The organism is Enterobacter sp. Y17, assembly GCF_019730495.1.
Lineage (GTDB): Bacteria > Pseudomonadota > Gammaproteobacteria > Enterobacterales > Enterobacteriaceae > Enterobacter > Enterobacter asburiae_B.
In genome coordinates this window covers 1-57,671 of sequence record NZ_JAASKP010000003.1, presented here as the reverse complement: position 1 = coordinate 57,671, position 57,671 = coordinate 1, and the positions used below count along the sequence as shown (strand labels likewise).

43 protein-coding genes and 2 pseudogenes (1 of these 45 running past the window's edge) are annotated in these 57,671 nt (G+C 56.3%); 15 read left to right on the top strand and 30 right to left on the bottom strand.

The window, feature by feature from the left end; genetic code table 11:
• Positions 1–81, bottom strand: partial view of an N-acetylmuramoyl-L-alanine amidase AmiC gene (gene amiC / locus HCH49_RS16445; RefSeq protein ID WP_033146437.1) — the beginning only. The gene continues 1,173 nt to the left of window position 1, outside the view; the window shows 81 of its 1,254 coding nt (coding positions 1–81); it begins with the start codon at positions 79–81; its stop codon lies off the left edge, out of view.
• 227 nt (positions 82–308) lie between these two features.
• On the opposite strand from amiC, the gene argA reads away from it, so the two are divergent.
• Complete coding sequence (gene argA, locus HCH49_RS16440; RefSeq protein ID WP_039263334.1) at positions 309–1,640, top strand: amino-acid N-acetyltransferase; 1,332 nt, start codon at positions 309–311, stop codon at positions 1,638–1,640.
• Between the two features lie 54 nt (positions 1,641–1,694).
• On the opposite strand, the gene recD is transcribed toward argA, so the two are convergent.
• The 12 genes from recD to rppH form a co-directional block, all read right to left on the bottom strand.
• Complete coding sequence (gene recD / locus HCH49_RS16435; protein WP_167819063.1) at positions 1,695–3,515, bottom strand: exodeoxyribonuclease V subunit alpha; 1,821 nt, start codon at positions 3,513–3,515, stop codon at positions 1,695–1,697.
• A complete protein-coding gene (recB, locus tag HCH49_RS16430) occupies positions 3,512–7,054 on the bottom strand; it encodes an exodeoxyribonuclease V subunit beta (protein ID WP_221703011.1) in 3,543 nt (1,180 codons plus the stop codon). Before recB ends, recD begins: the two co-directional genes overlap by 4 nt.
• A complete protein-coding gene (ptrA, locus tag HCH49_RS16425; RefSeq protein WP_087823254.1) occupies positions 7,051–9,918 on the bottom strand; it encodes a pitrilysin in 2,868 nt (955 codons plus the stop codon). The genes recB and ptrA overlap by 4 nt, the downstream gene beginning before the upstream one ends.
• 140 nt (positions 9,919–10,058) lie before the next feature.
• On the bottom strand, positions 10,059–13,433 hold the full coding sequence (gene recC, locus HCH49_RS16420) for an exodeoxyribonuclease V subunit gamma (RefSeq protein WP_221703010.1): 3,375 nt from the start codon (positions 13,431–13,433) through the stop codon (positions 10,059–10,061).
• Between the two features lie 12 nt (positions 13,434–13,445).
• Complete coding sequence (locus HCH49_RS16415; RefSeq protein ID WP_047173533.1) at positions 13,446–13,769, bottom strand: prepilin-type N-terminal cleavage/methylation domain-containing protein; 324 nt, start codon at positions 13,767–13,769, stop codon at positions 13,446–13,448.
• Complete coding sequence (locus tag HCH49_RS16410; protein ID WP_087823252.1) at positions 13,754–14,155, bottom strand: DUF2509 family protein; 402 nt, start codon at positions 14,153–14,155, stop codon at positions 13,754–13,756. The genes HCH49_RS16415 and HCH49_RS16410 overlap by 16 nt, the downstream gene beginning before the upstream one ends.
• Positions 14,152–14,712: a prepilin peptidase-dependent protein gene (locus HCH49_RS16405; protein WP_221703009.1), complete on the bottom strand. Its 561-nt coding sequence runs from the start codon at positions 14,710–14,712 to the stop codon at positions 14,152–14,154. Before HCH49_RS16405 ends, HCH49_RS16410 begins: the two co-directional genes overlap by 4 nt.
• Positions 14,703–15,167 (bottom strand): prepilin peptidase-dependent protein, encoded by a 465-nt coding sequence (locus tag HCH49_RS16400; protein ID WP_033146582.1) that lies wholly within the window; start codon positions 15,165–15,167, stop codon positions 14,703–14,705. The genes HCH49_RS16405 and HCH49_RS16400 overlap by 10 nt, the downstream gene beginning before the upstream one ends.
• 184 nt (positions 15,168–15,351) lie before the next feature.
• Complete coding sequence (thyA, locus tag HCH49_RS16395; protein WP_014885081.1) at positions 15,352–16,146, bottom strand: thymidylate synthase; 795 nt, start codon at positions 16,144–16,146, stop codon at positions 15,352–15,354.
• A 6-nt stretch (positions 16,147–16,152) separates the two neighbouring features.
• Positions 16,153–17,028: a prolipoprotein diacylglyceryl transferase gene (lgt, locus tag HCH49_RS16390; RefSeq protein ID WP_023309046.1), complete on the bottom strand. Its 876-nt coding sequence runs from the start codon at positions 17,026–17,028 to the stop codon at positions 16,153–16,155.
• A gap of 193 nt (positions 17,029–17,221) precedes the next feature.
• Complete coding sequence (gene ptsP, locus HCH49_RS16385) at positions 17,222–19,468, bottom strand: phosphoenolpyruvate--protein phosphotransferase (RefSeq protein ID WP_023309047.1); 2,247 nt, start codon at positions 19,466–19,468, stop codon at positions 17,222–17,224.
• Between the two features lie 12 nt (positions 19,469–19,480).
• Entirely contained in the window at positions 19,481–20,011 is a 531-nt protein-coding gene (rppH, locus tag HCH49_RS16380; protein WP_013098553.1) for an RNA pyrophosphohydrolase, read from the bottom strand.
• Positions 20,012–20,694: 683 nt separating this feature from the next.
• On the opposite strand from rppH, the gene mutH reads away from it, so the two are divergent.
• The 3 genes from mutH (at position 20,695) to HCH49_RS16365 (ending at position 22,906) form a co-directional block, all read left to right on the top strand.
• Positions 20,695–21,387, top strand: coding sequence for a DNA mismatch repair endonuclease MutH (gene mutH, locus HCH49_RS16375; RefSeq protein WP_033146444.1), 693 nt, complete (start codon positions 20,695–20,697; stop codon positions 21,385–21,387).
• Positions 21,388–21,515: 128 nt separating this feature from the next.
• A complete protein-coding gene (locus HCH49_RS16370; RefSeq protein ID WP_008499668.1) occupies positions 21,516–21,734 on the top strand; it encodes a YgdI/YgdR family lipoprotein in 219 nt (72 codons plus the stop codon).
• Between the two features lie 131 nt (positions 21,735–21,865).
• Positions 21,866–22,906, top strand: coding sequence for an NADP(H)-dependent aldo-keto reductase (locus tag HCH49_RS16365; RefSeq protein ID WP_038417288.1), 1,041 nt, complete (start codon positions 21,866–21,868; stop codon positions 22,904–22,906).
• A 93-nt stretch (positions 22,907–22,999) separates the two neighbouring features.
• Here the strand turns inward: HCH49_RS16365 and lplT are convergent, their stop codons facing one another.
• Both lplT and aas read right to left on the bottom strand, forming a co-directional pair.
• Positions 23,000–24,193, bottom strand: coding sequence for a lysophospholipid transporter LplT (lplT, locus tag HCH49_RS16360; RefSeq protein ID WP_047060028.1), 1,194 nt, complete (start codon positions 24,191–24,193; stop codon positions 23,000–23,002).
• Positions 24,186–26,345 (bottom strand): bifunctional acyl-ACP--phospholipid O-acyltransferase/long-chain-fatty-acid--ACP ligase, encoded by a 2,160-nt coding sequence (gene aas, locus HCH49_RS16355; RefSeq protein WP_221703008.1) that lies wholly within the window; start codon positions 26,343–26,345, stop codon positions 24,186–24,188. The genes lplT and aas overlap by 8 nt, the downstream gene beginning before the upstream one ends.
• Before the next feature lie 623 nt (positions 26,346–26,968).
• Between aas and galR the strand changes: the two genes are divergently transcribed.
• Positions 26,969–27,985 (top strand): HTH-type transcriptional regulator GalR, encoded by a 1,017-nt coding sequence (gene galR / locus HCH49_RS16350; RefSeq protein WP_023309052.1) that lies wholly within the window; start codon positions 26,969–26,971, stop codon positions 27,983–27,985.
• Here the strand turns inward: galR and HCH49_RS16345 are convergent.
• Positions 27,946–28,422, bottom strand: a complete 477-nt coding sequence (locus HCH49_RS16345; protein ID WP_064673566.1) for a GNAT family N-acetyltransferase — start codon at positions 28,420–28,422, stop codon at positions 27,946–27,948. The two genes, galR and HCH49_RS16345, sit on opposite strands and share 40 nt — an antisense overlap.
• Positions 28,423–28,651: 229 nt before the next feature.
• On the opposite strand from HCH49_RS16345, the gene HCH49_RS16340 reads away from it, so the two are divergent.
• Complete coding sequence (locus tag HCH49_RS16340) at positions 28,652–29,689, top strand: LacI family DNA-binding transcriptional regulator (protein WP_221703007.1); 1,038 nt, start codon at positions 28,652–28,654, stop codon at positions 29,687–29,689.
• Here the strand turns inward: HCH49_RS16340 and lysA are convergent.
• Positions 29,659–30,921 (bottom strand): diaminopimelate decarboxylase, encoded by a 1,263-nt coding sequence (lysA, locus tag HCH49_RS16335; RefSeq protein ID WP_047060034.1) that lies wholly within the window; start codon positions 30,919–30,921, stop codon positions 29,659–29,661. The genes HCH49_RS16340 and lysA overlap by 31 nt on opposite strands.
• Before the next feature lie 121 nt (positions 30,922–31,042).
• Between lysA and HCH49_RS16330 the strand changes: the two genes are divergently transcribed.
• The gene (locus HCH49_RS16330) at positions 31,043–31,969 is read left to right on the top strand and encodes a LysR family transcriptional regulator (protein ID WP_033146451.1); all 927 of its coding nucleotides are present in this window, start codon (positions 31,043–31,045) and stop codon (positions 31,967–31,969) included.
• Here the strand turns inward: HCH49_RS16330 and HCH49_RS16325 are convergent.
• The 7 genes from HCH49_RS16325 to HCH49_RS16295 all read right to left on the bottom strand — a co-directional run bounded on the left by HCH49_RS16325 (position 31,964) and on the right by HCH49_RS16295 (position 39,852).
• Positions 31,964–32,656 carry an aspartate/glutamate racemase gene (locus HCH49_RS16325; protein ID WP_221703102.1) on the bottom strand — a complete coding sequence of 231 codons (693 nt, stop codon included), beginning with the start codon at positions 32,654–32,656 and terminating at the stop codon, positions 31,964–31,966. The two genes, HCH49_RS16330 and HCH49_RS16325, sit on opposite strands and share 6 nt — an antisense overlap.
• A gap of 88 nt (positions 32,657–32,744) precedes the next feature.
• Positions 32,745–33,869 carry an LPS O-antigen length regulator Wzz(fepE) gene (gene wzz(fepE), locus HCH49_RS16320; RefSeq protein WP_221703006.1) on the bottom strand — a complete coding sequence of 375 codons (1,125 nt, stop codon included), beginning with the start codon at positions 33,867–33,869 and terminating at the stop codon, positions 32,745–32,747.
• 218 nt (positions 33,870–34,087) lie between these two features.
• Complete coding sequence (locus HCH49_RS16315) at positions 34,088–35,503, bottom strand: sugar porter family MFS transporter (protein ID WP_032660200.1); 1,416 nt, start codon at positions 35,501–35,503, stop codon at positions 34,088–34,090.
• Positions 35,504–35,816: 313 nt separating this feature from the next.
• On the bottom strand, positions 35,817–36,578 hold the full coding sequence (gene kduD / locus HCH49_RS16310) for a 2-dehydro-3-deoxy-D-gluconate 5-dehydrogenase KduD (RefSeq protein WP_221703005.1): 762 nt from the start codon (positions 36,576–36,578) through the stop codon (positions 35,817–35,819).
• A 63-nt stretch (positions 36,579–36,641) separates the two neighbouring features.
• Positions 36,642–37,478 carry a 5-dehydro-4-deoxy-D-glucuronate isomerase gene (gene kduI / locus HCH49_RS16305; RefSeq protein WP_039263316.1) on the bottom strand — a complete coding sequence of 279 codons (837 nt, stop codon included), beginning with the start codon at positions 37,476–37,478 and terminating at the stop codon, positions 36,642–36,644.
• A 235-nt stretch (positions 37,479–37,713) separates the two neighbouring features.
• On the bottom strand, positions 37,714–38,892 hold the full coding sequence (locus HCH49_RS16300) for an acetyl-CoA C-acetyltransferase (RefSeq protein ID WP_038417283.1): 1,179 nt from the start codon (positions 38,890–38,892) through the stop codon (positions 37,714–37,716).
• 93 nt (positions 38,893–38,985) lie between these two features.
• A complete protein-coding gene (locus HCH49_RS16295; RefSeq protein WP_221703004.1) occupies positions 38,986–39,852 on the bottom strand; it encodes a LysR family transcriptional regulator in 867 nt (288 codons plus the stop codon).
• Positions 39,853–39,957: 105 nt separating this feature from the next.
• Here HCH49_RS16295 and HCH49_RS16290 point away from each other — a divergent pair, with 105 nt between their 5' ends.
• Positions 39,958–40,419 carry a multidrug/biocide efflux PACE transporter gene (locus HCH49_RS16290; RefSeq protein WP_023309065.1) on the top strand — a complete coding sequence of 154 codons (462 nt, stop codon included), beginning with the start codon at positions 39,958–39,960 and terminating at the stop codon, positions 40,417–40,419.
• A 119-nt stretch (positions 40,420–40,538) separates the two neighbouring features.
• On the top strand, positions 40,539–41,768 hold the full coding sequence (locus HCH49_RS16285; RefSeq protein WP_048979854.1) for an amino acid permease: 1,230 nt from the start codon (positions 40,539–40,541) through the stop codon (positions 41,766–41,768).
• 55 nt (positions 41,769–41,823) lie between these two features.
• Here the strand turns inward: HCH49_RS16285 and HCH49_RS16280 are convergent, their stop codons facing one another.
• The gene (locus tag HCH49_RS16280) at positions 41,824–42,276 is read right to left on the bottom strand and encodes an Lrp/AsnC family transcriptional regulator (RefSeq protein WP_029742214.1); all 453 of its coding nucleotides are present in this window, start codon (positions 42,274–42,276) and stop codon (positions 41,824–41,826) included.
• Between the two features lie 115 nt (positions 42,277–42,391).
• Here HCH49_RS16280 and HCH49_RS16275 point away from each other — a divergent pair, with 115 nt between their 5' ends.
• Positions 42,392–43,003: a LysE family translocator gene (locus tag HCH49_RS16275; protein WP_221703003.1), complete on the top strand. Its 612-nt coding sequence runs from the start codon at positions 42,392–42,394 to the stop codon at positions 43,001–43,003.
• Positions 43,004–43,030: 27 nt separating this feature from the next.
• On the opposite strand, the gene HCH49_RS16270 is transcribed toward HCH49_RS16275, so the two are convergent.
• Entirely contained in the window at positions 43,031–43,303 is a 273-nt protein-coding gene (locus HCH49_RS16270) for a GNAT family N-acetyltransferase (protein ID WP_008499687.1), read from the bottom strand.
• A 10-nt stretch (positions 43,304–43,313) separates the two neighbouring features.
• A complete protein-coding gene (yjdI, locus tag HCH49_RS16265; protein ID WP_008499689.1) occupies positions 43,314–43,544 on the bottom strand; it encodes a 4Fe-4S mono-cluster protein YjdI in 231 nt (76 codons plus the stop codon).
• A gap of 176 nt (positions 43,545–43,720) precedes the next feature.
• On the opposite strand from yjdI, the gene HCH49_RS16260 reads away from it, so the two are divergent.
• The 5 genes from HCH49_RS16260 to HCH49_RS16240 all read left to right on the top strand — a co-directional run bounded on the left by HCH49_RS16260 (position 43,721) and on the right by HCH49_RS16240 (position 50,233).
• Entirely contained in the window at positions 43,721–45,358 is a 1,638-nt protein-coding gene (locus HCH49_RS16260; RefSeq protein WP_221703002.1) for a sensor histidine kinase, read from the top strand.
• Positions 45,359–45,361: 3 nt separating this feature from the next.
• The gene (locus HCH49_RS16255; RefSeq protein ID WP_221703001.1) at positions 45,362–46,063 is read left to right on the top strand and encodes a response regulator; all 702 of its coding nucleotides are present in this window, start codon (positions 45,362–45,364) and stop codon (positions 46,061–46,063) included.
• Between the two features lie 168 nt (positions 46,064–46,231).
• Positions 46,232–47,320 (top strand): ABC transporter substrate-binding protein, encoded by a 1,089-nt coding sequence (locus tag HCH49_RS16250; protein ID WP_023309072.1) that lies wholly within the window; start codon positions 46,232–46,234, stop codon positions 47,318–47,320.
• An 80-nt stretch (positions 47,321–47,400) separates the two neighbouring features.
• Complete coding sequence (locus HCH49_RS16245; RefSeq protein ID WP_023309073.1) at positions 47,401–49,170, top strand: iron ABC transporter permease; 1,770 nt, start codon at positions 47,401–47,403, stop codon at positions 49,168–49,170.
• A complete protein-coding gene (locus HCH49_RS16240) occupies positions 49,163–50,233 on the top strand; it encodes an ABC transporter ATP-binding protein (protein ID WP_121932230.1) in 1,071 nt (356 codons plus the stop codon). Before HCH49_RS16245 ends, HCH49_RS16240 begins: the two co-directional genes overlap by 8 nt.
• Positions 50,234–50,661: 428 nt before the next feature.
• Here HCH49_RS16240 and HCH49_RS16235 read toward each other — a convergent pair whose 3' ends face one another.
• The 3 genes and pseudogenes from HCH49_RS16235 to HCH49_RS22395 form a co-directional block, all read right to left on the bottom strand.
• Positions 50,662–50,910 (bottom strand): hypothetical protein, encoded by a 249-nt coding sequence (locus HCH49_RS16235; protein WP_058841043.1) that lies wholly within the window; start codon positions 50,908–50,910, stop codon positions 50,662–50,664.
• Between the two features lie 2 nt (positions 50,911–50,912).
• Positions 50,913–53,693 (bottom strand): annotated as a pseudogene (locus tag HCH49_RS22400) (hemagglutinin repeat-containing protein); the annotation flags it as partial.
• Positions 53,694–53,738: 45 nt separating this feature from the next.
• Positions 53,739–57,671 (bottom strand): annotated as a pseudogene (locus HCH49_RS22395) (hemagglutinin repeat-containing protein); the annotation flags it as partial.

Here is a 57,671-nt window from a genome sequence, read left to right as displayed (position 1 = left end):
CTGACTGACGCTAAGCAACCACATTGCCCCGGCCCCTTTTAACAAACGGCGGCGGCTTATTGCTGAATTGGATCCCGACATGCTTCTCCCGAGCAAGAACACTGACTGATATACAAAATGTCCAAATTGACCGAAAACTTTAACGAATGACGCATAAACTGTCATCTATAAAAGGGTAAACAATCATACGCTAACGCACGGATTACTTACCAATTTCTGTGGGTCGCGGAAAATTTGCGCTTGCACACGCGGCCACAATCGAATAAAAATACAGAAATTACGAATAAACATTCATTAAGGGTTGTGCCATGGTGAAGGAACGTAGAACCGAACTGGTCCAGGGATTCCGCCATTCTGTTCCCTATATCAACGCCCATCGGGGAAAAACGTTTGTCATCATGCTTGGCGGCGAAGCCATTGAGCATGAAAATTTTTCCAGCATCGTCAATGACATTGGCCTGCTGCACAGCCTCGGGATCCGCCTGGTGGTGGTTTATGGCGCGCGTCCGCAGATCGACGCCAACCTGGCCGCTCACCACCACGAGCCGATTTACCATAAACATACCCGCGTCACCGATGCCAAAACCCTGGAGCTGGTGAAACAGGCGGCGGGTCTGCTGCAGCTGGATATTACCGCGCGTCTCTCCATGAGCCTGAACAATACGCCGCTGCAGGGCGCGCATATCAACGTCGTGAGCGGCAACTTTATCATTGCCCAGCCGCTCGGCGTGGACGATGGCGTGGATTACTGCCACAGCGGCCGTATCCGTCGTATTGATGAAGAAGCTATTCACCGCCAGCTGGACAGCGGTGCCATCGTGCTGATGGGCCCGGTCGCCGTTTCCGTGACCGGCGAAAGCTTTAACCTGACGTCCGAAGAGATCGCCACGCAGCTGGCGATCAAGCTGAAGGCGGAAAAAATGATTGGGTTCTGCTCCTCCCAGGGCGTCGTGGACGGTGAAGGAACAATCGTACCGGAACTCTTCCCGAATGAAGCCCAGGCCCGCGTGGAAGCGCTGGAAGCCGAAGGCGATTACCACTCCGGCACCGTCCGCTTCCTGCGTGGCGCCGTGAAGGCCTGCCGCAGCGGCGTGCGCCGCAGCCACCTGATCAGCTATCAGGAAGACGGGGCTCTGCTGCAGGAGCTGTTCTCCCGCGACGGTATTGGTACGCAGATTGTGATGGAGAGTGCGGAGCAGATCCGCCGCGCCACCATCAATGACATCGGCGGCATTCTGGAGCTGATCCGCCCGCTGGAACAGCAGGGCATTCTGGTACGTCGCTCACGCGAACAGCTGGAGATGGAGATCGATAAATTCACCATTATTCAGCGCGATAACCTGACCATTGCCTGCGCCGCGCTCTATCCGTTCCCGGAAGAGAAGATCGGTGAAATGGCCTGCGTGGCGGTGCATCCTGATTACCGTAGCTCTTCACGCGGCGAAATGCTGCTTGAACGCGTGGCGGCACAGGCGCGCCAGATGGGGCTGAGCAAGCTGTTCGTCCTGACGACGCGCAGCATTCACTGGTTCCAGGAGCGCGGATTCACGCCGGTGGATATCGATTCTCTGCCGGAAACGAAGAAAGAGATGTACAACTATCAGCGTCGTTCAAAGGTGCTGATGGCTGACCTGGGATAATACAACGCTTGCCGGGTCGCGCTGCGCGTACCCGGCTTATAGGTCTTGCCCGGTTCAGAGGGACTCAAATATCGCGCCCAGCCCGCTTCGGCGTTCCGTTCGGGTGGCGATCGCCTGCACCAGCACCCGATCATCGGTATAGAGCGAAAGACGCTGACGCGCGCGCGTAATGGCGGTATAGATCAGCTCGCGGGTAACGACGGGTGAAAGCTGCGTGGGCAGGATCAGCGCCGCATGGTTAAACTCGGAGCCCTGGGATTTATGCACCGTCATCGCCCAGGCGGTTTCATGCTCGGGCAAACGGCTGGGCTGGAAGGACTTCACACTCCCGTCCGGCATCTGGAACCAGACGCGCAGGCCCTGACCACAATCGAGCGCAATCCCGATATCCCCGTTAAACAATCCCAGCGCGCTGTCGTTGCGGGAGATCATCACCGGTCGCCCTTCATACCAGCGCGAGTGCTGGGTACGGTTAATTTTGCGTTTTTGCGCCAGCAGCTGTTCCAGCCTGTCGTTCAGACCCCGGACGCCAAAGGGGCCTTCCCTCAGCGCACAGAGCAGCTGGTATTCGCCAAACGCGGCAATGACCTGCTCCGGCGTACTTTGCTGTTGTACGCCCGTCAGAAAGTGCTGATACCCCTGCAGGGCGTCGTCCAGCATCGCCTGATACTCTTCCCCACTTTGCAGCGATTTTTTCTCAATATCCGTAAAGGTACCGTCAAATACCGCTGTGGTGGTGCGCCGGTCGCCCCGGTTCACCGCCGCCGCAAGCTGGCCGATGCCGGAGTCGCTGCCGAAACGGTAGCTTTTTTGCAGCAGACACAGGCTGTCGCGCAGCGCCCCTGCAAGCGAATGGTTTTCAGACGTGAGCGAACATCCGGTGAGACGGGCCAGCTCCTGCGCGCGTTCCGCGGTATATCCCAGGCTGGCATAGGTGCAGATATCCCCCAATACGGCTCCCGCCTCTACGGAGGCAAGCTGATCGCGATCGCCGAGGAAAATGACGCGCGCGTGCGGCGGTAGCGCATCGATCAAACGCGACATCATCGTCAGGTCAATCATCGACGCTTCATCCACGACCAACACGTCAAGGTGCAGTGGGTTACCGGCATGATAGCGCAGACGCTGGCTACCCGGCTGTGCGCCTAGCAAACGGTGCAGGGTGCTCGCCTCATTGGGGAAAAGCGCAAGCTGATCCCCGGTTAGCGGCAGTTTTTGCAGCGCGCCGCCCAACGATTCCGTCAGACGTGCCGCCGCTTTACCGGTGGGGGCCGCCAGGCGAATACGGCACTTTTGCTCACCCGATAACTGAATCAGCGCGGCAAGCAGTTTTGCCACAGTGGTCGTTTTCCCGGTGCCCGGGCCGCCAGAAATCACCGAGATCCGTCGGGTTAAGGCCACGGCTGCCGCCACTTTCTGCCAGTTTGTCTCGTCGTCAGAGGTAAACAGCGTATCCAGCGTTTGCCGGAGCTGCGCTTCATCGCAGGGAAGCGGGGCGTTGGTCTCGCTGAAGAAGCGCGCTACCGTCAGTTCGTTACGCCACAGCCGGTTAAGATACAAACGCTCGCCGACAAGGATCATCGGCGTCCCGGTATCGGCTCCGCTTACGGCAGGCGAGCCGAGTAATATCTCCTGCCAGTCCACTGCGTCACCCAGCTGCGCGAAACACGCCTGTAAAGCCGGAGGCATTTTCTCATCCACAGCCAGACGCGACAGCGGCAGACATACGTGGCCTTCCCCCGCGTCTTTACTCAGAATGGCTGCGGCCAGCATGACGGCAGGCTCCTCGCCTGCCACCATCATGGCGAACTGCACATCCAGGTGACGCAGTAACCGTTGTTCAACCGCGTCCAGCAGTAGCGCCTGCATCGTCATGCCACCTCCTCCGTGCTTGCAGCAAACAGGTTATCCATTTTTTCAATCAGTTCCGCAGCCGGACGCGTACTAAAGACGCCGGAACGCGGGTCGTTACCATCCACTCCGCGCAGGAACAGGTAAATGACGCCGCCAAAATGATCTTCGTAGCGGTAATCGGCCATGCGATGGCGGAGGTAACGGTGCAGCGCAAGGGTGTAAAGCTGATACTGCAGATCGTAGCGATGCATTTGCATTGCCGATGCCATCGCGTCCTGGGTGTAGGCTTCGCTGCTTTCACCCAGCCAGTTCGATTTGTAATCCAGCAGGTAGTAGCGCCCTTCGTGGCGGAAAACCAGGTCGATAAAGCCTTTGAGCATCCCCTGCACCTGGCGGAAGTTCAGCGGCGGGCACCCGGCGGATAACGGATCGTACTCGCGGATCAGCGCATCAAGCGCCTCGGCCCTGAGCGGGCTGGCGATGGGGAGATAAAACTCCATCTCCACCTGCTTGTCTTTGGCGGTCAACTGGTTCAGCGAGATCCCCTGCGTCGTGAGCGGCGCGTGCAGTACCGCGCGGATCCAGTCGGTGAGAACCGGCTGCCACTGCGCGTCGTAGCCGCCACTCTGTAACATTTTCAGCACCCATTCTTCGGAAACCGGCTGGGTAAAATCCAGCTCTTCAAACAGGCTGTGCAAAAACGTGCCCGGCGAGGCGCCGCGCGGGAACTGGTGCGGCGTGAGCACCGGCTCAGCGGGTACGCTACCGGCTCCTGCGGCGTCCACGTCCAGTTTTGGCATCAGATCCTGCGCAATACTCTGCCCGTGCTGCTGTAAACCGGAGTAGCTGGTGACGCGCCAGTCGTCGGCAATGGTACGTACAACCTGGCGGGCATGGAGCGCTGACTCACGCAGCTCCGGCATCTGCCAGCGGCTGTTGTCGGGCTGCGACGGAATATGCAGGGCAACATGCTCCGTGCAAAGCGATTCGATGCACTGGCGCAGGCCCGCCGCGTCTTTGGGTTCGCCGTGCTGAATAAGCCGCCCCAGCGCGCTCAGATGAAAATCACTCTCCCCGCTCTTTTCGCCACGGCGACGGAACAGAGGCGCAACGCCCAGGCTGCAGTGCCAGACCGAACGGGTCAGCGCCACGTAAAGCAGGCGCAGGTCTTCCGCCAGACGCTCGGCTTCGGCCAGCTCAACGCTGGACTCCGCGTTGCTGAGATCGAGCACCGCCTCAAAAGACTCGCGATCGTGGTAAAAGGCCTGATCCTGCACGCGATAATTGGCGATAAACGGCAGCCAGACCAGCGGATATTCCAGGCCTTTCGACTTGTGAATGGTGACGATCTGCACCAGATGTTTATCACTCTCTAGTCGCATCTGCTGGCTGGACGAATTACTGTTCGGATCGGCAATCTGCTGCGCCAGCCAGCGTACCAGAGCGTGTTCGCTCTCCAGCTGCGTACCGGCTTCCTGCAGCAGTTCGCTGATATGTAAAATATCGGTCAAACGGCGCTCGCCGCCTGCTGTCGCCAGCATATTCTCCGCAATGTGGCGCTGCGCCATGAGCTCGCGCACCATCGCCATGACTCCACGCTTCTGCCATTTTTCGCGGTAGCGAACAAACTCTTCTACGACAGAATCCCACGCGGCTTCGTCATTGTTCAGCGCATCAATATCCCGCGCGTTCAGCCCGAGCATCGCGCTCGCTAATGCGCTACGCAGCGTGCTTTCCCGCTCCGGAGCCAGCACGGCCTGCAGCAGCCATAGCATCTCCTGCGCTTCCAGCGTTTCAAAGACGCTATCGCGGTTCGAGAGATAGACGGAGGGAATATTCAGTAACGTCAGAGCGTCGCGGATGAGCGCGGCCTCCTGACGGCTGCGAACCAGCACCGTGATATCGGATGCCTTTACCGGCGCAGGTTTATCCCCCTTCCACAGCAGCGCTTTACCGTGCGCGCCCGCACTGAGCCAGTCGCGGATTTGCGCGGCACAGTACTGGGCCATGGCATTTTGATAGTCGGCAACGCCGCAGCCTTCCCCGTCCAGTAGCCAGAAGTTCATGGCAGGCTGCGTCTCGCCGTTGAACTCAAAGCGCAACGAGGCATTTTTCTCGGCGAACTTTACCGGCTGAAACGGGATCTCCCGGAACATAAACGCCGTATCCATGCGGCTGAAGAGCGCGTTGACGCTTTCCACCATGCCGGGAGAGGAGCGCCAGTTAGTATCAAGCGTGTAGTGCGCATCAACTTCGCTACGGGCTTTCATGTAGGTGAAAATATCCGCACCGCGGAAGGCGTAGATGGCCTGTTTCGGATCGCCGATTAACAACAGCGCGGTACCGGGCTGCTGGCGCCAGATACGGCGGAAAATGCGGTATTGCTGAGGGTCGGTATCCTGAAATTCGTCAATCATCGCCACCGGGAACCGGGTGCGGATCGCGGCGGCAAGCGCTTCGCCATTTTCACTGCATAGCGCCGCATCGAGGCGGCTCAGCATATCGTCAAACCCCAGCTCACCCCGGCGGCGTTTCTCACGCGCGACGGCGTCGCGAATTTCCGTCATGGCGCGGGTAATCATCAGATCGTTGAGCGTTAAGGGCTCAGCCAGCAGGGTTTCAATCGCCACAAACAGAGGATGCTCAGGCACAATGCCGTCGGCTTTAGTCCGCTCAGCCAGGAAACGTTGGGAGAATTTCTCCAGCGCATCCGGGAGCTGGTAGCCTCGCGTCTCTTCCTGCGCCCAGGCGCTGATCTTGTCGATCCATTTCCCCTGATTGCCGCGGTTAAACTTGCGTCGATCAATCCCGGAATTTTCGATGATGGCGTCAATCTCGCCAACGGACTCAATCCATTTTTGCTTGATATCGGCAATTCTCGCGATGATTTTTTCATGGCGTGAGGCCAGGGTTTCATCCGCAGGCGGCGGGGATTTGATGACCGGCGCTTCACCCTGCAGATAACGATCGATAGCGCGCAGCAGCGCCTCCGGGCCCTTCCACAACGCATGTACCGCTTCGGCAATATCGCGCTGTAACGGGTAGCAGTGGCGACGCCAGAAATCCGCGCAGGCCTGATAGCGAAGCACTGATTCATCTTCAATGAGCTGCTGTTCAAACAGCATTCCGGATTCAAACGCATTCAGGCTCAGCATACGCTGGCAAAAACCGTGAATGGTGAAGACGGACGCTTCATCCATCTGCCGTTCAGCGAGGAGCAGCCACTGGGCTGCCTGTTGCTTATCGGCAATCTCTTCCAGAAGGCTCGCGTAGAGAGGGTTATCCGTGCTCTGACGCAGGCAGGCGATGCGCAGCTCGTGGATATTGCTGCGAATACGGCCCCGCAGCTCAGCGGTGGCAGCCTCGGTGAAGGTGACTACCAGCAGCTCTTCCACGCTCAAAGGGCGTGGAAAAGCGGCGTTGCCGCCAAGCCCCAGCAGCAGACGCAGGTACAGGGCGGCAATGGTGAAGGTTTTTCCCGTTCCCGCTGAGGCTTCAATCAATCGTTCACCCTGCAGAGGTAAACGTAAGGGATCAAGGGACTCAGCGGTATCGGTCATTCTTTCTTACTCCAGGGCATAGATTGCTGCAGCGCGCTGACGCTCTTCCAGACTTTCCAGCCTTTCGGGTTCACGTATTCCGTTTTCCCGTTCTGGCTACCGGAAACCTGAGACAGGATGGTGATTCCCTGCGGCTTAATGACCGCCTGATGGAAGAAGTCGGCAACCTTCTGCGGCGTCAGCTGTTTTATCTCGGCCACTACTTTATCACGCGAATCAAATTTCAGATTACCGCGATCGAAATCTTTGCTCAGCTGCGAGGCTTCTTCACCCAGCGTCTGCGGCGGCTGCATCACCTGTGCGATGACGGCCTGCTGGATTTGCGCAAACTCTTCCGGCTTCATGGCGCGCAGTTTTGCTTCCACCTGTGGGAAGAAGGCCTGGTAACGCTTCCAGAGATACGCCGGCTGTTTATCGCTGCTTTGCAGCAGGAAACCCAGCCCCCACTGTCGGCCTACGTTCATGGAGAAGGCAAACACCGCGTAGCCAAGCTGCTCCTCTGTGCGTAACTGGTTATAAAACCACGGCTGAATAATTTGCCCCAGTACGGCACTCTGCGCCGAGCTGGCGAATTCATCATAGCCCGTTGGCACAAATACCGCGGCCAGCGCGGAATCCGTGCTGTTACCCGCCTTTTCAAAAATCACATTCTGTTTTTTCTCAACCAGCACGTCCTGGTTGCGGCACCACTCGTCGCCTTTCGAACCGAGCTGAGTGCGTACATTCTCTGCCAGGGTTTTGGCCTGATCCTCACTCATGTTGCCGACGATCAGGAACTCCGGACGCGTGTTGGTTTTCAGCGCATCACGGTAAGCCAGCACGTCTTTTAAGGTGATCGAAGGCAACAGCGCGCGGCGATCCTCTCGCTGGAAATAAGGAACTTGCGACAGCATTTGCGCCGGCATAAGCGCCATATCGTAAGCTTTGCCCTTCTCCGCAGAATCCATCATCTGCGCATACCACGATTTAGCCTGTTCAAGCTGCTCTTCCGTCGGCGTATAGCTGAAATAGCCCTCCAGCAGTGCCTGGAACAGCTGAGGCAAACGCTGGGTATAGCCGTTTGCATTGAGCATCAAACCGTTGTTGGCGTTGGTGGAGAAGCTGATCCCGCCCACGGCCGCCTGGTTGCTGAGCTGATCGAGCGCAATCCCGGCGAGATAGTCATTGAGCGCGAACATCACCTGATTTTTGGCGCTGTTCATCGCTTTCGGGTTACGCAGCACCACGCTGACATCGGCCTTTGGCTCGCTTGCGAAGTAGCGGCTGGGGGTGTACACCACGCGCAGCGTCGGTTCATCAACGATGAGCGCCGGGTGCGGGTAATCTTTAGTCGTTTTGGTCAGCGAGAAGTCATCCGGAATATAGGGGTTCAGCTCCGGCAGCTTTAACGCAATCTCCCCGGCCTTCTTCTGCCAGTCGGCGAAGGTCTGCGCGCTGATTTTGTCCACCTGATAAGGAGCATCGACAAAATACGCCGTCTTGTTATGCGGTTCGTTCGGGCTGATGTACCAGATGCGGGCATTCTCCGGCGTCATCATCGCCAGGCGGGCTTTTACCGCATCGGCATCATAGCGGTCGGCAATATTGACCGCATCGAGGGTGTGTTCCACCGGCACGCGGATCATGGTATCCGCCAGCCACTCAACGTAATCCATATCGCGGGTAATGGACGGGTAACGGAAATCGAGATCCAGCACGTGGGCGAGCTCATCAAAGTAGCGCTTATCGACGCCTTTCTCACGCAGTAAAGAGAGGTAGCTGAAGATCGCCGCCACCACTTCGTCACGGTTTGCCAGGCCCTTGTCGGTCAGGGTGGCGGAGATCGCCAGCACGCCGCTATTGCCGTTCACAACCGGATCGGAGTCGGCGCGAATACCTTCCACCAGCCCCTGTTTTTGCAGCCAGTCAGAAAGCGTACCCGGGCTACGGTTACCTATCAGATAGGTCACCAGCTCATCGGTTTTACTGCGAAACTGTGCGGTGTTGTTATCGATGCGGAATTCCACGCGCAGCACTTTGCGCGGCAGCGCAGGCACGTAGTGGATCACGATGCCCTTTTGCGCATCCGTGACCACCGGTACGTCTATCTGCGGCAGGTCGATATTTTTATTCGGCACCCGGCCAAACGTTTTAGCCGCCATGCCTGCCAGTTCTGGCAACGGTTTATTGCTGTAGATGACCGCTTTCATCAGGTTGGCGGAGTAGTATTTATCGCGAAACGCGTGCAGGGCATCAAGCACCGGGCTGTTCGGTTTGTCGCTTAACGTCTCAAGGTTACCGCCGGAGAAGCGCGAACCCGGGTGCGCAGGGTTGATGGTTTCGGCGCTGACCTGGGCCATGCGCATACCGTCTCGCGTGCGGGCAAGGGTCAACTCAGCATTGACGGCATTGCGTTCACGGTCGGCATATTTTTTATCCAGCAGGGGGGCGGCGATGGAATCAGCAAGGCGATCGACCGCGCCTTCCAGCGCATCATTTTCGACTTCAAGATAAAAGGCCGTGCGGTACGGTGCCGTACTGGCATTGTGGCTGCCGCCATGCATTTTCAAAAATTCGGACAGGCTATCTGGCTGCGGGTATTTTTTTGACCCCATCAGCGTCATATGTTCCAGATAGTGTGCAAGCCCAGGATGCGCGTCAGGATCTTCCAGCGATCCAACCGGCACCACTAATGCCGAGAGGGACTTCACCGCCTGCGGATCGGAAACCAGCAGCACGGTCATGCCGTTATCAAGACGAATAGCCTGATATTGACGGGTATCTTTTTCGCTTTTACGAATAGTTTCCTGAACGGGTTGCCAACCGGAGTCTGCCTGAGTGACAGGTACCCAGAGGGCGAAAAACAAAACAAACGCTTTAAACAAGGTGCTACCTCTTTATCACGGCTACATCATTAATACATTGCGTGCTGGACACGCCAACATCTCTTTATTGGGTACATCAGTCCGTGATAAGAAGTGCATCATAATTGAACACCCCACACTGCGCAATTTTTATACAGCGCTCAGGACTGATTAAATTTAAACAACGGCAGCAGGTAGCGCTGCGCCTCTTCCGTGATGGCCTCAAAGTACTCTGGCTCAAGCGTTCGCCATAAGCGCTGATACCAGACATCTTCACCTTCGCCCCGTACCATCATGTTACCTTCGTAGGCCTGCATAAATTTACTGCGCGCTTTCTGCAGTGACGCCTCATCCGTTAACATCGCATCATTCTGTGCGTCATAACAGGCTTTTATCCAGGCCCCGCCACTTTCCGGCAACAGCAGGAGCGGTTTGTTCATTCCCTGACGGTAGCCCTCAATGTACAAAGACAGATACCGTAACGCCTGCTCAGACTCCATCGGCGGGAAGCGCCATTCGCCCTCTTTGCGCACGAAAATCCGACTTTCACCTTTATGACCATCCGCACTGTAGACAAGATGTTCCAGCCAGAGTTGCAAACCCTGTGAAACGCTCAGCATAGAAGGCCGCCAGCGCAGCAGCCCGTCCGGCTGAACCTGGGTTAACCAGCCCGTGAGCTGTACACCATTGCAGTTGAGATCGATTTCAATGCTTTTCCCTGGCTGTCGGCACTCTCTTACGCGCTCTGCCAGGGCGGTCATCTCCTGACACTGCGCCTCCCACACAATTTCTCCGAACGCCCCATAAGGCAACTGTCCTGCAGCACGGTAGCGGCGGTAAAGTTTGTCCGCATCTTCCTCGTCAACCAGCGCATTCAACAGCTGCAGGTTTAACTGGTAGCGCTCCAGCCCTTCCAGCGTAAAAGGCTCTGCATCAGGAATTTCACTCTCTTCAGAACGGAAGTTGACCTGCAATCGCTGCTGGAAGAAGGCGCGCACCGGATGCGCCCAAAACCGCTGAAGCTGTTCGAAGGTCAGGGTGTCGACAGGGCGCGGGTCAAGCTCCTGAATGAAATCGGTATGCGCACTCCCCTCCTTTTTCGCCGCCGGCAGCCACTCCTGCGCATAGCTCTGGCGCTCGCTGGGCGTGTAGTTCACCGGGTCAAACGGCATGCGGCTGTGGAAACAGGTGATATGGGCTTTCACCCTCTTCTCGCTTTCATCGCAGTTGCGATCTTCATCCCCCGGCAGATAGTGACTCTGGCCGATATAATCCACCAGCTCCTGCACCAGTACGGAGGGAAAACGCTCGCTGTTGTCCTGAATGGAACGGCCGATATAGCTGATATAGAGCTTACTCTGGGCGGAAATGAGCGCCTCAAGGAAGAGGTAGCGGTCATCATCGCGGCGGCTACGGTCGCCCCGCTTTGGATCTGCACTCATCAAATCGAACCCCAGCGGCGCCAGCGCGCGCGGATAAACGCCGTCGTTCATGCCAAGCAGACAGACCACTTTAAACGGGATAGAACGCATTGGCATCAGGGTGCAGATATTGATGGGGCCTGCCAGGAAACGCTGGCTGATTCGCTCCTGGTCAAGCCGCTGCGTTAGCTCATCCCTCAACAGCGACAGTGGGATTGCCTCCTGATAATGGGAATTCACGCCTTCATCGACGATCGCCTGCCACTGCGTTTCAATCAGTGCCATTGCCGCTTCGGTGTCACTGTCTGGCAGGAAGAAATCATTAAGCAATACCCTGCAAACCGGAAGCCACGCTTCAAGCGGACGCGGCTGCATCAGCTCGTGTCGCCAGCGGTTAAGCTGCATCAGGAGTGACGCTAAATGCCCCACCAGTTCAGCAATTAACCCGCTGGACTCATCGTAAGGCAGCACCTCATTCCACTCGCCCTGGCTGCTCTCCATGGCGTAGCCCAGCAGCATACGCGTCAGGCCAAAACGCCACGTGTGCTGCCCGGTTGGAGGAAGTTCGAACTCCTGAACGTTATCGTCATCGATCCCCCAGCGTACGCCAGATTCATTCACCCACTGGCGAAGGTAGCGCAGCCCCTCTTCATTGATGTTGAAGCGTGCAGCCAGCACGGGAACATCCAGTAACGCCAGGACATCTTCGGAGATAAAGCGGCTATCCGGCAGTGAAAGCAGAGTGATAAAGGCCTGCAATGCCGGATGCGACTGACGGGCACGACGGTCAGAGATAGCGTAAGGCAGATATCGCTCGCCCGTCGCACTGCCAAAAACGGCCTGAATGAAGGGACTGTAGCTGTCGATATCCGCCACCATCACCACAATATCGCGTGGCGTCAGTTCGGGATCGTCCTGCAGCATCGCCAGCAGCTGGTCGTGAAGCACTTCGACCTCACGCTGAGGGCTATGGCAAACATGGATCGTGACGCTGCGATCGTCAGCATCCAGCTTACGCTTGCTGTCGCTGCGTTCGAATTCTTTCGCCGTCACGCCCATCACGGCACGGTTTTCCAGATCGAGGATATCCAGCTGAATATGATGCAGCAGGCTATCCGGGGCAATATCGACAAAGGCATCCACGTCACCTTCGCCTGATGAAGTGATGTCTGAAAGCATGTGAATGTAGTCACGCCCCAGCTTCCCCCACGAGGCAAGCAGTGGATTGGGCAGGTTCTGGATACCGTCTTCATCAAAAAGCTGCCCGGCAGTCGAGCCGTCTTTAAACAGCGGGACGGAACGTTCTTCAAAAAGGCGCTTTCGTTGGCGAGTCACCAGCCGCGCAAGCCAACGTTCGTCGAGGATATCCCCCCAATACTGTCGGCAAGGGTTGGTGAACAAAATATGAATATCAATATGTTTACCCAGCGCGTTCAACGCCTTCAGATAAACAGGCGGTAATGCGGATATCCCGCAGATAAAAACGCGTGACGGCAGTCGGGCCGGGCGCTCCGACGCATTCTCGAGTATGGAGATAAACCGATCGTACAGGTTGGCACGGTGCCACTGAGGCTGCCCAAGTTTCTCCGTATGCTCTACCAGCGCTTTCCACAGCGGTGCCTGCCATATTTGCGCCTCCGGTAGCCCTTCAACCAACTCGCCCGCTTCCCAACGAATTAACCAGTCAGAACGGTAAACAAGGTATTGGTCGTAGAGATCGGCGGTGCGCGACGCCAGCTGGAACAGCTTGCGCTTATCGGTATCGTCATTGAGGTAGTGGCGCAGCATGGCGAATTCATCGTGCTGCAGCATTTCCGGCAGCAGCGCCATGAGCTTCCAGCTCATGCCTTGTTTATTGAAGGCGCTCTGCTCCGGGATGTCCGGCAACACGCGCACAAACATCTCCCAGATAAAACTCGCGGGCAGCGGGAAATCAATATTTGCGGCTATGCCAAATTTACGGGAAAGCGACATTTGCAGCCACTGTGCCATACCGGTGCTCTGCACCAGCACCATTTCAGGCTCAAAAGGATCGTCAAGCCGCTCGCGCTCAACGATAAATTCCATCAGCGCTTCCAGCACATCCAGACGATTTGAGTGGTAGACCCTTAACATAGACGCTCCCGACTACTGGCTAACCGGGCAATGCAGGCGCGTTATCTCACCGCGCCGCCCCAGAGGAGAAATAAGTGTGACCGTGATGCTGACACATCCTGCGTGCGTTGTCTGCCCCCGACTGGCCTGCCAGCCAGCCGGGAGAACATTTGTTGAGAGCTGAGACTGATTCCAGGCATGATGCCAGAGCTGTCGATACTGGTTAAACAGGGTAAACCGAGCCGCCAACGCCCGATGATAGCCGGACAAAGCCGTCACGACGATCACCAGCAGCATCATCGCCAGCAGTACCTCAACCATGCTAAACCCTTTTTCTCTGCTCACGGCAGCTGGCATAACGCGCTCTCCTTAAGGGGACAAAAATCACTCCAGCCATGAGGCGAAAAGCGAACGTTCCCGTCGACAATCTCTCCTGAGCGCCAGAGCAGCAGGTCGCTGTCTCCGGCAATCAGCAGCACACGCGCCCCACTCAGCGGGCGCAAACACGCTCGCCACGCAGGAGTCTTCTTGCACTGAACCTGTGGCTCTGACGACCAGCTCTGAACCCGTCCCCACTCAAGCGCGGACTGCACCGCCGCCTGCTGCTGAAGCGAACGGCTCTCACCGCCGACGAGCGCGCTAAACGTTGTGAGCTGCTGATTGAGACCGGTGAGGATCAGAGTACCGAGCACCAGTAAAAGCAGAACCATCGCCAGCGAAGACATTCCGCGTTGACGATTCACAGGTTGTACCCCGTGACCGTATACAACGCCTGCCAGGGCTCCCCCTTCTCGCCTTTACGAATCGCCGCCAGTTCGATATTCACCTCTGGCGCAAAACCGGCATGTTCCACTGTCCTCACCACAAAATGCGCGATAGTAAGCCTGTCCGGGTCCGTGAGCTTTTCCCATCCTTTTCCTTCACATGAAATCGCTCCACGCTGGGTTTCAAGCGCACCAGACTCCAGTCGAAAACCGGTGCTGTCATTTTCTGATGCGCTGTTATCCCAGCTGCCGTTACTGTTGGCATCCCACCGCACAATGACGCAACTTCCTTGCCTGGCTGTCACCAGCGCCTGTCCCTGACAGTTTCCCGCGCAGTACCCCGCACGCTGGAGCTGTTTGCCCAGGGCGAACAGGTGGTGCCAGACCTCTTCCTCCAGTTGTCTCTGGCCGGATTGCGCTAAGACCGCACGCTGCAAGCCGGGTAAAAAACGCGATGCGCTTATCAGCAGGAGGCTGCTAATCGCCGTTGCAATCAGAACTTCAGTCAGTGAGAAACCTCGCTGCTTCATCGACATGAACCTCCCGCAGAGACCTTACACATCCTGATGCGTCCTCCATTTGAGACAATAATCAGCCATTCTCCTGCGCGGCTTTGAACGCGTATCCGCCCAGCCCAAGCCGTATCCTTTAATCCATAGAACGCGAGCGACGGCGTTACCTCGCCGATCGCGACCTCAGGCCAGAGTGGTATCAGCACAAAGGGATTGCCCTTCTCACAGCCTTGCGCGGCAGAGCTCAGCAGACAATCCATGCCTCCCACCCGCTGATGGGTAATTTGATGGTCGCGGTTGTAGCGGTTGGCATGATTGCGTAGAAACAGCAGGTAATCTCGTACCTGACTGGCGGTTTGCCACAGCCGCTGCTGCCGCTGCCAGCTGTCCCAGCCGTACAGACCCGAGGCGCTGAGGATAACGACAAGCGAAATCGCGACCAGCGTTTCGATAAGCGTAAAACCGTTCTCTTTTTTCATATCGGGAGTGTGGCGAAGCGCGGTGAACATGACGAGCGACGGATCCTCGTTTTACGAGGCGTTATCCGGAGAATCAGGAGTGTTGCAGCGCGTTGCACGCTTTCTGGATAGCGCTTCGGGAAACGAGATAAAGGCGAAAAAAAACCGGCGCTAAAGAGCACCGGTTGTGTCACGCTTTATCGCATCAGATAGCGACGGGCGCTTTGATGCCCGGATGCGGGTCATAGCCCTCAATCTCGAAATCATCAAAGCGATAGTCGAAGATTGATGCCGGTTTGCGTTTGATAATCAGCTTCGGCAGCGCACGCGGTTCGCGGGTCAGCTGGAGATGCGTCTGTTCCATATGGTTGCTGTAAAGATGGGTGTCCCCACCGGTCCAGACAAAATCACCCACTTCCAGGTCGCACTGCTGCGCCATCATGTGGACCAACAGCGCATAGCTGGCAATGTTAAACGGCAGGCCGAGGAACACGTCACAGGAGCGCTGGTAGAGCTGGCAGGAGAGCTTGCCGTCAGCGACATAGAACTGGAAGAACGCGTGGCACGGTGCCAGCGCCATTTTATCCAGCTCGCCGACGTTCCAGGCGGAAACGATGATTCGGCGCGAGTCCGGATCGTTTTTCAGCTGGTTCATCACGGTGGTGATCTGGTCAATATGGCGGCCATCAGGCGTTGGCCAGGCGCGCCACTGCTTGCCGTAAACCGGGCCCAGGTTGCCGTTTTCATCTGCCCATTCGTCCCAGATTGAGACGTTATTTTCGTGCAGATACGCAACGTTGGTATCGCCTTGCAGGAACCAGAGCAGTTCATGAATGATCGAGCGCAGATGGCAGCGCTTTGTCGTCACCAGTGGGAAACCTTCTTGCAGGTTGAAGCGCATCTGGTGGCCAAAAATGGAGAGCGTACCGGTGCCGGTGCGGTCGTTTTTCGGCGTGCCCTCGTCGAGCACTTTTTTCATCAATTCAAGATACTGTTTCATGGTTCCTCAGGAAATTTGTTGCTGTGGACGACGACGATACGCCCAAATCATCATAATGGCACCCGCGACAATCATCGGAATGGAGAGGATCTGCCCCATGCTGATGTACTGTACCCATTCGCCGGTAAACTGTGCGTCTGGCTGACGGAAGAACTCGACGATAATACGGAATGCGCCGTAGCCAATCAGGAACAGGCCGGAGACAGCGCCCATCGGACGCGGTTTGCGGATAAACAGGTTGAGGATGATAAACAGCACCACGCCTTCCAGCGCCAGCTCATAAAGCTGAGACATATGGCGCGGCAGAACGCCGTAGGTATCGAAAATGGACTGCCACTCCGGGTGTGATGGCAGCAACGCGATATCTTCTGCGCGAGAGCCCGGGAAGAGCATCGTGTACGGCACGCTCGGGTCGACGCGGCCCCACAGCTCACCGTTGATAAAGTTACCCAGACGGCCAGCGCCGAGACCAAAAGGGATCAGCGGTGCGATAAAATCTGAAACCTGGAAGAAGTTGCGTTTGGTGCGTTTGGCAAAAATCACCATCACCAGGATCACCCCAATCAGGCCGCCGTGGAAGGACATGCCGCCGTCCCAGACGCGGAACAGATAGAGCGGATCGTTCAGGAATACCGGGAAGTTATAGAACAGCACGTACCCAATACGGCCACCGAGGAACACGCCGAGGAAGCCCGCATAGAGCAGGTTTTCAACTTCGTTTTTCGTCCAGCCGCTGCCCGGACGACTGGCGCGACGGCCAGCGAGCCACATGGCAAAAATGAAGCCCACCAGGTACATCAGACCGTACCAGTGAAGCGAAACAGGTCCTACTGAGAAAATGACCGGATCAAATTCCGGAAAATGCAGATAACCACTGTTCATCTGTCACCACAAGATGTTGTTATTCCGCTGAAAGTGGACAGCGGTAGAAATGCGATTCTGCCGTAAGCAGAGGCTCCAAAGTTGCGAATCATAGCACAAGGCTGGCGCGGAGGATGCGCCAGAGATGTAAAAGATGTGTATAGGGTTTTATGCACGCTGGAGCCCTCTCCCGGAGGGAGAGGCAGAAAGATGATTAGCGGCCGCCGCGGATCAGGCCGCCCATACCGCGCCGTTCCATAAACGCCGCGACCTGATGACGAACCTCAGCGGCCAGCTGCGCGTCAAGGCTGCGTTCAGCCAGCTCGCGGGCATCGTTGATGTCGATATGCCGCAGCAGGTACTTCACGCGGGCGACAGCGCGACCGTTCATCGACAGATGGCGGTATCCCAGACCAATCAGGATCGCAACGCACATTGAATCCCCGGCCATTTCACCGCACAGGCGTAAATCAATGCCGTACTGTTCCGCTTCACGGGCAATCATCGCTAACGCGCGAATGATCGCCGGATGCAGGCTGTCGTAAATACTGGCGACGCGGGTATTGTTACGGTCGACGGCCAGAATATATTGCGTTAGGTCGTTTGTGCCGACAGAGATAAAATCAACACGGTTTGCCAGCTGCGGCAGCATAAAGACCATAGACGGCACTTCAAGCATCACCCCGATCCGCGGTTTCGGGATCGCATAGCCGATCATCTCTTCCACTTCACGGCCTGCACGCTCGATCAGCCGCCGGGACTCGTCGATCTCATCAATGCTGGTGACCATCGGGAGTAAGATGCTGAGATTGCCCGTCGCCGCGTTGGCGCGCAGCATCGCACGCACCTGGATCAGGAAGATCTCCGGCTGATCGAGCGTAATGCGGATCCCACGCCAGCCCAGGCACGGGTTTTCTTCGCTGATCGGCATATAGGGCAGCTGTTTATCCGCGCCGACATCCAGGGTTCGCAGGGTGACAGGTTTGTCGTTAAACATCTGCAGCATCCCCTGATACTGCGCCACCTGCTCCTCTTCGGAGGGGAAACCGCTCTGCAGCATGAACGGGATTTCAGTACGGTACAGGCCAATACCGTCGATGCGGCTGCCAAGCTTTTCTTCATGCTCAGGGCTTAAACCGGCATTGAGCATGACTTTGATCCGCTCTCCGCTCTTAAGCTGTGCGGGCAGGTTAACGTCATCTTCCGCCAGCTTGCTTAATTCATTCTCTTCGCTGATAAGACGCTGGTATTCCTGGAGCAGAACCGGCTCAGGATCGACCAGCAGCTCACCGCGATAGCCGTCCACTACCAGCGTACGGCGGTGCAGTACCGACGGCTGGATATCCGCTCCCATAACGGTTGGGATACCCAGCGCGCGCACCATAATGGCGGCATGCGAGTTGGCGGCACCATCGCGCACCACCACACCAGCCAGCCTGTCCTGAGGCAGTTCAGCCAGCGTCGTTGCCGAGAGCTCATCGGCGACCAGAACAAACCGTTTTGGCCAGGCATTCGGCCCCTGAATGGTGTCATCGAGATGGAACAGCAGACGCTGTCCCAGGGCGCGGAGATCTCCAGCCCGTTCTTTCAGATAACCGTCGGTCAATGCCGCAAATTGGTCAGCAAATTTTTCGATGACCTTCTTAACCGCCCACTCTGCGACCGAGCCTTTATCCACCTCCGCAAACAGCTCACGACGCAGACGCGCGTCGGAGAGCAGGTGCGAATAGAGGTCGAAGATGGCCGCCGTCTCTTTCTGTGCGCCTGCGGCAAAGCGCTTGCTGTAACGACGAAATTCATTCGCCGCCTCTTCCAGCGCGGCGGTAAGACGCTCGCGCTCAAGCGCTTCATCAAGCGTTGAGGCTTCGTAAACCTGCTCCATCAGCGGCAGCGTGGCGTCCATCCAGCCTTCCGCAATCGCTACGCCTGGCGATGCAGGAAGGGCACGAATGCGCGTATGGCGATACTGACCAAAGAGCGCGGCAAGCTGGGACTGGGAGAGGATCGCCGCCATCTGCGTGGCCAGCGTGACGAGGAAAGACTCTTCGCTTTCATCGTACTGACGTAGCTCGCGCTGCTGGACAACCAGCACGCCGAGCAGCTGGCGACGCTGGATAATCGGCACGCCAAGGAAAGCGCGAAAGCGCTCTTCTTTTACGGAAGGGATGTATTTAAAGCTGGGGTGTTTTTGCGCGTCAGCAAGGTTGATGGGTTCAGCCAGCCGCCCAACCAGGCCCACGATACCTTCATCAAATGCAAGCGTGACGGTGCGTCCACGTGGTTTTTTCAAACCACGGGTCGCCATCAGGTAATAGCAACGCCGATCGTGGTCGGCCAGATACACCGAACAGACCTCGGTCTCCATCGCAAGACAGATGTCAGTGACCAGAATATTCAGCGCCTCGTTCAGACGCGGAGCACTGGCCACCTTCTCGACTATTTCTCGCAAGCGGGTGAGCATGATTTGCGTAGCTTAACCTCTTTTACGTCGCCAGGCAGGTGCGCTCTGCGGCTTAGGCGGGATCTCCTGAAGCTGCATTACCACACTTGCAAACTCTTTCATCACCCTACGGTAAACATCGCGTTTAAATGACACGACCTGACGAACAGGATACCAATAGCTCACCCAGCGCCAGCCATCGAACTCCGGCGTACTGCTGGTTTGCATATTGATGTCTGAATCGTTGCCCACCAACTGCAACAGAAACCACTTCTGTTTCTGGCCGATACAAACCGGCTTTGTGTCCCAACGCACCAAACGTTTCGGTAACTTGTAACGCAACCAGTTGCGGGTCGAAGCCAGGATGCGAACATCTTTTCGGCTTAAACCGACCTCTTCAAAAAGCTCCCGGTACATCGCTTGTTCTGGGGACTCTCCCGGATTGATCCCGCCTTGAGGGAACTGCCAGGAGTGCTGACCATATCGCCGGGCCCACATTACCTGGCCCTGACGATTACAAATTACTATTCCTACGTTCGGGCGGTAGCCATCGTCATCAATCACCGGACTACCCCAAACTAAACCTTATATATGAATGATTGTTTCACACTACAGGGAGGCGGTAAACCACTCTCTTACAGGGCTGCAACCTAATAACATTTGAATAACTCACAAATAAGTGCTGAGTTATAAACAGATGAGAGGTGGTGAAGGGAATTTTATTCACCTTTTCTGTGGATATAGTTGTGAAGAAGTGTCTGATTACCGATGAACAACCTCAAACTATGCAGTCTCCCCTTTTTCACCTTAATTAGATAATGCAATTATTTTCAAATAGTTAAATGTATTTCCATGAGCACAAAACAGAATATCGTGACGATCGTCACATCAGGGATCGTCATGCTGATGAAAGATCGAACAGCGTCGGTTTTATCCACAGATTGTGCCAATAAGTTAGTCACAATTTGTTTGAAAATTCGATTTTCATCGCACGTCAAGGCTGTAAATTGAAACAGTAGTCAGGGTTATGCCCAGTTATCCCATTTTTCTGTGGATAACATGGTGTAAGATCCTGTTCATTGTCAGTGACCAGATTTGAACAACCGGTTTTCTGAGTCTGGCAAAACGATTTCAAACCAATAAAAAAACCTATAAATCATAGATATGGAATATTGGTACAGAAATAGTTAAACTCTATCCACAGGGGACAATTTCTTAGTTTATTTTTTAATCAAAAGGTTACCTTCATGCATCCGCTTACACCCTTGCTCTCACCGCCATCCAGCGAAGGTCAGTTGCTACAGCAGGCACGGCGTCTTGCAGGCTTTTCTCTTGGCGAGCTGGCGGCAATGGCAGGGCTTCAGATCCCCAAGGATCTGAAACGGGATAAAGGCTGGATCGGCATGCTGCTTGAGCTGTGGCTGGGTGCCAGCGCAGGAAGCAAACCCGAGCAGGATTTTGCAGCGCTTGGCGTGGAGTTAAAAACCATCCCGATAGACAGCCAGGGTAAGCCTCTTGAGACCACCTTCGTCTGCGTTGCGCCACTAACCGGCAACACGGGCGTGACGTGGGAAACCAGCCACGTTCGCCACAAGCTGAAGCGCGTGTTGTGGGTACCGGTCGAAGGTGAACGTCAGATCCCCCTGGCTGACCGTCGCGTTGGCGCGCCGCTGCTCTGGAGCCCGAACGACGATGAGGAGCAACAGCTGCGTCTGGACTGGGAGGAGCTGATGGACATGATTGTGCTTGGGCAGGTAGAGCGCATCACCGCCCGACACGGAGAAGTTTTACAATTGCGCCCGAAAGCGGCCAACAGCAAAGCGCTTACCGAGGCAATCGGCGCGAAGGGTGAGCCGATACTGACGTTACCGCGCGGTTTTTATCTCAAAAAGAATTTCACCGGCGCACTCCTTGCCCGTCATTTCCTGTTAAAAACATAGTTTTTTACTTATTTTGCGAGCTCTCAAACATAATCGACTGCTTTTTAAGATTTTACCGCTTCCTCAAGTCGCCATATCGGGTTAATACTAGATTATGATTTGATACGCGCCAGATGAGGACGATAACGATGAAAAAATGGGCAGTGTTAGTTTCAGCAGTCGGTTTAGCGTTTGCCGTATCGGGCTGTAGCAGCGATTACGTCATGGCAACAAAAGATGGTCGAATGATCCTGACCGACGGTAAACCCGAAGTCGACGATGATACCGGTCTGGTCAGCTACCGCGACCAGGAAGGCAATAAAATGCAGATCAATCGCGACGAAGTATCGCAAATTATCGAGCGATAAACAGATAAAGGTCAGTCGCTTGCTGGCCTTTTTGATTTTTTTCTTCCCCTTTTGCTTCCCCTCTGCCATGTTTATATTCCTTTGTCGGGCACGCCCTGACGCGGTCTATAAGTCTACTGAGGAAGCCGGCTATGCATTATCACCGTATCCCCCACAGCGCTCTGGAAATTAGCCAACTGGGGTTGGGCACGATGACATTTGGTGAACAAAACAGCGAAGCCGATGCCCATGCACAACTCGATTACGCCGTCAGCCAGGGGATTAACCTGATTGATGTTGCAGAGATGTACCCTGTTCCGCCACGTCCGGAAACGCAGGGACTTACCGAAACCTACGTCGGTAACTGGCTGGCAAAACATGGCAACCGTGAAAAGCTGGTGATTGCCTCAAAAGTCAGTGGCCCCGCGCGCAACAACGATACCGGGATCCGCCCGAATCAGATCCTCGATCGCAAAAATATCCGCGCCGCACTGGACGCCAGCCTGAAGCGCCTGCAAACCGACTATCTCGACCTGTATCAGGTGCACTGGCCGCAGCGTCCAACCAACTGCTTTGGTAAGCTCGGCTACAGCTGGAATGAGAGCGCCCCCGCCGTAACGCTGCTGGAAACGCTGGAAGCGCTGACCGAGTGCCAGCGCGCGGGAAAAATCCGCTACATTGGCGTCTCTAACGAAACGGCCTTTGGCGTAATGCGCTATCTGCACCTGGCAGATAAACACGATCTGCCGCGTATCGTCACCATCCAGAACCCGTACAGCCTGCTTAACCGTAGCTATGAGGTTGGTTTGGCCGAAGTGACGCAATATGAAGAAGTGGAACTGCTCGCCTATTCCTGTCTCGGCTTTGGCACGCTGACGGGGAAATACCTGAACGGCGCGAAACCGGCCGGGGCGAGAAATACCCTCTTTAGCCGCTTTACCCGCTACAGCGGCGAGCAGACGCAGAAAGCCGTTGCAGCCTATGTGGATATCGCAAAGCGTCACGGTCTTGACCCTGCACAGATGGCGCTGGCCTTCGTGCGTCGTCAGCCGTTTGTTGCCAGCACCCTGCTGGGCGCAACCACGATGGAACAGCTGAAAACCAATATTGAGAGTTTCCATCTGAACCTGAGTGAAGAGGTGTTAGCGGAGATTGAAGCGGTGCATCAGGTTTATACGTATCCTGCGCCGTAATAAAAGCAAAACGGCAACGCAGGTTGCCGTTTTTAGGGTTTGCTCCCTCTCCCTGTGGGAGAGGGCCGGGGTGAGGGCATCAGGCCGCACTTATCAACGCCGACGCTGCCAGATCCACAAACCCGCAATCGCCAGCGCAAACAGCCCGCCAAACCCGACGCCAATCCCCACCACCGGCACACCCACTTTTACCGCCAGCGAGTAGAGCCCCAGCATTAACAGCATCGCCAGGTTTTCACCCAGGTTTTGTACCGCAATGGCGTTCCCCGCCCCGACGGTCTGCTTGCCACGTTCCTGCAGTAACGCGTTCAGCGGCACCACGAAGAAACCGCCCAGAATACCAATAAGGATGAGGAGGACATACGCAGGCAATAATGCATGCTGCAGCGAGAAAATAAGCACTACGACGCCAATCAGGATCCCTGCAGGCATGCAGCGTGCTACCGTCTCGAGCGTCACCAGCTTCGCCGCCGCGCCGGCCCCCACCACAATGCCGATGGCCACCATCGCGTTAAGATAGGTCGGCGTCGCGTTGTCGGTAATCCCCAGCGCCACCGGCACCCACAGCACCAGCAGGAAGCGCAGCGTGACGCCCGCGCCCCAGAACATACTGGTCCCCATCAATGAGAAACGCGTTTCACCGTTACGCCACAGCACGCGACAGGCGGTAAAGAAACTGCCGGTCATTGGTTTAAAGCGCCAGGATTGCCCCGGGCGAGCCACAGGCAATTTGGGAATAAACAGGTTCGCCACAACCGCCCCGCCATACACCACCGCGCAGATGCCCAGTGCCGCCAGGACATGCCAGTCGGCCAGTACGCCGCCCGCGACGGATCCGAGCAGGATTGCGGCAATGGTTGACGACTCCATCAGGCCGTTGGCTTTCACCAGCTTATCGCCCGTGGTCAGCTCTCCGAGAATGCCATACTTCGCCGGGGAGTAGGCGGCAGCGCCGATGCCCACCAGCGTGTAGCCAATAAACGGGTTGAAGCCAAAGCAAATGCTGGCGGCACCCAGCAGCTTGAGGCCGTTGGCAAACATCATCACCCGGCCTTTCGGGAAACTGTCCGCCACCTGCCCGACGAACGGAGCAAAGATAATGTAAGCGCCCACAAACACCATCTGCAGGATCGGCTGGCTCCAGTCGGGGTAAAACTCGGCCTTCAGCAGCGCCAGCGTAGCAAACAACAGCGCGTTATCACCGAACGCAGAGAGAAACTGCGCAGCGATGACGGCCATCATGCCTTTCGACCTGAGCGATGTGTTAGTGTGTACTGACTCACGCATTTTGCTGTTCCGCCTCTTCAACCATGCCTTTCAGGGTCACGAAATCGGGCTTCCCGCTACCCAGCACCGGGAGCTGCTTCAGGTAGCGAATATCGCGCGGCACTGCCAGTTCAGGAATACCGTGTTCACGCGCATAGCTCAGTAACCTGTCGCGCTTAAGCTCAGCGTCGGTCGTAAACAGCACCAGCGCCTCGCCTTTGCTGGCATCGCTCTTCACTACCGTCGCATGCATCTTATCCGCAGACACGGCCGTCGCCAGTTGCTCAACCATTTCCAGCGAGACCATTTCACCGGCGATTTTGGCGAAGCGCTTCGCGCGTCCCTGAATCTGTACAAAGCCTTGTTCATCAAAACGGACAATATCACCGGTGTCGTACCAGCCGGTTTCAACCTCGCCGTTGACGTTTTCAGCCGTCGGCACCTCAAGCACGCCTGGGTTTTCCACGCGCAGATAACCGTTCATCACGTTTGGCCCTTTCAGCTGCAGACGGCCACCGTCTTCAATGCCCGGCACGGCCAGCAGACGCGCGTCCATCCCCGGCAGAATTCGGCCCACCGTGCCCGGTTTCGCCGCCATCGGTACGTTAATCGAGACCACGGGAGCACACTCGGTAACGCCATAGCCTTCGAGAATGCGCAGGCCAAACTTGTCCTGCCAGATCTGACGCGTGCTCTCCTGCAGTTTTTCCGCACCGGCCACCACATACCGCACGCGATAGAAGTCATACGGATTGGCGAAGCGCGCGTAGTTGCCGAGGAAGGTTGAAGTGCCGAACAGGACGGTGCAGTTACGGTCATACACCAGCTCCGGCACAATGCGATAATGCAGCGGACTTGGGTAGAGGAACACTTCTGCGCCGGTCAGCAGCGGCGTAAACAGCCCCACCGTCAGGCCAAAGGAGTGGAACAGCGGCAGCGCCGACATAAAACGGTCATTCGCGGTAAAGTCGGCAATGCTTTTGATCTGCTCAACGTTCGCCAGAATGCTCTTGTGGCTGTGGACAACGCCTTTCGGGTTGCCCTCCGAACCCGACGTGAAGAGGATAATCGCGTCATCTTCCGGCTGCTGTTTGACCTGCGCCAGACGCGGCATCATCAGGTGAGCAAAAATCCACAGCTTGTCGCCGGTGGTTACGTCCGCTTTCAGATCCTCCAGGAAGACCCAGCGCACCTGGGTGAGCTGCTCGGGAAGATGCCAGAGCTTGCCTTTGTCCAGGAACTGACGAGAGGTAAAGACGGTATTAATCTGGGCAGCGGTGATGGCGCTGGTCAGTCCTTTCACCCCCGCCGTGTAGTTCATCATTGCCGGGATGCGCCCCCGGGAAACCACACCAAAAATCACCGCCGCGCTGATGCCCGCGTTAGGCAGCATCAGGCCAATCTTTTCGCCCTTTTTGCTGTACTTCTCCAGAATGCGGCCCACAAACAGGGTCTTGGTCAGCAGCTTGCGATAGGTATCCGGGGTAAAGTTGATGTCTTCGATGCAGTTTTTCTTCGCGCCATAGCGGTGCTGCGCGGAAAGCAGGGACTCGTACAGCGTTTCGCGCGGGCGCACGGCCATGCGCGCTTCCATCATAATCTGATGCAGCATTTCCCCGGCGATTTTACGGCGATCGCGGGCACGCGGCGCGTCCGGCATTGGTAACGACGTGGGCGGCAGAATATGCAGCGTGATTTTTGGGAACAGACGCTGCTTCACCAGCCCCTTCAGGCGGCTGAAATGGGTCAGTTCTGCGCCTTCAATGCGCAGCGGCACCACGGTCGCTTTTGATTTCGCGGCAACAAACCCCGCCCCGTCATAGATTTTCATCAGCGAACCGGTCACTGAAATACGCCCTTCCGGGAAAATAACCACCGGACGCCCCTGCTCAACCAGACGCACCAGATGCTTAATCATCATCGGCTTTGTCGGGTCGAGCGGCACAAAATCAATCAGCGGCGTGAGCCAGCGCATGTACCACTGCTGGCTGATAGAGGTATAGACCGCAAACACCGGGCGCACGGGTAAAAATAGCGCCAGCAGAATGCCGTCTATAAAGGAAACATGATTTGGTGTGATAAGAACGCGTTCACCGCGAAGCGCCTGGGCATCGCCAGTGACGCGGATGCGAAAAAGAATACGGAACAGTGTACGGAAGAACCCAAATAGCATCTCAACTCCCTTTGCCAGCCAGTGTGGAGGGTTGATAGTAAATGGTGGCAGATTACACGAGAAGTGATACGGGAGCGACAGCAAAAGTGGAGGCGAAAAAAAACCTGCGCATCCGCGCAGGTTGGTGCAAGAGATGAGTACGAAACCGTACTAAGAATTCTCACCAATCAATACCTCTGGGATCTTGATTGTGGCCGTTCGCCCTGCGCTTCGCCAGCAGGAAAACGCAAGGGAATGAGCCTAAGTGCAACCAGGTGTGAATATTCTCTGTTGCTGTTACAGATTGAACTATCAGGCAAAAAAAACCTGCGTAAAAACGCAGGTTGGTGTAAAGCGTGTTAATCAACCGGAGTTGATTCCACCTATCAATACCTCTGGGACTTTGACTGTATCAACCTCTTTGACCACCTCGCCATTGGCCAATCGCAACAGCCTGACGCAAAGTGTAACCAAAGGTTCAGATTGACATTCTTCAGACACGACTGCGCGTGTAACGATTACACTACCAGGGTTGTCCTGCGTCACGTTTGTGGAGCGCGGAAATTCGCTCCCCTTGAATGCGCGCCGCTTTTCCGCAACACTATTTGGTGTGTAAACGCTTACCCCCAATAAGAAGGTAATGAATGGCGACAATAAAGGATGTGGCCCGTCTGGCAGGTGTGTCTGTGGCAACCGTCTCTCGCGTGATTAACGACTCCCCAAAAGCCAGTGACGCATCGCGCCAGGCGGTACAAACCGCCATGGAATCCCTGAATTATCATCCCAATGCTAATGCCCGCGCGCTCGCCCAGCAGTCCACCGAAACAATTGGGCTGGTAGTGGGTGATGTTTCCGACCCCTTTTTCGGCGCCATGGTGAAAGCGGTTGAACAGGTCTCTTATCAGACAGGCAATTTTTTGCTGATCGGCAACGGCTATCATAATGAGCAAAAAGAACGCCAGGCCATCGAGCAGCTGATCCGCCACCGCTGCGCCGCGCTGGTAGTTCACGCCAAAATGATCCCGGATGCCGAACTGATTCACCTGATGAAGCAGATGCCTGGAATGGTGATCATCAACCGCATTATTCCCGGGTTTGAAAAACGCTGTGTGGCCCTCGACGACCGCTACGGTGCCTGGCTTGCGACCCGTCATCTGATTCAACAGGGCCATACCCGGATTGGCTATCTCTGTTCCAATCACCCGATTTCTGATGCGGAAGACCGCCTGCAGGGCTACTACGACGCCCTGCGCGAAAACGGCCTGCCGTGTAATGACCGTCTGGTGGCCTACGGTGAACCGGATGAGAGCGGCGGTGAACAGGCCATGACCGAGCTGCTCGGTCGCGGACGAAATTTCACGGCGGTTGCCAGCTATAACGACTCGATGGCCGCAGGGGCAATGGGGGTGCTGAATGACAACGGGATTGAGGTACCGGCAGAAATTTCGCTGATTGGCTTCGATGACGTGCTGGTCTCTCGCTACGTGCGCCCGCGTCTGACCACCGTGCGCTACCCGATTATCACCATGGCAACGCAGGCCGCCGAGCTGGCGCTAGCGCTGGCTGAACAGCGCCAGCCGCCGGATATTACGCATCTGTTTAGCCCGACGCTGGTTCGCCGTCACTCCGTTGCTTCACCTGCGGAAGCGCAGAGCGAATAGCGATAGAGGTGAACCCGCGTGTTGGGGTATTCCAGCCCATCACCGATATACTGCCAGCCGTAACGTTCGTAGAAGTCGCGGCAGGCAGACCAGAGGTGCAGTTCTTCATATCCCGCCTGCGCGGCCCAGGTAATAACGTGCTGCTGTAGCTTTCCTGCCAGCCCCTTGCCTCGCGCCGCGTCGTCAACGTAGAGCGCCGCCAGCCACGGAAAGAGATCCTGACGGGTGATCAAATCGCAGCGCCAGAGCCCTACCGTACCAACAAGCTGTTCGTCTTCTACGGCGATAAAGGTCAGCGGTAATGCTCCCGGCGTCTGGCTGTGCTCAATGATGCTGTGGAAAAATTCCCGAGAAAGCCCTTCGCCAAAGGCCTGCCAGAGCCAGTCGGTGACCTGCTCCGCATAGTGCGGTGCCTGGTAAAGCGGGAGGATGGCTATCTTTTTCACGTTTCACCTGCGTTTTCTCATGTATTTGCTGGCCTGTCGCCCCAGCTCGGTTCGGCAATTATTTTACCAGAGTCAGACTATTTAGTTTTACTTCACGCAGGCCAGACGAATCGTGACCAAAAAGCGTGATCGTGGCAGAAGTTTTGCGCTTCCCGCATCGCTTATACGCCGTGAGGTCTGTGTTAAACTGCAAATCATTACGTGGAAGCAGGAATGTAGAATGGCAACAATGCTGGATGTCTCACTGCGTGCGGGCGTGTCGAAGGCTACCGTCTCGCGCGTGCTGAACGGCACAGGTCAGGTTAAAGAGAGTACGCGTCAGCAGGTCTTTGCTGCGATGGAAGAGCTGGGATATCGCCCGAACTTTCTCGCGCGTTCGCTGGCTAACCAGACCAGCAACAGCATTGGCCTGGTCGTCTCGACCTTCGACGGCTTTTACTTTGGTCGTCTTCTCCAGCAGGCGTCGCGGCAGACGGAAACTCACGGGAAACAGCTGATCGTCACCGACGGTCACGACGCGCCGGAACAGGAAGAACAGGCGGTGCAGATGCTGGCCGATCGCCAGTGCGATGCCATCGTGCTTTACACGCGCTACATGAGCGAAAAAGCGATCGTCAAACTGATGAACACCGTGAAAACGCCGCTGGTGGTCATTAACCGTGAAGTGAGCCAGGCGCCGGATCGCTGCGTGTTTTTCGAACAGCAGGATGCCGCATTTAAGGCCGTGGATTACCTGATCGCCCAGGGCCATCGGGAGATCGCCTGTATCACCGTTCCGATCCATACCCCAACCGGGAAAGCGCGGCTGATGGGCTACCGTAAAGCGCTGGAAAAGCACGGCATTCGTCTGGACGAGCGTCGGATAAAGTACGGCGATGCGGGAATGACGCGGGGATACGAGCTGTGCAAGGAGTTGATTGCCGCCGGTGTGCCGTTTAGCGCCCTGTTTGCCTGTAACGACGATATGGCCCTGGGGGCGTCCAAAGCGTTACACCAGGCGGGGCTTAAAATTCCGCAGGATATTTCACTGTTCGGCTTTGACGATGCCCCAAGCGCGAAATGGCTGGAGCCTGCGCTCTCATCGGTTTATCTGCCCATCGACAATATGATTGTCACGGCCATCGATCAGGCGATCCGGCTGGCAAAAAACCAGCCGGCCAATGCTATCCCGCCGTTTACCGGCACGCTGGTGTTACGCGATTCGGTCACAACGGGGCCGTACTTTCATCAGATGAGTTCTAAAGCCAGCAGTTCCTGAATGGTCTGGCGACGACGGATCAGCCGTGCCTTGCCGTTATCAAACAGCACTTCCGGCAGCAGCGGGCGGCTGTTGTAGTTAGATGACATCGACGCCCCGTAGGCACCGGTATCATGCAGCACAAGATAATCACCCGGTTTGACCTCTGGCAGCGCGCGAGTCTCCACTTTGCCACCTTCCTGCTGGGTAAACACGTCACCCGATTCGCACAGCGGGCCCGCAACGACCGTCTCAACGCGCGGCGCCTGCGTTAAATCACGGCCGTCGGCAGCCAGGGCGGTAATGTGGTGATAGCTGCCGTACATGGACGGACGCATCAGATCGTTAAAGCCTGCATCAATCAAGACGAAGTGGCGAGACCCCATCTCTTTGACGCTGCGCACCTGCGAAACCAGCACGCCGGCTTCCGCCACCAGGAAACGACCCGGCTCAATTTCCAGCTTCACCGCGTGACCAAGATGCGCGGCGATTTGGTCACGCGCGGCGCTCCACAGACCGTAATAGTGATCGGTATCGATCGCCTCTTCACCTTCGCGATAAGGAATGGAGAGACCGCCACCGGCGGAGATCGCCTCCAGATCCTGACCGAAGTCGACAACCTGGCGCACCATCGCACCGCACACCTGCTCCAGGTGGCCGTAATCGACGCCAGAGCCAATGTGCATATGAATCCCCACCAGCTTCAGGCCATAGCGCTGTAATACCTCCAGCGCGGCAGGCATATCGGCATACCAGATCCCGTGCTTGCTGTTTTCACCGCCGGTATTGGTTTTTTGGCTGTGACCATGACCAAAGCCTGGATTCACGCGCAGCCAGACGCGATGGCCGGGAGAAACCTGACCCAGCTGCTCCAGCATATCTACAGAACCGGCATTCACCGGGATCTGCAGTTCGTGGACGCGCGCAAGCGTCGCATCGTCGATCACATCGGCGGTGAAGACGATCGCGTCGCCGTCGGCTTTCGGATCGAATCCGGCCGCCAGCGCGCGCTCGATTTCGCCAAGCGAAACGGAGTCGACCTTCACGCCCTGCTCACGCATCAGGCGCAGAATATGAATATTGGAGCACGCCTTCTGGGCAAAACGCACCACGTCAAACTGATGCAGGGCGGCGATCTTCTCGCGAACGATCTGCGCGTCGTAGACCCACACCGGGCAGCCAAACTCGGCAGGCAGGCGCAGCAGGTTGTCGGCGTTCAAATCGGTCTCAGTCTGGTTCAGCGGGCGTGGCATGGTCTTCTCCGGGTAAATGCGTTTTGAAGATTACGCCACAGCGCGAAGAGAATAAAAAATATCGTTTTATCGCGAGTCTATGCAAAAATGATATGGACAGTTATCTGCTTTCAGGTGCCCTATGCCCGCCGTCAATTTACGCCACATCGAGATTTTTCACGCCGTGATGACCACAGGCAATCTCACCGAAGCCGCACAGATGCTGCATACCTCGCAGCCGACGGTGAGCCGCGAGCTGGCCCGGTTCGAGAAAGTGCTGGGGCTGAAGCTGTTCGAGCGCACCCGGGGCAGGCTTCACCCGACGGTGCAGGGGTTGCGCCTGTTCGAGGAAGTCCAGCGCTCCTGGTACGGACTGGACAGAATAGTGAGTGCTGCGGAAAGCCTGCGCGAGTTTCGCCAGGGCGAGCTGTCGATCGTCTGCCTGCCCGTCTTTTCGCAATCCTTTTTGCCGATGCTGCTGCAGCCCTTTCTGGCCCGATACCCGGAGGTCAGCCTCACCATCGTGCCTCAGGAATCCCCTCTGCTTGAAGAGTGGCTTTCGGCTCAGCGCCATGATTTAGGCTTAACCGAAACCCTTTCCACGCCAGCGGGAACGGCGCGTACGGAGCTGATCTCGTTAGATGAAGTGTGCGTTTTGCCCGCCGGACATCGGCTTGCCGGTAAGGCAGTGCTCACGCCGGAGGATTTCCACGGGGAAAACTACATTAGCCTTTCGCAGACAGACAGTTACAGACAGCTGCTGGATACCCTGTTTGCCGAGCATCAGGTCAAACGGCGAATGGTGGTGGAAACGCACAGTGCGGCTTCGATTTGCGCGATGGTGCGTGCAGGCGTCGGCGTCGCGGTGGTGAATCCGCTCACGGCGCTGGACTATGCCGGAAGCGGGATCGTCATCCGCCGCTTTAGCGTGTCCGTCCCGTTCACCGTGAGCCTGATCCGCCCGCTGCACCGTCCGGCTTCCGCGCTGGTGGACGCTTTCACCGAACACTTAATGGAGCACGCGCGTCAGGTGGCGCTTCGTTTACCTGACCTGCAAAACCCCTTATGACAGCATAAACGCCACGGCATCTGCCGTGTGAATGGCGGTGGTATCAAATACCGGGACGGGGCTTCGCTCGGCCGGCACCAGCAGGCCAATCTCGGTGCACCCGAAGATCACGCCTTCTGCCCCCTGCTGCGCCAGCTTTTCAATCACGCTGACGTAATACGCCCGGGAAGATTCGCTGAAGGTGCCAAGGCAGAGCTCGTCAAAGATAATCTGATTGATGCGCGCCCGATCGTCTTCATCCGGGATAAGGCTCTCGATCCCAAATTCACTGTGCAAACGCCCGCGATAAAAATCCTGTTCCATGGTGTAGCGTGTGCCCAAAAGCGCTACGCGGCGCATACCGGATGCGGCAATCGCACGACCGGTCGCATCCGCGATATGCAGAAACGGCAGCGAGCAGCGGTCCTCAATATGCGACGCCACTTTGTGCATGGTATTGGTACAAAGCACGATACCCTCGGCGCCGGCACGCTCCAGTCCCAGCGCCGCCTGGGCCAGGATCTCTCCGGCTTTACCCCACTCCCCGCTCGACTGGCAGGCTTCGATTTCATGGAAATCAACGCTGTGCAGCAGCAGGCTTGCGGAGTGCAGACCACCCAGACGCTGCTTTACCCCTTCATTAATCAGGCGGTAATAAGGGATTGTCGATTCCCAGCTCATTCCACCTAACAGGCCGATCGTTTTCATCATCCCTCCTTTTCTTTGTTTCTTTTTTAACACAACCGAAGTACATAAAAAAAGGCGCTGTATTCAGCACCTTTTTAAACTGCAGAGCTTATTTCCCCACCGGCTCTGGCGGCGAAGTACGGGTGTGCATCGCCTCGCGCAGTAAAACACTACCGCAGGCAAACATCCCCCCCAGAAGCGCCGCCAGAACAACAATCAGAGCCTTGCCCGGGCCATCCTTTTTCACCGGCATGGAGGGAGAAAGCTGGTACCTGAATGGCTCAAGTTTAACATCGGAGAAGGAGAGCTTTTTCAGCTGTGCGAGGTAGTATTCCCTGTTCTGGAAATCCGCATTCAGCTCGGTCACGTCCTTCAAATTTTTTTCAATCTGCAGCTTTTGCGCGATACCGTCAGCACCGAGCGCAACGGAGTAATCCGGGTCATCTTTTACGGCCTGCCCGTTGCTGTAAACCGGCCTCTTGATGCCTGCGGCATTTGCCACTTCCAGCGAATAATTCAGTCGCTGCAGGTTGGTATTGTGAATATTGGTCAGACGAACTCGATCCAGTTCCAGCTGCTGCTCAACGACGTTCGTTTTTAGGGCGATCAGGTTGCGGATATTCTGCACCGTCTCTTTTTCTACAATAGCCGCGATATAATCAATGTACCCCGCCAGGACGGCTTGTGCATCGTCAGCTGTCGGCGCAGTAAAGCTCAATGTCCAGGAAACATAAGGCGTTTTATCCGCCTCTTTTCCCTGAGCGTTATTCACCGCTTTCATTCGATCTGAAATGTTGACTATCGCGCGATGCAGCTCAAGCGGATCCACCGTGGTGCCTTGCAGCTTCGATGTTACGTAAGGAGAGGTTGTCATATACTCTTCGAGCAATGACTGAGACTGGAACTTTTTAATAAACAGGTCAAAAATTTGCGGACGGGTAATCTTCACGTCCACATCAAGCACCTGTAACGCCACCATCATCTGGCGCAGTGGGTTCCACTGCAGCTGTTCTGCCGGGGTGATCACCGCTTTACTGGTCCATTTCTGCGGCAGTAAAAATGAAACGGCCAGCCCCACCAGCGCGAAAGTAAAGATAATGGCGGCGATACGTTTTTTCGCCGCCAGAAGGACCTCAAACAATCCCAGAAGATCTATCTCTTTTGCGCTTACAGCCGGGGCGGCAAAACGGGGAAAGTCGAGGTCCGTGCTTTTTCTTAAATCCATTTCTGACATAGTGATTCTTCTTTTTCCGGCTGCAACGCGTCTTTGCTCAATTGATAGCGGTGGCCCGACAATTCAACAATCTAAGAAAAATCCTAATGCCAGTTCCCTCTCTGTGTCTACTCCCTACCAGAGTTAGTAGTGATCTTAGTCACATTATTATTGTGGCTAAGCCACCTTTTTCTTTTCCAGTTACGGCATAGAGTGAAGCCTTCGAACAGGCAAAACAATCACACGCCGATGTTCCGCAGTTTCTCTCCTGCCATCAGCTTGCGCTCGATATGTTCCAGCGTCACGCCTTTGGTTTCCGGGATCAGCCAGAACGTAACGCCAATAAACGCCACGTTCAGCACCGTGTAGAGCCAGAAGGTTCCCGCTGCACCAATCGCGTCCAGCAGCGTCAGGAACGTCGCGCCGATGATCATGTTCGACACCCAGTTGGTGGTCGTGGAACAGGTGATGCCAAAGTCACGGCATTTGAGCGGCTGAATTTCGGAGCACAGGATCCACACCACCGGCGCGGCGCTCATCGCGTAACCTGCGATACACATCATGGTCATACCGACAGAAAGCCAGGAAAGCCCGCTTGAGGCCGTGCCGTTATCAAACTGCATCAGGCAGTAGCCCAGGATCAGCGTGCCGAGCGCCATCACGCTGAAGCCAATTTTCAGCGCCGGTTTACGCCCGGCTTTGTCCACGGTGAATACCGCAATAAAGGTGGCGAACATGAAGGTCAGCCCGACCACCAGAGTCGCAATCATCTGCTGTTCCGTGGTGGTAAACCCGGCCATTTTGAAAATGCGCGGCGCATAATACATGATGATGTTCATGCCGGTGAACTGCTGCATTGCCTGCAGCAACATACCGAGGAAGACCGCGCGGCGCACGTTGCGGTTGATCTTAAACAGCGCCCAGCCGCCCTGCTTTAGCTTCAGGCTTTCGCGGATTTCGTTCAGCTCTTCGCGCGCTTTTTCTGAGGTATCGCGCAGCATGCGCAGAACCTCTTCTGCCTCCACGTGACGCCCTTTTTGCGCCAGCCAGCGCGGGCTGTTTGGCAGGAAAATCACCAGGACGATCAGCACCAGCGCCGGTAAGGCCAGCACGCCCAGCATCGCGCGCCAGTTGCCGCTGTAGCTGAAGTAGGTGTCAGACAGGAACGCCAGCACAATACCCAGCGTGACCATCAGCTGATACATGCTGATCATCTTGCCGCGCACGTTTTCGCTCGCCATTTCGGAGAGATAAAGCGGCGCGGTGTAGGAGGCAATCCCCACCGCCACGCCCAGCAGCACGCGGGAGAGCAGGAGGATTTCAACATTAGCGGCAAACGCCGAGCCAATGGAGCCGGCAACGAACAGAATCGCCCCGACCATCAGGCTGTATTTGCGCCCCAGGCGGAACGACAGCCAGCCGTTGAACAGCGCGCCGATGGCCGCGCCGAGCATCATGCTGCTCACCACCCACTCCTGCAGGCGACTGCTAAGGGTAAAGTGATCGGTAATAAACGGTAATGCGCCGGCAATGACGCCGATATCCAGTCCAAATAACAGGCCCGCCACGGCGGCGGCAATGGAGACAAACTGGTTCATGCGGCGAGTATCGCGCAGCGCAGCGGGCATTAGGGTAGAGTCATTTATCGATGTCATATTTTTCCTGCCTCAACAGCAAAATTCGTTAACTGAAATTACGAGAAAGCGAAGAAAAGTGTCAGGCAGGAAATCGCGAAGTTATGGATTATTCCGCTACGGCATACGGTTCTGTGATGGACATTACAATTTCAACTCGTGGCGAATAATCACGTATTTTTACTAATAAGTTAATATTTAAGCAATAAAAGTGTGATTGCCGTCATTTGCGATTTTTTAGTATGGATTTTTCATCTTTATCGATATGGACTAAGCCAATTATTGCGCAAAAAAAACCTCCGCCCACAGGCAGAGGTTCTTAATACAGGTGGAATTAACGCGCCAGCCAGCCGCCGTCTACAGCCACGGTGTAACCGTTGATGTAATCCGATGCGGAGGAGGCCAGGAAGACAATCGGCCCCATCAGATCGCTCGGCAGACCCCAGCGTCCCGCAGGGATACGCTCCAGGATCGCCGCGCTGCGCTCTTCGTCAGCACGCAGCTGCTGCGTGTTGTTGGTCGCCATGTAGCCCGGCGCAATCGCATTCACGTTGATGTTATGTTTCGCCCATTCGTTTGCCAGCAGGCGGGTCACGCCCATTACGGCGCTTTTGGACGCGGTGTAAGACGGCACGCGGATGCCGCCCTGGAACGAGAGCATAGAGGCAATGTTAATGATCTTGCCGCCTTTCCCCTGCGCAATAAAATGCTTCGCCGCCGCCTGGGACATGAAAAATACGCTCTTGATGTTCAAATTCATCACGTCATCCCAGTCGCGCTCGCTGAAGCTGATCGCGTCTTCGCGGCGGATCAGCCCGGCGTTGTTCACCAGAATGTCGATATGACCGAATTCAGCCACCGCGCGGTCCAGCAGTTCAGGTATGGCATCGATTTTACGCAGGTCAGCGGTCAGGCTCAGGAAACGGCGGCCCAGGGCCGTCACGCGTTCGATGGTCTCAGTCGGTTCAACGATATTAATTCCGACGATATCGCAGCCCGCTTCCGCCAGGCCTAACGCCATTCCCTGACCCAGCCCGGTGTCACACCCGGAAACCACAGCCACTTTCCCCTGCAGAGAGAATGCATCCAGAATCATGTTTATTCCTTACTCTTTCAGAGCCTGTCACTCACAGGCAGGTTTATGCTTCACCGCCCGCGACTAGCGCAGATCGCTGACCGCAACGTGGTCCATATCATCAAAGACCTGGTTTTCCCCCACCATTCCCCAGATAAAGGTGTAGGCTTTCGTCCCTACGCCGGAGTGAATGGACCAGCTCGGTGAAATCACCGCCTGCTCGTTGTGCATCACGATATGGCGCGTTTCCTGCGGCTGTCCCATCATGTGGAATACGCAGGCGTCCTCATCCATGTTGAAGTAGAAGTAGACTTCCATCCGGCGCTCGTGGGTATGGCACGGCATGGTGTTCCACAGGTTGCCTGGCGCGAGCTCGGTCAATCCCATGCTGAGCTGGCAGGTCTCCAGCACGTCCGGCACGAAGTATTTATTGATGGTGCGGCGGTTGCTGGTGAGGTTGTCGCCCAGCGTCACGGGTGCGACGTCTGCGGTGGTCACTTTTTTGGTTGGGTAGGTGGAGTGAGCCGGCGCGCAGTTGTAGTAAAACTTCGCGGGCCTGCTGCCGTCGATGCTGGCAAAGACCACGTCTTTCGCCCCTTTACCCACGTACAGCGCCTCGCGATGGCCAATCTCATAGCATTTTCCGTCTACGGTGATGGTGCCCGGCCCGCCGATGTTAATCACCCCCAGCTCGCGACGCTCGAGGAAGTAGCTCACGCCCAGCTGTTTACCGACCTCACCGCCCACGGAGACGCTTTTCGTGACCGGCAGAATCCCGCCCACAATGATGCGGTCGATATGGCTGTAAACCATGGTGTACCTGTCGGCCTCGAATACCTGCTCGACTAAAAATGCATTGCGCAGCCCCTGAGTATCCAGCGTTTTGGCGTGCGCACTGTGGATGCTTTCTCTGACGTCCACGGTAACCTCCAGATGTGGTCATGCCCGAAGGCGGAAATAAACGAAACAGCGTTCCGTTTTTCATAATGAGCACATACTATCGGCATAAAGCGGGCTTTTCAATTATATTTAAAACAACGTTTCATTTTTATTTTTGTTTATAGCGAAAATGATGATCGGATCACAATTAAGCCGCCGGGAGAAAAAAAACGCGAAAAAAAACCTCCCGGAGGAGGTCATTTTTAATGAGAAGAGGTTAGCGTTCGATGGCCAGCGCCACCCCTTGCCCACCGCCTATACAGAGTGTGGCAATCCCTTTGCGGGCATTGCGCTTTTTCATTTCGTGGACCAGCGAAACCAGGATTCGGCAGCCGGACGCACCGATAGGATGGCCCAGCGCGATCGCGCCGCCGTTAACGTTGACCCGCAGAGGATCCCACTCAAGCATTTTTCCGACGGAGATCGCCTGCGCGGCATAGGCTTCGTTCACCTCGATCAGATCCACATCCGAAAGCTGCCACCCCGCGCGCTCCAGGCAGCGGCGGGTCGCGTAGACCGGTGCGATCCCCATTAACGCAGGATCAACCCCTACGCTGGCGAACGCCTTAATGCGGGCCAGGACCGGAAGATCGAGTTCAAGGGCTTTGCTTTCGCTCATCATCATAACGGCGGCAGCGCCGTCGTTAATGGAAGAAGCATTTCCCGCCGTCACCGAGCCCTGCATTTCAAACGCGGGGTTCAGCCTCGCCAGGCCTTCTGCGCTGGCGTCAGTGCGCGGCTGTTCATCGGTATCCACGAGGATACGCTCGCCGCTCTGACGCTGCGTGCTGACCGGAACAATCTCGTCGCGAAAGCGACCGGAATCAATTGCCGCACGCGCTTTTTGCTGCGAGCTTAGCGCATAGGCATCCTGCACCTCACGGCTGATGCCGTACTCGCGCGCCAGGTTTTCCGCCGTCACGCCCATATGATAGTCATTGAACGCATCCCAAAGCCCGTCATGCACCAGGCTGTCGAGCAGCTGACTGTTGCCAAGCTGTGCGCCGGTCCGGCTGTCGGTCAACACGTGCGGCGCGCGGCTCATATTCTCCTGCCCGCCCGCTATGATCACGTCCGCTTCACCACACTGAATGGCTTGCGTCGCGAGATGCAGCGCTTTTAATCCTGAACCACAGACGTCGTTGATGGTGATGGCCGAAACGGTATTGGGCAGCCCGCCCTTCAGCGCCGCCTGACGCGCAGGGTTTTGCCCGGCACCGGCCGTGAGAACCTGTCCCAGGATCACCTCATCAACTTCATGTGCTGCGATCCCGCTGCGTTCCACCAGCGCTTTTACCACCACGCTGCCCAGGTCAACCGCCGAGTGACGCGCGAGCGCTCCCTGAAAACAGCCGATAGCTGTACGCAACGCACCCACTATTACGACATCTTTCATCACGACCTCTGTGTTAAATGACATGACGATAGTAGAGGATTGTTACTGGCAATTATCTTAATTGTTTAAAAATAGTGAGTTTAATCACAAGGATCAGCGCGCATCCTGCAGATACTGCCGCAGCCAGCTGCCGGCAACGCCGGGAGGGGATCGTTTATTCCACAGCAGATCGATGCCGATCGCCCGCGGCCAACCGGGAACATTGAGCTGTACCAGGGATTTCGCGGCGGCAAATTCATCCACCAGCGCGCACGGCAGCACGCACCAGCCAAATCCCTGTACCGCCATACTCAAGAGTAACAGGTAATTTGGTGCTGACCAGACGGGCCCGCGCGCGATCTCAGCCTCGCGCTCAAGATAGGTGCTGAGCCGCAGCTCCCGCCAGCCGTGCAGCTCGTCATACTGAACGTCATGTTGTCCTGCCAGCGGATGCGTGGTCGCGACGTAGATCGCCATGCGGGTCTGCATCGGCAGGCGGGTGACGCCAATATCCGTAGGGTAACCGTCGCGCGCTTCCGTCAGGCCAATCTGCGCTCGCTCCTTTTGCAGCAGATCGATCACGTCCTCTTCCTCGCCAATCAGACATTCGAATTCCGTATGGGGAAAATGCGCGTCAAACTGTTTCATCATCTCTTCCAGCACGTCCGGGTTGAGGGTATCGGAAAGGACAAACGTCAGGCGCGCCTCCGTTTGCGCCGTTAGCGATACCGCCAGCTCATCCAGCCGCGTGCTGGCGGCCAGGATCGCCTGCACGTAGCCCAGCACCTGTTCTCCCTGGACCGTTAACACCGGCTGGCGTGCCGAGCGGTCAAACAGCTCGAAACCCAGATCGGCTTCAAGATTGGCAATTGACGTGCTGATCGTCGACTGGCTTTTACGCAGCCTTCGCGCGGCAGCGGAAAAAGAGCCCGCCGCAACGGTCTCGACAAACGCCTTGAGGGCTTCGGGTGAATAGCGCACAACCTATCTACTTTAGCGATGGATACTATCTTTAATATATCAGCTTTAGCGATGAAAATAGGCTGCATCAACGCCCATACCGGCGAATTAATGAGGTCTATGACTATGCAACATCAGGATGCACTCCAACGTAAACTGCCGGAGCGGATCTTTCATGCTGTCTGTTTCGAAGGGATTGCTACGGCGATCCTCGCCCCTACGGCGGCGTGGCTCATGCAGCGTTCCGTGGTGGAGATGGGGGGGTTGACCATTATTCTGGCCACCACCGCCATGCTCTGGAACATTATCTATAACTTCGGCTTCGACCGTTTCTGGCCGGTTCAGCGCGTCAAACGTACCGCAAAAGTGCGTGCGCTGCATGCGCTGGGGTTCGAATGCGGGTTTATCGTGATTGGCGTGTCGATTGTCGCCGCCGTGCTGGGCGTTACCCTGCTTCAGGCATTCACGCTGGAAATAGGTTTCTTCCTGTTCTTCCTGCCGTACACCATGTTTTATAACTGGGCATACGATAGCCTGCGCGAGAAATTTCTTAAGCGTCGCCAGCAACGGCGCGCCCTGGCAGGCTAAACCGCCTCTGGCCGGACGCCCGTTCCGGCCAAACTCCGTCGAAGCAACTGCGCTCTTCAGGCATAACTATGGTAAATTGCACGCCATTCCGATGGTTTGATAGTTGATACGTTGCTCTAATGTCGAAAATTTGGTCAAAAGATGAGACTCTCTGGAGTTTCGCTCTCTATGGCACGGCCGTGGGCGCAGGAACGCTGTTCTTGCCCATTCAGCTGGGCTCCGCAGGCGCTATCGTCCTGTTTATTACCGCCCTCGTGGCCTATCCCTTAACCTACTGGCCGCACCGGGCGCTGGCGCAATTTATCCTGTCGTCAAAAACAAAAGGCAATGAAGGGATCACCGGCGCCGTCTCGCACTATTACGGCAGGAAGATTGGCAACCTGATCACCACGCTCTATTTCATCGCCTTCTTTGTGGTGGTGCAGATTTATGCGGTGGCCATCACCAACTCGCTCACGGAGCAGCTGGCGAAACACCTGACGGTGGATACCGCCGTTCGCGTTCTGGTCAGCCTGGGAGTGGTGCTGGTTCTGAATCTGATCTTCCTGATGGGGCGCCATATCACGATAAAAGTGATGGGCTTCCTGGTGTTTCCGCTGATTGCCTATTTTCTGTTTGTCTCGCTCTATCTGACCGGAAGCTGGCAACCTTCGCTGCTGACCAGCCAGATGGCGTTCGATCGTCATACGCTGCATCAGGTATGGATTTCGATTCCGGTGATGGTGTTTGCTTTCAGCCATACCCCGATTATCTCAACGTTTGCCGTTGACCGTCGCGAGAAATTTGCCGACGGTGCCATGGATAAATGCAAGAAAATCATGAAGGTGGCGTACCTGATCATCTGCCTGAGCGTGCTGTTTTTTGTCTTCAGCTGCCTGCTCTCAATTCCGCCGTCGTACATTGTGGCCGCCAAAGAGCAAGGGGTAACGATCCTGTCCGCGCTGTCGATGATGCCTTCTTCTCCGGCGTGGCTGGGCATTTCCGGGATTATCGTGGCGATTATTGCGATGTCGAAATCGTTCCTCGGCACCTATTTTGGGGTGATTGAAGGGGCGACGGAGATCGTGAAGTCGTCGCTCAATCAGGTGGGCGTGAAAAAGAGCCGCGCCTTTAACCGCGCAATTTCCATTATGGGGGTGTCGTTAATCACCTTTGCCGTCTGCTGCATTAACCCGAACGCCATTTCGATGATTTACGCCATCAGCGGCCCGCTTATCGCCATGATCCTGTTTATCATGCCGACGCTGTCGACGTATCTGATCCCCTCACTGAAACAGTACCGCTCCATTGGCAACCTGCTGACGCTGATCGTCGGCGTGCTGTGCGTGTCGGTGATGTTTGTCGGCTAAACGCCCTGCATGCCCGGCGTTCTGCCGGGCATGCCTCTCAGTCTCGCCCTGCTGATTACAGCGGAAAAGGTCTGTCCTGCACGACCGTTTTCATCACAAGCGTAGAGCGAAGGTGCTGCACGCCGGGCATGGCGGAGAGCTTCTCGTCGTAGAGTTTCTGGAAAGCGGACAGGTCGCGGGTCACGACGTGCATCAGATAATCGGGATCGCCAAACAGACGCTGTGCCAGCACGATCTGCGGGATTTCCTCCACCGCCGCTTCAAACGCGCTAACCGCCTTTCTGTCACCCTCCTTCAGCGTCGCAAACACTATCGCCAGGAAGTTGAATCCCATTTTGGCGGGGTCGAGGCTGGCACGGTATCCCGTTATCGCCCCGCTTTGCTCCAGCGCCCGCACGCGACGATGGCACGGCGAGAGGCTCAGATTCACTCTTTCCGCCAGCTCGGTCAGGGATAAACGGCCATCAGACTGTAGCTCAGCAAGAATTTTTCGATCGATGCTATCCATGTGGAAGATTTTCTCATTTTCACGGTGTTATGAGCATAACATTGAAAGCCTATTTCGCAGGGTTAGCGATATTCTTTTTCTCAACCTTTGACGCACTGCGGGAGTCTTCAGGACGATGGAAATGAGTATTGTGGCCGGCTTTTGGGTGGTTTCTTTTCTGCTTATCATGACGCCGGGCGCCGACTGGGCCTACGCCATTAGCGCCGGGATTAACGGGCGACGCGTGGTACCGGCGGTGATGGGGTTAATGTCCGGGCATCTGTTAGCCACGCTGATTGTGGTGGCAGGCGTGGGCGTAGTGATTGCTCAACACCCGATGGCGTTAACCGGGCTGACCGTCGCGGGGGCCGCGTATCTCCTGTGGCTTGGCATCGGACTGTTACGTCACCCTGCCGCACCGGAAAAGGCTACCCACCATGCGGGAAACTGGAGACAGTGGGCGGTGAAAGGGCTCTGCATTAGCGGTCTCAACCCGAAAGTTTTTTTACTTTTCCTGGCGCTGCTTCCGCAGTTCACCGACCCGACCGGAAGCTGGTCGATAGCGATGCAGATGTCCGCGCTTGGCGTGATGCACCTTATCACCTGTACGCTGGTCTATCTGCTGGTGGGGTATGGTTCGAAAGCGGTCCTGGCGACCCGGCCACAGGCGGCGCGTAGGGTGAGCATGGCGTCAGGAGGGATAATGGTGCTGATCGCTATGGTATTGCTGTTTGAGCAGGTAAGATAAAAAAACACCGGCCATCGCCGGTGTTATTTACGCCCGAATATCGTCATATTCCCGCGTTTTATCAAACTCATGCTTCGCGAACGGGCACAGCGGGATAATTTTACGGTTCTCACCGCGCATCTTCTCCACCACTTTCGCCACCAGCTGTTTACCGACGCCCTGCCCTTTCAGGCTCTCATCCACGTCGGTGTGCTCGATAATGCTCAGGTGCTCGCCGGTCGGTACAAAGACAATCTCCGCGACCTGGTTGCCGTTCGCATCATTGACGTAAAACTTGTTATGGCCTTCCAGAATATCCATGGTTCCTCGCTTATTTTTGGCGATACTTCAGCGCACCGCTCGGGCAGGTATCAATCACGCGTACAACCGTTTCAACGTCCACTTCATCGGGAATGATCCACGGTTTACGTTTCAGATTAAACAGCTTTGCGCTCCCACGCACGCAGTTACCTGAGTGTTTGCAAATCCCGGTATTGAAGTAAACGTCAATTTTCTCGCCGGTATAGGCCCGGTAACCCGCATCCAGTAATTCTTTGTCCATGACATTGCCTCTGTAATTATTATCGTGCTGAATGAAGCATAGCCTTACGGGATCCTGATGGCTATAACGCCGAAAACGAAAAGCCAGGTCACAACTCTTTTCTCGCCAGATTGCGTCCGCTATTGGCCCATGTCAGGCTCGGCAAATGTCACTTTTACATAACTTCCGCAGGTTGAATGAAACGCAGACTCTCTTTTCAGGTAAAGCTGTTTTTAGCGCTGGTGTGCTTCTCCTGCCTGCTGTTAGTTCTGCTGGGAACAATCCTGTTCCATTTTATTGACCGACAGCTCCATCACGATCTCGGCCAGCGCGCCCGGGTTCAGGCCAGCCAGATCGCGCTGATGCCGGGTCTGGCGGCAATGGTAGCGGCCAGAGATATTCCGGGAATAGCCCGGTTAATTCAGCCGCTGCGCGCCGAAAGCGATGCCAGCTACATTGTGATTGGCGATACCGAGGAGCAGCACCTTTATCATTCGGAATCCCCGGAGCGTATTAATTTACCGATGATCGGCGGGGATAATGCCGAGGTGTTAAAGGGCAAAACCATTATTTCCGTGCGTCAGGGCGGAATTGGCGTGTCGCTACGCAGCAAAGCGCCCATCTTCAACGCGCAGCATCAGGTGATTGGTATTGTCTCGGTCGGCTATCTGACGTCGTATATTGCCAATATTAACGCCCGCATTCTCTGGCAGTCCGGGCTATACGGCGCTGCGCTTCTGCTGCTGCTGTTTATTTTCTCCTGGCTGTTTACCCGCAATTTAAAAAAACAGATGTTCCGGCTGGAGCCGAAAGATATCGCTCAGCTGGTTTTGCAGCAGCGCGCGCTATTAGAAGCCATGTACGAAGGGGTATTTGCCGTTAATGGCGAGAAGCAGCTGATTTTAATTAACCGCGCGGCACGCGAAATGCTGGATATTCGGCAAAGTGAGAAAGAACTTATCGGTAAACCGCTGGAAGACATTCTGCAGACGGCGCCGGGGTTTTTATCCCAGCGCTACGCCTCGGTGAGCGCTGGCAGCCACGACCAGATTGCGGTGCTGAACCAGCGCGAGGTGATCGTCAACCGGGTAGCCATTGAGGTCGAACCGGGCGTTGAAAGCGGTTGGGTATACAGCTTTCGCGACAAAAATGACATCAACACGCTCAGCAGCCAGCTCAGTCAGATCAAACGCTATGCGGATAACCTGCGCATTATGCGCCACGAACAGCTGAACTGGACCGCCACTCTCGTCGGGCTACTGCAGATGAAACATTATGACGAGGCCATCCGTTACATCCAGGTGCAGTCAGAAGGCGCGCAGCGCGTGCTGGACTTTGTCTCAGCCCATTTTGTCTCCCCGGCGCTGTGCGGGCTGCTGCTCGGAAAATACGTCAGCGCGCGCGAAAAAGGCATCGAGCTGCTGTTTGACCCCGCCTGCCAGCTCACCCGCATGCCTGCCGCGCTGAGTGAAACGGAGCTGATGTCCATTATTGGTAATCTGCTGGACAACGCCGTGGAGGCGACACTCAACGCGCCGGTCCACGCGCCGGTAGAACTCTACATTTCTGACCGTAACCAGGAGCTGCTGATCGAGGTGGCTGACCGGGGCTGCGGGGTGGACGATGCGTTGAAGCCGCACATTTTCCGCCAGGGATTCAGCAGCAAGCCGGACAGCGAAAACGACATTGTGGGTACCGAGCACGGTATTGGCCTGTTCCTGGTGGCAGGATATATCGACAAGGCCGGCGGCAGCATTGAGATTGCCGACAACACGCCGCAGGGCACTATTTTTTCTGTGTTTATACCTATTCTACTCCCCGATCAACAGGGCTAAAGCATGAGCACCACCCGACCACTTGACGTTGTGATAGTTGAAGATGAGCCGCACCTGGCGGAGCTGCATCGCGAGTATATCGAGCAGAATTTCCATTTGCGCGTGGTGGGCATCGCCGCGTCGATTGACCAGGCATGCAGCCTGATTCGTCAGCATCAGCCGCGGCTTATCCTGCTGGACAACTATCTCCCGGACGGTAAAGGCGTTGAGCTCATCGATAATCCGCTGCTGAAAAGCTACGAATGCTCGGTGATTTTCATCACCGCCGCAAGCGATATGCAGACCTGCAGCCACGCCATGCGCAGCGGCGCGTTTGACTACCTGATTAAGCCCGTCTTTTTCCAGCGCCTGCACGCCTCGCTGGAACGGTTTATGCGTTTCATCCACACCGTGCAGCAGGTGAAGGTGGTCGACCAGCATGCGCTGGATCGCCTGTTTAATCTTCCCGCCGCGGAAGCCTCCATTACGCCGTCGACGAAGGGCATTGAACCCCAGACGCTGGAACGGATTAAAAACCTGTTCGCCGAGCATCCCGATACCGCGATGTCGGTTGAAGAGGTGGTGGAAAACGTGGGGATCAGCAAAACCACGGGGCGTCGCTACCTTGAATACTGCGTGGAGAGCGGGTTAATCAGCGTCGAAATGCTGTATGGCAATATAGGTCATCCGCGAAGGTTATACCGCAAAGCGCCCGATAAACCGTAATCCAGAATCGTTCACAGGCTAACGTTCGCGGATTTTATGGTGTTAATTGCTGAAACGACGGCGACAATCACACTTCGGAATCATTGCCCGCTTCACCCTCTTGTGGGTGGAGCCCGATACGCTATGTTGACAATTAGTTCCTCAAATGTAACTAAAAGGTTAACTATAATGTCGAACACGTTCCGAATTTCTCTGCTTACCGCTACTGTACTGTTCTCTGCTTCTGCACTCTCTGCCCTGCCGCAGGGCTATCCTGCTGAATATCAAAAAGTTGTTGATGCCGCAACGAAAGAGGGCAAGGTTGTTATTTACTCCACCACCGACATCAAGGCCGCCGGACCGCTGATCCAGGGCTTCGAAAAAACCTACCCGGGCATTAAAGTCGAATACAACGACATGAACAGCACCGAGCTGTACAACCGCTTCATCAGCGAACAGGCCTCCGGTGGCGTGAGCGGCGACGTGGTCTGGAGCTCCTCTATGGACACCGGCCTGAAGCTCGCCACCGACTACGCCATGGAGTATAAATCGCCGGAGCAAAGCCAGCTGCCGAAATGGGCGGTCTGGAAGGATAAGGCTTATGGCACTACCTATGAGCCGGTGGTCTTTATCTACAACAAGCGCCTGATCCCGGCTGGCGACGTGCCGGATTCTCACGCCGCGCTGGCGAAACTGATTGCCAGCCAGACGGACAAATTCAAGGGCAAAGTCACCACCTACGACATCGAAAAATCGGGTCTGGGCTTTATGCTTTCGGTTCAGGATCACAACGCCGATCCTAATTACTTCAAAACCCTGGCCGACGTCGCCAAAGGTGGCTTATCGGTGCAGTCGTCTACCGGCACCATGATGGAGCGCGTCTCCTCCGGTGAAAACCTGATCGGCTTCAACATCCTCGGTTCCTACGCGGAAGCGCGCGCGAAGAACGATCCTTCGCTCGGCATTTCCTATCCAAAAGATTACACCCTGGTGCTGTCGCGCGTGTCGTTCATCAGCCAGCAATCGCAAAACAGCAACGCCGCGAAGCTGTGGCTGGACTATGTGCTGTCTGAACAAGGGCAAAACATTCTGGCCAATCAGGCGGATATTCCCTCCATTCGTAACGATATCGAAGGGAAAAATGATATCGACGGCCTGACCAAAATCCTCGGCAACGCGCTGAAGCCAATTCCGGTTGATGAAACGCTGCTGGAATACCTGCAGCCGAAAAAACGCCTGGAGTACATCAAAGAGTGGCGTACCGCCGCCGGTAAATAAGCGTCTGAGCGCGGCGCAGGCCGCCGCGCTCCCTTATCGACTGAGTTCGTTTTTCTGGGCTGCAACACCAGGGATACCCCATGAATACATTACGCAGAAAGTGGCAAAGCCTGCCGCGAGGCATCGTCGTGCTGATAACCGCCCTGGTTATCTATACGCCGCTGTCGTTTATCGTGATACAGAGCTTCCTGTCCGCCCCGTTCTTTTCGCCGTCAAAAGAGTGGAGCTTTGAATCATTTGAATTTATTTTCACCGACCCTGATTTTTATAAGGCCCTGAAAAGCGGCTTTATTCTTGCTTTCGGGCTGGTCTTTATCTCCATTCCGCTGGGCGGCGTGCTGGCGTTTCTGATGGTACGTACCGACCTGCCCGGCCGCCGGCTGATTGAGCCGCTGATCCTGGTCCCGATTTTCGTTTCACCGATGGTGCTGGGCTTTGGCTACGTGGTGGCCGCCGGTCCGGTGGGCTTTCTCTCCCAGTGGGCTCAGGCGCTGATTGGTTTTGTGCCGTGGAATATCTACGACATGTCGAGCATTGTGGTCATCGCCGGCCTGACGCACGTCCCGCACGCCTATCTGTATATCTCGTCAGCGCTGCGCAGCGTGGGCTCCGATGTGGAAGAAGCCGCGCGCACCGCAGGCGCGTCGCCCTGGCAGGTCATGACCTCCGTCAGCCTGCCGATGGTGCGCCCGTCCATTCTGTACGCCACCGTGCTGCTGTTCTTCCTCGGGCTGGAAGTGTTCGGCCTGATGCTGGTCCTCGGCGACCCGGAAGGCAACATGGTGCTGGCGACCTATCTCTATAAGCTGACGAACAAGATGGGCACCCCATCCTATAACCTGATGGCGGCGGTTGCCGTGGTGCTGATCTGCATCACAATCCCGCTGGTGATGCTCCAGCGTCGCCTGATGCGCACCGCCAACCGCTTCGTCACCATGAAGGGCAAGGCTTCGCAGGCCCGCGCGCTGCCGCTGGGTAAATGGCGCTGGGTGGCTGGCGGAGTGATTGCCTTCTGGCTCACCGTCACCATCGGCGTTCCGCTGCTCGGCGTGGTATTGCGCGCGTTTATCTCCAACTGGGGCGTGGGCGTTTCGCTGTGGGACGAGCTTTCTCTGAACACCTTCCGCACCATCTGGGCGCAGCCCAACCTGCTGCGCGCCATCGTCAACTCCATGGCGATTGGCGTGATTGGCGGCGCGCTGGCCGTGGTGTGCTACCTGTTTGTCGGCATTGCCATGCACCGCAAGCCGGACAACACCACGCGTTTTCTGGACTACAGCGTGCTGGTGCCGCGCGCCGTGCCTGGCCTGCTGGCGGGTCTGGCGTTCCTGTGGGTGTTCCTGTTCCTGCCGATGTGGCTGGATAACTCGCTGAAATCCGGCTGGCTTTCCGGGTTCGCCTGGACCGACTGGATGCGTGAAAACGTCATCGTCTGGCTGCGTTCGCTGCGCAGCACCATTTTCAGCGTCTGGCTGGCCTATACCGTGGTGTGGATGGCTTACGGGCTGAGGCTGATCTCTTCCACGCTGCTGCAGGTGGGGCCGGAGCTTGAGGAAGCGGCGCGCAGCACCGGGGCGACGCGCGGGCAGATCACCCGCCACGTCACCATCCCGCTCTCCCGCTACGGTCTTATCGGTTCGTGGCTGCTGATGTTCCTGATCTTTGAGCGCGAATATTCAACGGGTGTGTACCTGCTTTCACCCGGCACGGAAACCATCGGCTCGATGCTGGTGTCCCTCTGGGCCGCGGGTGCCATCGATATCGTGGCGGCGCTCTCTTTCATTAACATCCTGCTGGTCGTGGTAGGTCTGGGCATTGCCCTTCGTTTCGGAGTGAAAATACATGATTGAATTAGCGGTTGACGATCTGCACTTAACCTACGGCGACAATCCTGTTTTAAAAGGTGTCTCCATGAACCTGAAGCGCGGGGAAGTGGTCTCCCTGTTAGGCCCCTCCGGCAGCGGTAAAACCACCCTCCTGCGCGCCGTTGCGGGTCTGGAAAAACCGACGCAGGGGTCCATTGTCATTGGCAATAATAAAGTTTACGACGGCACGCCGCGCAGCGAGGTCCCGGCGGAAGAGCGTAACCTTGGGCTGGTGTTCCAGTCCTATGCCCTGTGGCCGCACAAGACCGTGTTTGAGAACGTGGCCTATCCGCTCAAGCTGCGCAAAGTCCCGGCCAAAGAGATCCAGCAGCGCGTGCAGGACGTGCTGGACCAGCTGGGTCTGGGCCATCTTGGCAAACGTCACCCGCACCAGCTCTCCGGCGGACAGCAGCAGCGCGTGGCGATTGGCCGGGCGCTGGTCTACAACCCGCCGGTGATTTTGCTGGACGAACCGCTCTCTAACCTCGACGCCAAGCTGCGCGAAGAGGCCCGCGTGTTCCTGCGCGAACTGATTATCAAGCTCGGGTTATCCGCGCTGATGGTGACGCACGACCAGAACGAAGCGATGTCGATTTCCGACCGCATCCTGCTGCTTAACAACGGCAAAATTGAGCAACAGGGCACGCCGCAGGAGATGTACGGCTCGCCGAAAACGCTTTTTACCGCCGAGTTTATGGGCAGCAACAACCGCCTGCACGGCAAAGTCACCGAAGTGCGCGACGGCAAAGCGCGTATCGAAGGAAAAGGTTGGGTGCTGTGGGGCCAGGCCGGTGAAGGGGTACAGAGTGGTGATGAAGGCACTGCGGTGATCCGCGTCGAGCGCGTGGCGGTGGTCGAGGGACCAGGGGAAAATCAGCTTGAGCTGCCGCTGCTCACCAGCATGTATCTCGGCGACCGCTGGGAGTACCTGTTCCGCACGGTGGGGGATGATTTTGTGATCCGCGCGTATGGGCATGAGGTTCGGGATCCGCAGCACTGCCATCTTTCGTTGCCTGAGAAGCATGTTTGGGTGTTCCCGAAAGGGTGAATGTGAGGAGAAAAGGCTGCGGGATGCAGCCTTTTTTGCTTTGACAATCCTGCGTAGAGCCAATGCTGCCAGCGCATCCATACCTTCCACTGCGAGCTAATTCCCATCCAGAGCCTGATTTGCCATCTCCCCCAATAGCTGACCAGGCTTCAGTTTTCATCAGGTTTTTTATGGTATTTGCAACACCCTGATGCTTACCTTCCAGGGCGTTTAGAGCTTTATTGCAGTAACTGTCACCTATCGCCAGGCTCTCAGAGCTACTGCACCATCAGCAGCATAGTCTGCGGAGCCTATTGAAAAATCTCCGGTTTCAGAAAGGGTATCGATGATAGCGTTAGTCGTTGCAGGTAATGGACCTTCACCCACCTTGTCTCTTTTTCCTGACCGATAAAAGTAAGATCCCGGATTGGCGGCCGGGAGCTCTAATATCATGATTCCAATAATCGCAACCAATCATTAAAATCATCAATACCATACAAGTAATCTCGATCTGAGGAAGGAAGATCGACAGCACCTAAGCTTTGAATCACTTTCCAGGCAACTTGATCGGTGATTCTAATATCATCCGCATCAATAATTGAAAAAGCCCATTGAGCAACGTAGGTTCTGTCTACCACACCCACTTTCAACTTATTAATTACGCTAGAAATTTCGTAACGCGTTGGAAGTTCGTTCATATTTATCTCCTTCCTTGATAATTCCCATCAGCATCAAAAATATGGTGGTTCTTATCATTAGTAACGGGTTTCGGAGCCACACTACGAATATTGCCAGCATGATCAAGTGTTTCATACCAAGTTCGGGTTTGACCTGTTTTTGGATCCCACTCTCTTACCAGTCGAGCTCCAGCCATTTCTCCAGTTGTTCTGGAAGGCGTCATATCACCATAAAAGCGATAATTTCCATTCTCCAGTTCCTTAACCCCAGCTTGCCCATATTTCTCAGCCTGTCGATAGTATTCTTTTAGCTTCGCTCCTTCCAGGGAACTAACTGCACGCCCCCCATCTTTTGCTATTCCACCGCCACCTTTCAGCAACTCTCCGTCTGCATCCTCAATTCCAATTTTCAGCATTGGATTAATATCGAAGATATTTGGTTTGTCCTTACTCAGCGAGTTATTCTCAACCTCCACCTTCGCCGTTTCAGACGCCGTCGCCGCCATGGAGACACTGCCATCCGTCACCGCAGCGCCTGCCAGCCCACCCGCGATACTCACGAGGCTACTGACCAGCCGTTTCTCCTCTGCAGTCAGGTCACTGGATTTTTTATCTCCATACAGCGCGCTGACCAGGTGGTCGGTCATCGCCGAGGCCGTAATGGCTCCAATGGCACCAGCCTTCAGGCCATCCGTACTGCTCCCGCCACTCAGCTGCGTCAGCGCCGCCGCCACAATACCGTGCAGCGCGGCACGGGCTGTCGGGTCTTTCTGCTCCTTGACCAGGGTCGCCAGCAGAGGGGCCGCCCCCGCTGCCGCGCCTGCCTTCAGGTTACCGCCAAGCGCACCTGCCAGTAATCCCGCCGCTGCGCTGCCCTTCGTCCAGAAGGCACTCCCCGGACCGTATTCGGTATTCTGATATCCGGGCTGCGTCTTCAGGAACGCTTCCTGCTCCTGCGGCGTATCGCCCTGCAGTTTTCCTTCTGACGCCAGCTTCGCGCCCAGCGCCGCATTGGATTCACGCGCTTTCTGCTCCGCATACTTGCCGTAAGCATCCAGCGCAGAGGTAGCCAGGGCCGCGCCTTCGCTCTGGACCGCCAGGTTATCCCTGACCTTCTGCACATCACCGTTCACGTCCACGCCGTGGTGGGCGTCAGCCGTATCACGGCTCAGGTCAGCAATATCCTGTTTCTGTCCCGCCGGGTTGCGAATGACAATGCTACCGCCACTCACCGCTGATGAGGTCGTGCCGGTGTGGATCTCTTCTGCCTGGCCCGTACCGATGGCCGGTGCCAGGTTGCGGTTTTCACCGTTGCCGCTGCCGCCCGCGCTGCCGGAAAGCGCCACCGTGTAGCCGTTGCCGCTGGTCTGGCTCTCGTTGTGGAGATTACTGAAACCCAGCGTTCCCGTGTCGAGGCTATTTTTATCTGCAGACGCCGTGGATGCAATCACCGCGCCGTCAAGCTGGGTATGATTTCCGGTGGTGACAGCAAAGCCGCCCTTGCCTGCGAATATCCCGCTCTGTTCAGCAACGCTCTTACCATTCTGGGTGATATTCTCACCCGATGCACTGACGCTACCGGAAGAGGCACCATAACACAGCGGCGGTATGCACAGGCTGAGGGACGCGCCTGACGAAGACTGCCTGCTGTCATAACTGGCCGTATCCTGCACGCTGCTGATGGTGAGATCGCGCCCGGTGTTGACCACCACACGGTTACCTTCCAGCTCCGCACCTTTCAGGGTGGTGTCGCGTCCGCTGTTCACCGTAAGCTGTTCATCAGCATGGACAACGCTGTTCGTATTGCGCTGCGACTGGCTGTTTTCCTTGCCCTTATGCTGTGACGCTCCCAGCTCCACCGAGATGCCGTTTTGCGCACCAATCAGGCTCACACCGACACCGACGCTGAACTGGCTGCCGCTGTTTTTACTCTCAGAGTGGGTTGTGTTCTGGGAGGCAGACAGCAGAATATCCCGCCCCGCATCCAGCGCCACGTGTTTACCCGCGATCTGTACCCCCATACCGGCAATGTCATTTCCGGCACGAACAGAGACATTCTCGCCGGCATTAATGGTAGTGCCCTGCGTGTCGGTACTGTGGTAACGACTGTCCTGAGATGACGTCCCCGCCGTTAAAGACACTTTAGCCTTGATGAGCGACGAGTCCGACATAGCGCCCTGCGCCGCGGTTGCCGCCGACTGGCCTGTTCTGATGGCGGTCAGCCGTGGATCATCGCCATTTTCTGCGCTGCGGGCGGCCGTCTCAGCGGCTTTAGCAGCCTCAACAGCCCAGCCCCCAGCAGATGCCGTCACACCATACTGGGCGCTGCTGCTGTGGTTTTCACCGTCACGGGTATCCCGGCTCACCCCCATGAGGACATTTTCGCCACTGAGTGAGACCGATTTACCGGCACGGATATCCGTACCTGACAGGGAGAGATCGTTACCGGCCTGCGCGACAACGTTACCGTTTTTGCTGCTTAGCTGGCTGCGCAATCCGTTTTCGAGGCTGCTATCTTCCCGACTGCTGTTTTTTTCATGGCGGTAGCCTGCCGTGGCGCTGTAACCATCGCCTCCCAGAGTCCCCAGCAATTTGCTGCTGCCGCTGCTCTCACTGCGCGATGTATCGCGTCCGGCAGAAACGGATATATCCCCATGTGTGGCTGACAGCAGAAGATCGTCCGTGGCGGTCATCAGGCTGCCGCTGATATTCACGCTGCCGTCACGACTGTTAACGTAAATATCTGAGCCCTGAATGACCGACGCGTTTTGTGTGGTTCGGGTGCCGCTACTGTTGCTCTCCGCCTTGCTCATCCCACCCGGCAGGAGCTGATTGCCGTGGGAACCCCCACCCGAGATGGCGCGAACAGCACTTCCGGCGCTCAGGGCGCTCGAAAGATTCCAGCCGCTATTTTTAGTGCTGCTGCCGTATTTTTCGCTGTCTGTGGAGGTGGTGATATCAACGTCGCGTTTCGCATCGAGGATCACCGTTTCACCGGCCTTAGCCTGGCTTCCGGCAATCAGGATATTGCCGCTGTTGCTGCCTCCCTGTTTACCGGTGGCAGTCATCTGGATATTGCCTGCGGCGGCAAGATGGCTGCCGCTGTTAAACTCGCCCTCGTAGTGCGACTCAGAGGAAGAGCGGGTGCTTCCAGCGGAAATAGCCATCATCTGCCCTGGTCCGTCAAGCGCGAGCGCACCGCCTTCCGCCCCCAGCCCCTTCACTTTATCGACGGTGCTATTGCCACTATTGCCACTATTGCCCTTACCGCGCACGATATCGCGCACGTTACGCACAGTGTCTTCAAATGGCGCTTTCACACTGACCGTAACGCCAGACGATTTGGACTCCTGCTTCATGGACTCAGTGGTCGTATCCCGTCCAGGAAGGATGGCGATGCTGTCGCCAGTGATATCGATATGGCCGGTTTTGCGGGAGGAATCATCCTTCGCTCTTCCGGCAACCACATCTGCCGCACTCAACTGGACGTCATTTCCGGCGCTGATGATGACATTACCGCCAGCAGTGCCCACCGTGCTGCGGGCATCGCTCTGCGTCGTATTTGCCCCCTGTCGGGTGCTTTTTGAAGACTGCGACCCGATGGTGATACCCAATCCCGACCCGCTGGAGAAAACGCCGGATTTCTTCGTCTTCTTCATGTCGTAGTACGTGTCGGTGTTGGTTGCTGCCTCCACGGTCAGATCATTTCCAGCCTTCAGAGCCACATCGCGCTCAGCGGCAACTGATGAGCCCTGCACCGTCAGGTTGTTACCAGCCCGGAGAGCAACGTTGTCGCCGGAAAGCTGCGTACCTTTCTCACGCGTATGCGTCTCTTCGTGGATGGTGTGAGTGGTTTTCTTGCTGAGGAACCCACCGGACGTCTTTTTCTCCTCCCGGTACGCATAGTCACTTTCCGTCGCAGTGGAAAGGGTGATATCCCGCCCAGCGGCCACGGCTGTATTGCCTGCGGCATAGACATCTGCAGCCTGTGCCGTTACATCCCGTCCGGCGATAACAGTCACATTCCCGCCCGCAGTGATGTCGGTTCCCGACTGGCGAACCGACTCGTTAATCACTTTTTTACGGCCTGATTTATAGCTGTCGCCCTGCGTGGTCTCTTCCGCAGCCAGATTCACGTCGCGACCCGCCTGCAGCCCGACGCTTTTCTCCGCCGCCAGCGCGGCGGCCCGGGCGTTGATATCCTGCCCGGCCTTCAGGACCAGGTTATCGCCTGCGGAAATCGTGGTGCGGTCGAGCCCGGTGCTGTGGGACTCGCTTTTCCCTTTCCGGCTGCTTTCGCTTGTCTGTGCCGCGTTCAGGTTCAGATCGTTGCCCGCGCTCAGCCCCGCGCTGCCGCCCGCCTTCAGGTCGCTGGCGGTCACGTCAAGGTTGTGCCCGGCATTCACCAGCAGGTTGCCGCCCGCGGTGACGTTACTTCCCTGATACGTGACGGAGGAACGGCTGGTTTTCTCCCGGCTGGAGCTGAATGCGTCGTTGATCTGATTCGCGTTGACGGCAATATCGCCCCACGCGTTCAGCAGCATATCGCCGCCGGAGGCCAGGTTCGCCCCGGTAACGGTGATGTTTTTACCCGCCTCAAGCGACAGGCCATCCTGCGCGGTAATGGACGCCGTGTTCCCCAGCAGGGTGTCCTTCAGGCCGATGTTGCCGTACTTCCCGCCGGCGTTGATATCAATCTGCTCAACCTGCGTCAGGTTGTTGATGCTGCCGTCCAGGCTCTCCAGCGCGACCGTTTTGCCGCTGATGGTGGAGCTGATGTTATTGATATCGCCGATGGCGCTCAGGTTCAGGTCGCCGCCCGCTTTCATCAGGCCGTTGCTGAGGTTGCTGATGCTGTTCTGGCTGTCGAGCGTCAGGCTGTTTTTCGCCAGCAGCGAGCTGCCGCCGTTGGTGATGCTGCCGCCCTTCAGGGTGACGTTGTTGCCCGCGATCACGCTGCCGTTGTTGACGGTGACGTCCTTCGGCGACAGGTAGAGTTTCGGCACCATCACCGTTTCGCCGTTGACGGTGGCTTTCTCCCACCACAGCAGGCTGTGGTCGAGCGCGGCAATCTGATCGGCGGTCAGCGAGACGCCAAACTGCAGGCCCAGCGACTGCTGCGCCGCCGCGGCGTTGTCCATCAGATAGCGCATCTGATCCAGATCGGAGCCGATGCCGTTCAGGTAGCGGTTACCGGTCTGGTTGAGCACCACGTTGGAGACATAGCGGGTATCGAACGCCGCATCGCCGAGGAAGCGGTAGTCGTAGTCCGGGTTCAGGTTGAGGCGGCCAAGCATATAGGACGAGCCGAGGAACTGCTTCTCGTCGGTAAACGCCAGCCGCGTCTCCTGCGGCGCCGTGGACGACGGTTTGACCCCGAGCATTGCGTTCAGGTCGGCAAACAGGGCGGGATCAAGCTGTCCGAGACCGTTCAGTTTCGGGTTGATGCCGATCAGGTACGGGCTTTTCGGGTTGTCGGAGAAGACAAAATAGCCGTTGTTGCCCGACGGCAGCGGGTAAGCGCTGGTATCGACGCGCTGGCCCTGATAATGCCCGACGGCGCCACCCTGAGCGGTTCTGAGATCGGCCGTGGTGACCCCGGCGTTTGCCAGTGCGCCCAGCTGGCCGAGGTTCGCGTTGCCTTTCTGCGTGGTGGCAACGTTGCTGAGAGGCGTACCGGACGCGCCGCCGTTTTCCAGCGCGCCGCCGCCGTTAAGCTGCTGCAGCGCCCCCTGAAGCCGATCGTTCCACTGCGGCGAGGTCACCGCCACGCTGCCGGCAGCGTTCAGCCCCTGTTTTTGCACACCGCTGCCGATGGTCTGGTTGCTGAGGGTGTTCAGCGACGGGGTGGAGATAACGTTGCTGACGCCGCCTGCGTTGGCGGTGGTACTGGTGTTGCTGATGTTGCTGGTGAAGTTTGCGGTGACGTTACCGCCCGCCTGGATGACGGCGCGGTATAACGAACCCGGTTCAAAAGATGAATCATGTCCAGTTAAAGCGAAGATTACCGAATCATTATTGAAGGTAATATTTTTTGCTGAAGACAGCTCATTCGTAGCGTACTTAGGCTTAACGTTTTGATATTTAGATGAATATTTATAAACCAAATACTCGTTCTGAATACCCTCTTGCCAACTTTGATTATTAAGCGTCCCACCAGCAAGAATGATGTTTCCTTCTGCAAGAATATTGCTAGCCTGGTTATCCAGAGACGTTGCGTATAGAGCTAAGTTTTTTCCTGAATTGATACGACCAGCAGGGTTATTGCCTCCGGTAACCGTTGTAACAGTATTTGACGTTACAAATTTTTGCGTCGAAGCATCCTTAAACGGTGCATAGTAATAAAACATCGCCTCATGATAATTACACCCACCGTTTTGCCCCCCAGCGCAAGTGCCCGTTTGCCATCTTTGTAACTGGGAGTAATAACCATAACTCCCTTCAGCTAAGGCTGTGACAGGGACATTTATAACCGATTCACCTGTCATCCAGCTTTCTGTTGGCATTGAGGTATGCACAGTTGTTGCTTTCAGACCATCCCTTTGATTCAGCAAATACCCGGTACTGATCCCAATATCCCCATTCTGCGTCTCAATATTCCCCGACGTGTTCACCACCTGGCTGTTCGCATTCCCCGCCGCATCACGCTGCATCCACAGGTTGTTCCCCGCCATGATGTCGCCGCGCCGGTTGGTGATGCTGTCGGCAAACAGCGCCAGGTTATTCGCCGCGTACAGCAGCGCGGTGTTGACGATGGCGCCCGGCGCGCTCAGGGTCAGCGA

What these genes read in the sequence shown, in the direction of transcription:
- argA (WP_039263334.1), top strand. Translation starts at nt 309, where the DNA reads ATGGTGAAGGAACGTAGAACCGAACTGGTCCAGGGATTCCGCCATTCT.
- recD (WP_167819063.1), bottom strand. Translation starts at nt 3,515, where the DNA reads ATGACGATGCAGGCGCTACTGCTGGACGCGGTTGAACAACGGTTACTG.
- recB (WP_221703011.1), bottom strand. Translation starts at nt 7,054, where the DNA reads ATGACCGATACCGCTGAGTCCCTTGATCCCTTACGTTTACCTCTGCAG.
- recC (WP_221703010.1), bottom strand. Translation starts at nt 13,433, where the DNA reads ATGTTAAGGGTCTACCACTCAAATCGTCTGGATGTGCTGGAAGCGCTG.
- HCH49_RS16415 (WP_047173533.1), bottom strand. Translation starts at nt 13,769, where the DNA reads ATGCCAGCTGCCGTGAGCAGAGAAAAAGGGTTTAGCATGGTTGAGGTA.
- HCH49_RS16405 (WP_221703009.1), bottom strand. Translation starts at nt 14,712, where the DNA reads ATGTCGATGAAGCAGCGAGGTTTCTCACTGACTGAAGTTCTGATTGCA.
- HCH49_RS16400 (WP_033146582.1), bottom strand. Translation starts at nt 15,167, where the DNA reads ATGAAAAAAGAGAACGGTTTTACGCTTATCGAAACGCTGGTCGCGATT.
- thyA (WP_014885081.1), bottom strand. Translation starts at nt 16,146, where the DNA reads ATGAAACAGTATCTTGAATTGATGAAAAAAGTGCTCGACGAGGGCACG.
- lgt (WP_023309046.1), bottom strand. Translation starts at nt 17,028, where the DNA reads ATGAACAGTGGTTATCTGCATTTTCCGGAATTTGATCCGGTCATTTTC.
- ptsP (WP_023309047.1), bottom strand. Translation starts at nt 19,468, where the DNA reads ATGCTCACCCGCTTGCGAGAAATAGTCGAGAAGGTGGCCAGTGCTCCG.
- mutH (WP_033146444.1), top strand. Translation starts at nt 20,695, where the DNA reads ATGCATCCGCTTACACCCTTGCTCTCACCGCCATCCAGCGAAGGTCAG.
- HCH49_RS16370 (WP_008499668.1), top strand. Translation starts at nt 21,516, where the DNA reads ATGAAAAAATGGGCAGTGTTAGTTTCAGCAGTCGGTTTAGCGTTTGCC.
- HCH49_RS16365 (WP_038417288.1), top strand. Translation starts at nt 21,866, where the DNA reads ATGCATTATCACCGTATCCCCCACAGCGCTCTGGAAATTAGCCAACTG.
- lplT (WP_047060028.1), bottom strand. Translation starts at nt 24,193, where the DNA reads ATGCGTGAGTCAGTACACACTAACACATCGCTCAGGTCGAAAGGCATG.
- aas (WP_221703008.1), bottom strand. Translation starts at nt 26,345, where the DNA reads ATGCTATTTGGGTTCTTCCGTACACTGTTCCGTATTCTTTTTCGCATC.
- galR (WP_023309052.1), top strand. Translation starts at nt 26,969, where the DNA reads ATGGCGACAATAAAGGATGTGGCCCGTCTGGCAGGTGTGTCTGTGGCA.
- HCH49_RS16340 (WP_221703007.1), top strand. Translation starts at nt 28,652, where the DNA reads ATGGCAACAATGCTGGATGTCTCACTGCGTGCGGGCGTGTCGAAGGCT.
- lysA (WP_047060034.1), bottom strand. Translation starts at nt 30,921, where the DNA reads ATGCCACGCCCGCTGAACCAGACTGAGACCGATTTGAACGCCGACAAC.
- HCH49_RS16330 (WP_033146451.1), top strand. Translation starts at nt 31,043, where the DNA reads ATGCCCGCCGTCAATTTACGCCACATCGAGATTTTTCACGCCGTGATG.
- HCH49_RS16325 (WP_221703102.1), bottom strand. Translation starts at nt 32,656, where the DNA reads ATGAAAACGATCGGCCTGTTAGGTGGAATGAGCTGGGAATCGACAATC.
- HCH49_RS16315 (WP_032660200.1), bottom strand. Translation starts at nt 35,503, where the DNA reads ATGACATCGATAAATGACTCTACCCTAATGCCCGCTGCGCTGCGCGAT.
- kduD (WP_221703005.1), bottom strand. Translation starts at nt 36,578, where the DNA reads ATGATTCTGGATGCATTCTCTCTGCAGGGGAAAGTGGCTGTGGTTTCC.
- HCH49_RS16300 (WP_038417283.1), bottom strand. Translation starts at nt 38,892, where the DNA reads ATGAAAGATGTCGTAATAGTGGGTGCGTTGCGTACAGCTATCGGCTGT.
- HCH49_RS16290 (WP_023309065.1), top strand. Translation starts at nt 39,958, where the DNA reads ATGCAACATCAGGATGCACTCCAACGTAAACTGCCGGAGCGGATCTTT.
- HCH49_RS16285 (WP_048979854.1), top strand. Translation starts at nt 40,539, where the DNA reads ATGTCGAAAATTTGGTCAAAAGATGAGACTCTCTGGAGTTTCGCTCTC.
- HCH49_RS16280 (WP_029742214.1), bottom strand. Translation starts at nt 42,276, where the DNA reads ATGGATAGCATCGATCGAAAAATTCTTGCTGAGCTACAGTCTGATGGC.
- HCH49_RS16275 (WP_221703003.1), top strand. Translation starts at nt 42,392, where the DNA reads ATGGAAATGAGTATTGTGGCCGGCTTTTGGGTGGTTTCTTTTCTGCTT.
- HCH49_RS16270 (WP_008499687.1), bottom strand. Translation starts at nt 43,303, where the DNA reads ATGGATATTCTGGAAGGCCATAACAAGTTTTACGTCAATGATGCGAAC.
- yjdI (WP_008499689.1), bottom strand. Translation starts at nt 43,544, where the DNA reads ATGGACAAAGAATTACTGGATGCGGGTTACCGGGCCTATACCGGCGAG.
- HCH49_RS16260 (WP_221703002.1), top strand. Translation starts at nt 43,721, where the DNA reads ATGAAACGCAGACTCTCTTTTCAGGTAAAGCTGTTTTTAGCGCTGGTG.
- HCH49_RS16255 (WP_221703001.1), top strand. Translation starts at nt 45,362, where the DNA reads ATGAGCACCACCCGACCACTTGACGTTGTGATAGTTGAAGATGAGCCG.
- HCH49_RS16250 (WP_023309072.1), top strand. Translation starts at nt 46,232, where the DNA reads ATGTCGAACACGTTCCGAATTTCTCTGCTTACCGCTACTGTACTGTTC.
- HCH49_RS16245 (WP_023309073.1), top strand. Translation starts at nt 47,401, where the DNA reads ATGAATACATTACGCAGAAAGTGGCAAAGCCTGCCGCGAGGCATCGTC.
- HCH49_RS16240 (WP_121932230.1), top strand. Translation starts at nt 49,163, where the DNA reads ATGATTGAATTAGCGGTTGACGATCTGCACTTAACCTACGGCGACAAT.
- HCH49_RS16235 (WP_058841043.1), bottom strand. Translation starts at nt 50,910, where the DNA reads ATGAACGAACTTCCAACGCGTTACGAAATTTCTAGCGTAATTAATAAG.